The sequence below is a fragment of the Streptosporangium sp. NPDC002524 genome (genome assembly GCF_040295985.1).
GTDB lineage: Bacteria > Actinomycetota > Actinomycetes > Streptosporangiales > Streptosporangiaceae > Streptosporangium.
The window spans coordinates 547,943-605,613 of record NZ_JBEOWK010000001.1; the positions used below are offsets into that span (position 1 = coordinate 547,943).

The following is a 57,671-nucleotide window of genomic DNA, read 5'->3' on the forward strand; positions in this document are numbered from 1 at the left end:
CTCACGGGCTCACGGGCTCACGGGCTCACGGGCTCACGGGCTCACGGGCTCACGGGCTCACGCACCCCCGCACCCCCGACCGCCCCGGGTGCCATTGGCGAATGGGTGCGGTCTCACCGCCGCCCGTCCGCCCGCCGTCACGACGGTCCGCGCGAGGACCGGGGCGGAGACGACTCACCCGTCGCACGGGAACCGCCAGCGCACCGGCCAGCGGGATGAGAAGATCCCGAACCGCGACCACCCGCACGCGGCCGGCCAGGGGATGCCCCCGCCCTCACTGGCGAGATAACCCCGCCCCCACCCGGGGCCGGGAGATGAACCCCCGTGGGCGCGGGTCTTCCTCGAGGACGGGGATCGCATGGAGCGTCAGGCCGCTCAGGCCGCTTCGGCCGTTCGTGAGCAGATCAAGCGCGATTCGTCGCACTCCCCGGCCGTACCCAGGGGTCTCGTTGTTGACAGGTTTGGCTAATTAGATTAGCTTTTAGCTAACACCGTTAGCCAAACCTGGAGGATGTCATGACCGAGTACCTCGCCGTCGACGGCGGCACGATCGCTTACGAGGTGGCGGGAGCCGGCCCGCTGATCGTTCTCGCGCACGGCATGGGCGACAGCCGTGCCGCGTACCGTGCGGTGATCCCGCCGCTGGTGGCGGCGGGCTACCGGGTCGCCGCGGTCGACCTGCGCGGCTGCGGCGAGTCCAGTGTCGGCTGGCCGGCCTGGAGCCGCACCGCCATCGCCGGTGACCTGCTCGCCGTGATCCGCCACCTGGGCGGTCCCGCCGTGCTCGTCGGCCACTCGATCTCCGGCGGCGCCGCCACCATCGCGGCGGCTCAGGAGCCCTCGCTGGTCAGCGCGGTCGTCGAGCTGGCACCGTTCACCCGCAAGCAGACGGTCCGCCTCGGCGACCTGCGGGTGAGGCGCTTCCGGCAGGGCATGCTGCGGCTGCTCGGCGCCGGCGCGTTCGGCAGCGTGCCGCTCTGGCGCTCCTACCTCGACGTGGCCTACCCCGGTGTGAAGCCGGGCGACTGGGCCGAGCGGCTCGGCCGCGTCGACTCCCTGATGCGCGAGCCGGGCCGGATGAAGGCCTTGCAGGGCATGGGCCGCAGCGCCCCGACCGACGCGGGCGCGCACCTCGGCGGCGTCCGCTGCCCGGTCCTGGTCGTGATGGGCACGCTCGACCCCGACTGGGCCGACCCGCGCGCCGAGGGCTCGGCGATCGTCGACGCCCTGCCGTCCGGCCTCGGCCGTCTCGAGATGATCGAGGGCGCCGGGCACTACCCGCACGACCAGTATCCTGACCGGGTGGTCTCGCTCATGCTCGCCTTCCTCCGGCCGGACGCCGCCCGTGCCTAGAGCCGGCCTCGACCCGGCGGCCGTGGTCGCGGCCGGTGCCGCCCTTGCCGACGAGGTGGGGCTCGCCAACCTGACGATGGGCCTGCTGGCCGAGCGGGTGGGCGTGCGCACCCCGTCCCTGTACAAGCACGTGAGCGGCCAGGAGGATCTCAACCGGCGCATCGCGGTCCTGGCGATGAGCCAGGCCGCCGACGCCATGGGCAGCGCGATCCAGGGCTACGCCGGCCGTGACGCCCTGGCCGCCGCGGCGCGCGCCCTCCGCACCTTCGTCATGGAACACCCCGGCCGCTACGCCGCGACGATCGGCGTGGAGCCGTCCGGCCCGGACGATCCGCTCGCCACGGAGGGCCGACGGGCGATGGACGCGTTCGCGGCGGTCCTGCGCGGCTACGAGATCGAGGAGCCCGACGTGGACCACGCACTGCGCATGCTCCGCAGCCTCTGCCACGGCTTCGCCACGCTGCAGGCCGCCGGTGGCTTCCAGTGGAGCGCCGACATCGACGAGAGCTTCGAGTGGCTGATCGCCTTCACCGACCAGGGCCTGCGCGCCCTTGGACAGCGCCGCGCCTGACAGGGCCGCGTTCGAGAACGTCTGGCAACACTCTGGCGACGCCGCGTTCCGCGGACGCCTGACAAAGCCGCGTTTCGCGAACGCCGTCGGCGATCGTTCCCGCTCACCGGGCGCGGCCGGGCGTCAGGGGTTCACCATCGGCGGGCCGGGGCCGCGCCGCCGTGTGGCGGTCGTCTCACGGATTGCAAGCGGACGTTAACCGGTCCGGGGGACCGTGGTGCTCTCCATACGGAAAGCGACCACGAGGAGACCGGCACCGATGGACACTCACGAGGCGGCCGTACCCCCAGCGCGGGGAGCCCGGCCGCGGGTTCTGCCGCCCCGGCCGGGCAAGGGGCTGATCGCCGCTCTCGCGGTCTCCGGGATCTGCGTCCTGATCGCCATGGGCATCGTCCTGGCGAACGGGAGTACCACCGGTTTCGGCGTCTCGTTCGCCCTGGGGCTGGCACCGCTGCCGGTCCTGCTCGCCGCCGTGCTCGCGCTCGACCGGCTGGAGCCCGAGCCCCGGCTGAACCTGCTCTTCGCGTTCGCCTGGGGCGCGGGCATCGCGGTGGTCCTCGGCGTCGTCCTGGAGCTGGGCGGCACGATCGTGCTGGTGCGGGCCTTCGACGTGGGCGAGCGGGTGGCGGAGACCGCGACCCTGGTGGCGGTGGCCCCGGTGGTCGAGGAGGCGCTCAAGGGCTCCGCGCTCCTGTGGCTGATCTGGCGGTGCAGGCGCGAGATCGACGGCCCGACCGACGGCATCATCTACGCGTCCATGGTCGGCCTGGGGTTCGCGGCCGTGGAGAACATGATCTACTACTCCGCCGCGTTCACCGAGACGGGCGCGGAGGGGGCGGTGGGCCTCTTCGTGCTGCGGGGGCTGGTCTCGCCGCTCGGGCATCCCCTCTTCACCTCGATGATCGGGCTCGGTGTCGCCTACGCGGTCACCACGCGCCGCAGGGGTGGGTTCCTCGCCATCCCGCTGGGCTACCTCGGTGCCGTGCTCCTGCACGGCCTGTGGAACGGGACCTCGGCGCTGGAGTCGCTGCCCGCCCTCGGGGCCGCCTACCTCCTGGAACTGGTCGTCATCTGCGCGCTCGTCGTCGTCACCGTGCGGGAGCGGCGCCTGCTGGTGGCCCTGATCGGCGTGCACCTGCCCGCCTACCTGGGGACCGGCCTGGTCACGCCGTACGACATCGGCATGCTCGGCTCGCTGAGCACCCGCAGGCAGGCCCGCCGGTGGGCGAGGGGGATCGGGGCGGGCCGCGCGATGTCCGACTACCAGCAGGCCGCGACCGAGCTGGTCATGCTGCACCAGCGCGCCGAGCGCGACGGCACCGACCCCGGGGAGCTCGTCGCCGAGCGCGACGCCCTGCTGGCGACCATGGCGCGGGCGCGGGAGAGCTTCGTGCCGCGTTCCCCGTCACAGCCTCAGCCCGCGTAGGAGTGCATACGCGTAGGACCGCGTACGCGCTCTCTTCGGCACGCACCGGGCCCGTAGTTCTCTCCGGCACGCGCTTTCTCCGGTCCGCGTTCGCTCCCGTACGCTCCGGCACGCACCGGACCGTACGCACTCGGACCGGTCGCGCCGGGCCGTATGCGCGCTCGGACCGGCACGCACCGGGCCGTACGCGCTTGGGCCGGTCGCGGCGAAGACCATCGTGACGCTCTCTCCGGTCCGCGCCGGTACAGCGTGCGAGCAAGCCGGCGCGCACGCTGTGCCGGCGCGGGCCGGGGTCGTTCAGCTCTTGCCCTTCTTGCGGCCGGTCGTGTAGGCCACCCCCAGGCCCGCGCCGAGGGCGATCCCGATACCGATGCCCATGGCCAGGTTGCCGAGCGCGACTCCCAGTGCGGCGCCGATGGCGACCCCGACCGCGATGCCGAGGGAGAGACCGGTGGCGGCCTTCGACGCGTCGTCTGACTTCTCATCCATGTGCTGCCGCTTCCCCAGCTTCCGCGGAACATGCGCCCGGCCAGGCCGACGTCTCGGGGCCTCCGGCTCACCGCGAGCCCACCGGACCGTGAGCGTCCCTGGCGACGGGGCCGGTTGTGGGCTACCGTACTTGACGTGATCGTCAAGTCTGAGGCCCTCGGCAGCCGGGGGCGGCGCACCCGGACGGCGCTCGTCCAGGCCGGGCGGGAGGCGTTCGAGGAGCGGGGCTACGACGCCGTGCGCGTCGACGACGTCTGCGCGCGCGCCGGGGTCTCGCACGGCACCTTCTACACCTACTTCGGCTCGCGCGAGGAGCTGTTCCGCGAGGTGGCGGCGACCGTGGTGGGCGAGATGTTCACCGCCAGCGTGGTCGGGCCCGCCGCCCCCGGCGACCCGTACGCCCGCATCGAGGCCGCCAACCTGCTCTACCTGCGCGCGTGGGCCGCCAACTCCCGGCTGGTACGGATGCTGGAGCAGGTCGCGGCCACCGACGAGAGTTTTCGCGGCCTCCTGCTGGAGCTGCGCGAGGTGTTCGTGCGGCGGGGCGCGGAGGGGTTGCTGCGCCTGCAGGAGCAGGGGCTGGCCGACCCGTCGCTGGACCCCCGGCTGACCGCCGTGATGCTGGGCGGGATGGTCGAGCACTTCGCCCACGTCTGGCTGGACCTCGGCGAGCACGCCGACGAGCGGACCGCCGTCGCGGCGCTCTCCACGCTCTGGGCTCGGGCCATCGGCCTGACACCGACACCGACACCGTCCCGGGATCCGGCACCGGCATCAGCACCGACGCCTAGACGGCCGACGCCGACGCCGACGCCGACGCCGACGAGCGAGGTCATCGATATGACGTCCGTGTCAACCAAGGGAGCGGGTTCGTGAGCCGCCTGGACACCTCCGGTGACGACTACCTGGCGCGGCGCGAGGCGATGCTCGCCAAGCTGGCCGAGCTCGACGCCGAGCAGGCCAAGGCGGTGGCGGGCGGCGGCGGCAAGTACGTCGACCGGCACCGCGCGCGGGGCAAGCTCCTGGCCAGGGAGCGGATCGAGCTGCTCGTCGACCCCGACTCGGCGTTCCTGGAGCTCTCGCCGCTGGCGGCCTGGGGCAGCGACTTCCCCGTCGGGGCGAGCGTGGTCACCGGGATCGGGGTGGTCGAGGGCGTCGAGTGCGTGCTCGTCGCGAACGACCCGACCGTGCGGGGCGGCTCGTCCAACCCGTGGACGATGCGCAAGACGCTCAGGGCGGCCGACATCGCGTTCGAGAACCGGCTGCCGCTGATCAACCTGGTGGAGTCGGGCGGGGCGGACCTGCCGACCCAGAAGGAGATCTTCATCCCCGGCGGCCGGATCTTCCGCGACCTGACCCGCCTGTCGGCGGCCGGGATACCGACGATCGCGCTGGTCTTCGGCAACTCCACGGCCGGTGGGGCGTACGTGCCGGGGATGAGCGACCACGTGGTCATGGTCAAGGAGCGCGCGAAGGTCTTCCTCGGCGGGCCGCCGCTGGTCAAGATGGCCACCGGGGAGGAGGCCGACGACGAGTCGCTGGGCGGCGCCGAGATGCACGCCCGCGTCAGCGGCCTGGCCGACTACCTCGCCGCCGACGAGCACGACGCGCTGCGGATCGGGCGGCGGATCGTGAAGGGCCTGAACCTGCGCCGGCCCGGCGTCTCCCCCGGTGCCGTGCGCGGTCCGCTGTACGACGAGGACGAGCTGCTGGGCATCGTGCCGGAGGACCTGAAGGTCCCGTTCGACCCGCGCGAGGTGATCGCGCGGGTGGTGGACGGCAGCGAGTTCGACGAGTTCAAGCCGCTGTACGGCGGGAGCCTGGTGACCGGGTGGGCCCGCCTGCACGGCCGTCCGGTCGGGATCCTGGCCAACGCCAGGGGCGTGCTGTTCAGCGAGGAGGCGCAGAAGGCGGCGCAGTTCATCCAGCTCGCCAACCAGGTCCGCGTCCCGCTGGTCTTCCTGCAGAACACCACCGGCTACATGGTCGGCAAGGACTACGAGCAGGGCGGCATCATCAAGCACGGCGCCATGATGATCAACGCGGTGTCCAACTCGTCCGTCCCGCACATCACGATCGTGATGGGCGCCTCGTACGGGGCGGGCAACTACGGGATGTGCGGCAGGGCCTACGACCCCCGCTTCCTGTTCACCTGGCCCAGCGCCAAGTCGGCCGTGATGGGGCCCGCCCAGCTCGCCGGGGTGCTGTCCATCGTCGGCCGGGCCGCCGCCCAGGCGCGGGGCCAGGTCTACGACGAGGAGGGCGACGCGGCGATGCGTCAGCTGGTCGAGGCGCAGATCGAGTCCGAGTCGCTGCCGTTCTTCCTCTCCGGCCGCCTCTACGACGACGGTGTGATCGACCCTCGCGACACCCGGACGGTCCTGGGTTTGTGCCTGTCAGCCATCGACAACGCCACTGTCGACAATGCCCCGCGGCCCTCGGGCTTCGGCGTCTTCCGGATGTGACCATGCCCATGACCGTGACCGCCGCGCCGATCCGACGCCTGCTCGTCGCCAACCGGGGGGAGATCGCCCGCCGCGTCTTCCGTACCTGCCGCGACCTCGGCGTCGAGACCGTCGCCGTCTTCTCCGACGCCGACGCGGACGCGCCGCACGTGGCCGAGGCCGACCACGCCGTACGGCTGCGCGGGGTGCGGCCCGCCGACACCTACCTGTCGGTAGAGAAGATCATCGCGGCGGCCCGCGCGGCGGGGGCGGACGCGGTCCATCCCGGGTACGGCTTCCTGTCGGAGAACGCGGCCTTCGCGCGGGCCGTACCGGAGGCCGGGCTGACCTGGGTCGGCCCTCCGGCCGGGGCCGTCGCCGCGATGGGTTCCAAGATCGAGGCGAAGGCGCTGATGGCCGAGGCCGGGGTCCCGGTGCTGCCGGGCTTCGTCGCGGGGCCCGGTTACTCGATGGACGACCTGGAGGGCGACCTGGACGCCGTGTTCGCCCGGATGGGCGGGACGGCCTCCGGATGGGCCGTCCCGCTGCTGGTGAAGGCGTCGGCCGGGGGCGGCGGGCGCGGGATGCGCGTCGTGCGGCTCGTCGACGACCTGCCGGAGGCGGTCGAGTCGGCGCGCCGGGAGGCCGCGTCGGCGTTCGGGGACGGCACGGTGTTCGTCGAGCCCCTGCTGGAGGGCGCCCGGCACATCGAGGTGCAGCTCCTGGCCGACGGGCACGGGACGGTGTGGGCGCTGGGCGAGCGGGAGTGCTCGATCCAGCGGCGGCACCAGAAGGTGGTCGAGGAGACCCCGTCCCCGGCGATCTCCCCCGCGACGCGGGCGCGGCTCCTCGACGCGGCGGTGACCGCCGCGCGGGCCATCGGGTACGTCGGCGCCGGGACCGTCGAGTTCCTCGTCAGGGACGAGACGGTCGCCTTCCTGGAGATGAACACCCGCCTGCAGGTGGAGCACCCGGTGACCGAGTGCGTCCACGGCGTCGACCTCGTCGAGTGGCAGCTGCGGATCGCCGAGGGCGCCCGGCTCCCCGCGTCGCCGCCGGAGCCGTCCGGGCACGCCGTCGAGGTGCGTCTCTACGCCGAGGACCCGGCCCGCGACTGGCTCCCGCAGAGCGGCGTCCTGCACCGCTTCGAGGTTCCCGGGGTGGACTCCCGCTTCGCGCCCGTGCCCGGCGGGCGCCACGGCCTGCGGCTGGACTCCGGCGTGGAGGACGGCTCGGAGATCGGCGTCCACTACGACCCGATGCTCGCCAAGGTTGTCTCGTACGGCGCGAGCCGTTCCGACGCCGTGCGCAGGCTGGCTGCCGCGCTGGCGGGCGCGCGGATCCACGGCCTCGTCACCAACCGGGACCTGCTGGTCGAGGTCCTGCGCCACCCCGCGTTCCTCGCCGGGGACACCCATACCGGCTTCCTGGAGGAACACGGGCTCACCGGCACCGGTTCCTCTGCCGGCTCCTCGGACGGTTCCTCCACCGGTTCCTCGGACGAGCAAGGGTCCGCCGATCCCGTGGAGCCCGGCCGGGGGCGGCCCGAGGTCGTGCGCCTGTCCGCGCTCGCCGCCGCGCTCGCGGGGGCGGCGGCCAACCGGGCGGCGGCGACCGTGCAGGCGGGACTGCCGAGCGGGTGGCGCAACGTGGTGTCGCAGCCGCAGCGCACCGCCTTCGCGGAGGCCGGGATCTCGTACCGGATCACCAGGGACGGCCTGCGGGCGGAGGGGTTTCCCGATACGGTCCTGGTCGGCGCGACGTCCTCGCTCGTGGTGCTGGAGACCTCGGGCGTGCGGCACCGGTTCGCGGTCGCCCGCTACGACGGCGTGACGCACGTGGACTCCCCCCTCGGTTCCGTACGGCTCACCCCGCTGGCCCGCCTGCCGGAACCGGTGGAACACGTGCTGCCCGGCTCCCTGGTGGCGCCCATGCCCGGTACGGTGCTGCGGGTCGACGTCAAGACCGGCGAGGCCGTCGGGGCGGGGCAGGTGGTCGTGGTGCTCGAAGCCATGAAGATGGAGCACCGGATCGTCGCGTCCGCGCCCGGCACGGTGGCGGCGGTGAACGTGACGCCGGGCCGCCAGGTCGAGGCGGGGGCCGTACTGGCCGTGATCGAGGAGCAGGCGTGACCTTCTCCCCGGGTTCCCAGGGCTCCGTGGAGTCCCGGAGCCGGGTTGGGGTCTCGACGACGGAAGGACCGAGATGAAGAGCGACGGGGGCTGGCCGGTGGAACGCCTGGTGCGCAGGGAGGTGTCCGGCGGGGTGGCGACGATCACCCTCGACTCCCCCCGCAACCGCAACGCGCTCTCGGTGCGGCTGCTGGGCGACCTGGAGGACCGGCTCAACTGGGCGCTGGCCGAGGAGAGCGTACGGGTGATCGTGCTCACCGGAACCGGGCCGGTGTTCTGCGCGGGCGCCGACCTGAAGGAGCAGCGGGTCGCGCCGGGCGACGCGCACGAGGCGCCGGTGACGGCGTCGTTCCCGGAGATCATGAGCCTGATCTGGGAGAGCCCGAAGCCGGTCGTATGCAGGCTGAACGGCACCGCGCGGGCCGGGGGGCTCGGCCTGGTGGCGGCCTGCGACTTCGCGATCGCCCCCGACTCGGCGTCGTTCGCGTTCAGCGAGGTACGGCTCGGCGTGGTGCCCGCGATGATCTCGGTGACCGTGCTGCGGCGGCTCGACCCGCGCGCCGCCGCCGAGTACCTGCTCACCGGGGAGACGTTCGACGCCGCCCGTGCCAGGGAGATCGGGCTGCTCACCCGCGCCGTGCCCGAGGAGGAGCTGGACGCGACGGTCGCCCACTACACCGGCATGCTGCTGCGCGGCGGCCCCGAGGCGCTCGCCCTCACCAAGCAGCTGGTGCGGACCGTGCCCGAGCTGAGCGTCGAGGAGGGCATGCGCCAGATGGCCGAGCTGTCCGCGCGCCGCTTCACCTCCGCCGAGGGGCAGGAGGGGATCGCCGCCTTCATGGAGAAGCGGCCCGCGTCGTGGATCCCCGCCCCGGAGGCGAGCTGATGTTGTACCGCGAACCGGGGGCCCGCGACGGAGCCGTGCCGCACGGACCGGGGACACGCGACGGAGCCGTGCCGCTCGAACCGGGGGCACGCGACGGAACCGCGCCACGCGAACCGACGACGCGCGACGGAGTCACACCAAACGGACCGGGGACACACGACGGAACCGCGCCACACGGACCGGCGGAACACGGCGGAGCCGTGCCGCGCGGGCCGGTGCTCGTGGCGCTCGGTGGCGTGTCCGGGACGTCCTGGTCCGAGGAGAGCTGATGTTGCGCGTCGCGAACTGCTCCGGCTTCTACGGTGATCGGCTGTCGGCCGCCAGGGAGATGGTGGAGGGCGGCCCGATCGACGTGCTCACCGGCGACTGGCTCGCCGAGCTGACCATGCTGATCCTGGCCGGGAACCGGCTGAAGGGCCGCCCCGGCTACGCGCCGACCTTCCTGGGGCAGCTGGAGGAGGTCCTCGGGACGTGCCTGGAGCGGGGTGTCAGGATCGTCTCCAACGCGGGCGGGCTGGACCCGGCCGGGTGCGCCGAGGCCGTGCGCGAGCTCGCCGGGCGCCTCGGGCTGCCGGTGCGGGTCGCCCACGTCACCGGCGACGACCTGACCGGCCGCGACCTGGGCGGCGCCCTCAACGCGGACACCGGTGAGCCGCTGCCCGCCCCCGCGCTGACCGCCAACGCCTACCTGGGGGGCCGCCCGATCGCCGCCGCCCTGTCGGCCGGGGCGGACGTGGTGGTGACCGGCCGCGTCACGGACGCCGCCCTGGTCACGGGGCCGGGGATCTGGCGGTACGGGTGGGGGCCGGACGACCTCGACGCGCTGGCCGGTTCGGTGGTCGCCGGGCACGTCATCGAGTGCGGCTGCCAGGCGACCGGCGGCAACTACGCGTTCTTCGGCGAGGTTCCCGACCTGGCGCGCTGCGGGTTCCCGCTGGTGGAGCTGGAGGCCGACGGCTCCAGCGTGGTCACCAAGCATCCGGGCACCGGGGGGCTGGTCTCGGTGGGCACGGTGACCGCGCAGCTGCTGTACGAGATCGGGTCGCCCCGCTACCTCGGGCCCGACGTGGTCGCGCGCTTCGACACGATCCGGCTGGAGCAGGAGGGCCCGGACCGGGTCCGCGTCTCGGGGGTGCGCGGCGAGGCGCCTCCGGACACGCTCAAGGTCGCCGTCAACTACCTGGCGGGCTACCGCAACACGATGACGCTCGTCCTGACCGGCCTGGACATCGAGGCGAAGGCCCGGCTCGCCGAGGAGGCCATCTGGTCCCGGGTGCCGAAGGAGTCGTTCGACGAGGTCCACGTGGAACTGACCCCGCTCACCCCGCCCCCTTCGCTCCACCCGCTCCACCCGCTCCACCCGCTCCACCCGCGCGACCTACTCGACCCGCTCAACCCTCCCACCCCGCTCGACCCGCTCAACCCTCCCACCCCGCTCGACCCGATCGACCCGCTCACCCGGCACGCACCGCACGCACCGTCCGCCGGGACCGCTCTGCTGCGCGTCACCGTGATGGACGCCGACCGGCGGAGGGCGGGACGTGCCTTCTCCTCGGCCGTGGTCGAGACCGGGCTGGCGAGCTATCCCGGCTTCTACGGCCTCACCCCTCCCGGTGACGCCTCGCCGTACGGGGTCTACTGGCCGACGCTCGTCCCGGCGGAGACGGTGCGGGCCCGCGTCTGGCTCGACGGCCGCGAGCTTCCTGCTGCACCCGGCACGCACGACGTACTCGGTGTATCCGATGTGCCCGACGTGCCCGGTTTTCCGGAGGTGACGACCACGCGAGGCACGGACCGCGACGGGGGCGAGGGCGCGATCGCCGGTGATGAGGCCGAGCGCGCCCGGCACGATGACCGTGACGAGGGTGAGACCGCGCGGGTCGCGCTGGGCACGATCGTGGGCGCCCGCTCGGGCGACAAGGGCGGCAACGCCAACCTGGGCGTCTGGGTCCGTACCCCCGAGCAATTCCGGTGGCTGGAGGGTTACCTGACGGTCGAACGCCTGGCGGAACTCCTGCCGTTCACCGCCGGCCTGCGGGTCGAGCGCTTCGAGCTGCCCAACCTGCTCGCCCTCAACTTCGTCGTGCACGGCCTCCTCGGCCGGGGCGTGGCCGCGAGTCCCCGTCTCGACGCCCAGGCCAAGGCCCTCGGGGAGGAGCTCCGCGCCGGACTCGCCGACATCCCCCGACGCCTCCTCTGACCCGCCCGTACGACATCCCGCGACGCCTCTCGCGACTCGACGGTACGACGGTCCGCGACACCTCTTCCGACCCGCCGATACGAAGTCGCGCGACGCCTCCCCCAACCCACCGGTGCGACGGTCCGCTACACCTCTTCCGACCCGCCGATACGACAGCCCGCGACGCCTCTTCCGGCCCGACGGTACGACAGCCCGCCCGGCTTCCGCCCCGTCGGTACGACCGTCCGCCCAAGTGAGGAAAAGCGGGCTCACCCGCGCAGGCCCGCCAGGGTCACCGAGAGCAGGTGGTCGGCCCGGCCGAGGCCGCCGGGCAGTTCGCTCGCGGCCAGTGCGACGCCGGTGACGAGCTGGAAGAAGTCCTCGACGTCGAGGTCCTGACGCGTCCGGCCCTCCCGCTGGGCCCGCGTCAGCAGACCCGCCGCCGCCGAGCGCATCGCCGCGTGGCAGTCGAAGCCGAGTCCGGCCCCGCCGAGCGTCATCGAGGCGGACAACCCGCCGTCGGTGAGGGCGTGGGCGAGCACGTCCCGTGACCAGAGGGCGAGCGCCTCGTCCGCTGAGGGGTGGGCGAGCAGGTTCTCCGCCTTCGCGCACAGTGTCTCGACCCGGTCCTGGAACACGGCCGCTAGGAGCGCCTGCCGCGTGGGGAAGTGGCGGTAGAGCGTCCCCGGCCCCATCCCGGCCCGGCGCGCGATCTCGTTGAGGGACGCCTCGGGCCCCTGCTCGGCGATCACGGCCTTGGCGGTCGCCAGCAGGTGTTCACGGTTGCGACGCGCGTCGACCCGCATCGGTACCCCCAGGGTTCCACACCGGTTTGCAAACGGAGAAGTTCTCCGTATTATACGGTCATATTATCCGGAGACCCTCTCCGGATAATTCCCGGAGAGGGGCCCCCGAATGAACGACGACACCGCCGACCTCGGACGCGTCGGGCTCTGGACCTTCGCCTTCGACGACCAGCCCGCGCAGCGGGTCCGCGAGGCCGCGGCGGAGATCGAGGAGCTCGGCTACGGCGCCCTGTGGTTCGGCGAGGCGTTCGGCCGCGACAGCGTGAGCCAGGCCTGGCTGCTGCTCTCCGCCACCCGGCGGCTGGTGGTGAGCGCGGGCATCGCCAACATCGCCCTGCGCGACCCCATCGCCATGGCGGCGGCCGAGCGCGCGCTCAACGAGGCGTACCCCGGCCGCTACCTCCTCGGCCTCGGCGGGCACCGGGTGTCCGACACGCCCATCCAGATGAACGGCTTCAGCGTCCCCAGCCGCGGCCGGGCCGTGCGCACGATGGGCGCCTACCTCGACGCGATGGACGCCATCCCGCTGGGCTCCCCCGCACCGGCGGCGCCCCCGCGGCGCGTCCTCGCCGCGCTCGGGCCGCGGATGCTGGCCCTGGCCGCCGAGCGGACCCTCGGCGCGCACCCCTACTTCGTGCCCGTGGAGCACACCCACCGGGCGAGGGAGACCATGGGTCCCGGCGCCTTCCTCGCGGTCGAGCAGGCCGTCGTGCTGGACACCGATCTCACGAGGGCCCGCGAGGTCGCCAGGGGACACCTGGGCCCCTACATCGGCATGGCCGCCCACCAGATCGCGAGCCTGCGCAGGCTGGGCTTCGGCGACGACGACCTGGCGGACGGCGGGAGCGACCGGCTGGTCGACGCGATCGTCGCCTACGGGGACGCCGGAGTCATCGCCGAGCGGGTCCGGGCCCACCTGGACGCGGGCGCGGACCACGTGTGCCTGCAGGTCCTGACCGCCACCCCCGGGGAGCTCCCCATGCGCGAGTGGCGCGAACTGTCCGCCCTGGCCACGGCCGGGTGACGGCCGAGTGACGGAGACCCTCCGGGCGCGGGCGACGCCTCCGCCGGGGCGGGGCACTATTGACCGTCGCGGCCGGGAATCGTAGATTCACCCCACCCAGAACATCATTCGGTCAAGGAGGGCGCATGACGTCCACGCACATCGACGTCACCGCGATCGACTTCGACGTGCTCGGTGCGTGGATGGACGCGCGGGGGCTGCCGGAAGGGCCGTTCGAGCGGGTCGCGCCGGTGACGGGCGGGACGCAGAACGTCATGGTGCGCTTCGAGCGCGGCGGGGCGTCGTACGTGCTGCGCAGGCCGCCGCTGCACCCGCGCGCCAGGAGCAACGAGGTGCTCCGCCGGGAGGCGAGGGTGCTCACGGTCCTGCGCGACACGCCGGTGGCGGCGCCGCGCCTGGTCGCGGCCTGCACCGACGAGAGCGTCATGGGCGCGGTCTTCTACCTGATGGAGCCGGTCCGGGGGTTCAACGCCACCGTCGAGCTGCCCCAGCCGCACGCGGGCGATCCCGCGATCCGGCACCGGATGGGACTGGAGGCGGCCTCGGCGCTGGCCGACCTCGGGCGGGTGGACCACGGCGCGCTCGACGGGTTCGGCCGCCCCGAGGGATTCCTGGAGCGGCAGGTGCCCCGCTGGATGGGCGAGCTGGACGGCTACGGGGCCCTGGAGGGGTATCCGGGGCCCGACATCCCGGAGCTGGCGGAGACCGCGGCCTGGCTGGAGCGCAACCGGCCGAAGGAGTTCGTCCCGGGGATCATGCACGGCGACTACCACCTGGCCAACCTCATGTTCGCCTGCGACGGGCCCAGGGTGGCGGCGATCGTCGACTGGGAGATGTGCACGGTGGGCGACCCGCTGCTGGACCTGGGGTGGCTGCTCGCGACCTGGCCGACCCCCGACGGCGTGGGGGTGATCTCCGGCGGGATCACCGGGCTCGCCACGGCCGACGAGCTCGTCAGCTGCTACGCGGCCCTGTCGGACCGGGACCTGTCGGCCGTCGACTGGTACGCGGTGATGGCCTGCTTCAAGCTCGGCATCGTCCTGGAGGGCACGCACGCCCGCGCCTGCGCGGGCAAGGCTCCCAGGGAGATCGGGGACCTGCTCCACGCCACCACGCTGAACCTGTTCGCCCGCGCCCAGACGTTCATGTGACATGCGATGAAATAGGCGAAATGTGCGTTAGCCGGTGATTGAAACCTTCATGCAACCTTCCGCATTCCAGGATTGCTCGCAATTGCTCTGCGATGTGGTTCGGGGAAGGATTCAGTCATGCGTCTCCGGTTTCTTGGCTCCACCTCCGAGGCGGGGGCCTGTCCCTCCCTCTACGAGACCGACCGCGGGACCATCGTGGTGCAGGGTCTCCGGGTGACCGACGCGGCGGCGCTGGCCGATCTGCGCCACGTCCTGGACGGCGAGACCGCCGTCGAGGTACCACGTGAGCTTCTCGCGGAGATCGCGCGCCGCGTACTTTCCGTAAATATTGGTCACGATTAGGAGTGCTCTCTGGCTTGATCCACACGTGCAGGTCTAGCGTCGTGCGCACCATGCGGGAGGTGACGTGAGCGGGCGGGGAGCACAGGCGTACGGCGGTCACGGCACCCGGCCCGCGCGAACGGCCGAGGAGATCGTGTGACCGGGTTCCAGCAGGCGAGGACCGACCTCGGTGTGCGGTTGCGGCACCTGCGGGAGGCCGCGCACCTGTCGGGCAAGGAGCTCGCCGAGCGGCTGAGGTGGCAGGCGTCCAAGGTCTCCCGGATCGAGAACGCCCGCCAGACCGCGACCGAGGACGACGTCACCCAGTGGGCCCGGGCCGTGGACGCCTCCCCCGCGATCACCGTGGAGCTGGTGGAGCAGGCGGCGGGTCTCCTGGACCGCCAGGACTCCCTGCGGCAGCGGCACCGCAGCGGGCTGGCGGCGCTCCAGGAGGACATCCGCGACGTGGAGGCGCGGACCACCCAGCTGCGGGTGTTCGAGCCCGGAGTGATCATCGGGCTGCTGCAGACCACCGAGTACGCCCGGAGCATCTTCACCCGCATCAAGCGCCTCTACCGGGCGCCCGACGAGATCGACGCGGCCATCCGGGTGCGCATGCAGCGCCAGGACATCCTCTACGACCAGAGCAAGCGGTTCAGGTTCGTCATGCCGGAGGCGGCGCTGCGCCACCGGCTCGCCCCGCTGGACGTGATGCGCGGGCAGCTCGACCGGCTACTGGCGGTGACGGCGCTGCCGAACGTGGAGTTCGGCGTGATCCCCTTCGAGGCGTCCCTGCCCTCGGCCCTGCTCAACGGCTTCTGGATGTACGACGAGGACCACGTGGCGGTGCCGACCAGGACGAGGGACCTGCTGCTGCGCGACCCGGAGGACGTCGCCTTCTACGCGCGGACCTTCGAGGAGCTCTGCGAGGTCGCGGCCTTCAGGGAGGATGCCAGATCGGTGATCGTCCGAGTACTCAGCGATTTCTCCGGACAATCAAAGGACTAAACACCGCAATTGCTTGATTAGCATCCCAAGATCGTGCAATTCTCTGTCGAGACGGAGGTGACGCACGATGCTGGACACGCTGTCTTGTCTCGAGAGGCTCGTTGCCGCGATACGGCTGCACGCCGACCTTTCCGTGCAGCGGATCTCGTTCGGCGATCCCGCGTACATCTACGTCCGCAACCGCTTCAGCAACACCCTGGCCGAGACCGTGACCTGCTCCCCGGACGGCGGCTTCATCACGTCGTGGGGCTACCGGCTCGGCTGCAGCGAGAACATCGATGCCGCCGCGGCCCGGCTGGCCTTCCTCCTCGCCGCCCTGCCCACCCCCCGGGTCTGAGTCTCTTCTCCCTTTCTCTCCCTTTCAGACCTGTACGCGGGAGTCTTCCTTTCAGACCTGTACGCGGGAGACCTCCGCGACCGCCCGCCTCCGCGGTGACGAGGCGTCCGGCCCGACCGGCCCTCAGGAACTCTCGGCGGGCGCGTCGGGGAAGTCGGAGAGGTCGAGGCCGACCTCGCGGGCGGCGGCGACCCGGGCGTGGTGGAGCATCCGGCTCCGCGACATGTTGCCGGTGTGCAGGGTGTATCGGACCACGAGACCGTCGAGCATGCCGTCGATCCGCTCGGCCGAGCCCAGGGGGTCGTCGCAGGTGAACTCCCCCGAGGCCACACCGTCGGAGATCACCTGACTGAGGATCTCGATCCAGGCGCCCTCGAGCTCCAGCAGGATGGTGCGGACGTGCTCCTCGCGCACCCCGACAGCCCAGGCGTCGACCCAGAGGATCCAGCTCTGGTCGGAGCGGGAGGCCGGGATGTAGAAGCGCAGGACGCGGTCGAGAAGCTGGACGGCGGTGCCGGGGCCCGAGACGATCTCCTTCAGCCGCTGGATCTCGGAGTCGCTGGTGCTGCGGAGCATCTCGGTGATGAGATCGTCCTTGGTGGCGAAATGATAGTGAATCAGCCCGCCGCTCACGTTCGTCGCTTTCGCGATGTCGGCGACGCGGGTGCTGGCCAGCCCGCGCTCCAGCACGACTCGCCTGGCGGCTTCAAGGAGCTCCGCTCGGCGCTGGTCGGCCTGGTCGGCGCGGCTGCTGCGCGCTCCTCCTCCGCTGTGCACGGCGCAAGACTACAGCAGCGCGGGCCACCGCCTCACTACTCCTGATTGGCGAACCAGTCAATAGCTTTGCCCTGGTCTCGACGACCGCATCCGGTCACCGTACGAGCGGACGCGGTGACCAGATACGGCGACGACCACCGGGACGCACCGGGGGCCCGGGACATTGCCGGGCCCCCGGTGCGTCCGGGGTTGTCGGGACCTCCGGGGCCGTCGCGGTCTCCGAGCCGTCATCCCCGGGACCGTCGCGGCGTCCAGGGCAGTCGCAACTTTCGGGGGCGAGCGGGCATGCTCAGCTGCAGTCGCGGCGTCCAGGCCATCGCGGCCTCCAAGACCATCGCGATGGTCCGGAACCGTCGCGGTGTCCAGGGTTGTCGCGGCTTTCGGGGTCGAGCGGGTGTGCTCAGCCGCAGCGGTAGAGGGACTGGTCGGTGGAGCCGCCGTACTCCGACGCCTTGACGGCGGCGCAGTTGGCCCGCACCCACTCGGTCACCTGGGCACCGCCTCCGTCGGGCCCGCCCCTGCCGCCGCCCCCGGCCATCACGTACCTGAGCCGCCCCGAGGAGACGAGTTCCTTGAGCCGGTCCACGGTCATGGCAGGGTCGCCGCCCGTGAAGCCGCCCATCGCGATGACGGGCAGCCCGGTCGACAGGATGGCCGAGGAGGCGCCCTGCGCGCTGCTCACCGCCACCAGCCAGGTCGCGCCGCCCCGGTTCCTCTTCAGGTAGTCGGCCATCCGCTGGTCCAGCGCCCCGCCGAAACCGCCCCGCGTCCCGCCGGGGAAGCCGTAACGCGCGGGCGCGGAGCCCTGCCGCGAACCACCGGCCGTACCCTGTCCCGGGTCCTGGCCGGGAGTCTGCTCCGGTGTGCCGCCGGAGAGGCCACCTTGAGTGCTGCTCTGGGGGCCGTTCCGGGAACCGTCGTCGCGGGGGAAGCCGCCCCGCATGCCGCCGAAGCCGCCGCTCCCCGCGGGGCCCGCGGTGGGATTGGTCCCGTTGACGGGCGAGCCGAGAGGGGTGAGCGCGTAGGCGGCCGGTCCGGCGAGGACCGCGACCAGCCCGGCCGTCAGCGCGACCGCGGCGATCCGCGACCTGAGCCGCCGCCCGAAGCGGGCCAGGAGCAACCCGGCGACCGCCACGACGGTCGCGGCGGCCACCGCCCAGGGCAGCCAGGGTACGAAGTCCCCGGCGTCCCCGGCGTCCCCGGCGCGCCGGAGCAGCGTGAACGCCCACGCCCCGGTGACCGCGACGCCCAGGGGCAACACCCAGGACCAGGCCCCGGACTCCCGCTGGGCCCGCCACACGAGCACCCCGCCGAGGCCGGTCAGGGCGGCGACCGCCGGGGCCATCGCGGTGGTGTAGTACGGGTGGAAGGTGCCGCTGGAGAAGCTGAACACCACGTAGTGGACCGCGAGCCAGCCGCCCCACAACGTCAGGGCGATCCTGGGGTCGCGGAGCGGGCCGCGTGCGACCAGGACGAGGCCCGCGACGAGGACGATCGCGGAGAGGGGCAGCAGCCAGGAGATCTGCCCGGCCATGACGTCGTTGAACAGGCGCCCGGCCCCCGCCTCGCCACCGAACCCGCCACCACCTCCAGGTCCACCGGGCCCACCGGCTCCACCGGGTCCGCCGCTCCCGCCGAAGACCCGGCCGAGGCCGTTGTAGCCGATGACGAGGTCCCGGACGGAGTTGTCGGTGCTGCCGCCGACGTAGGGCCTGCTCGACGCGGGCCACAGGTCCACGACCACCATCCACCACGCGCTGGAGACCACCAGCGCGGCACCCGCCGCGAGCAGGTGCCCGAGGCGGCGGAGCAGGGGCTCGGGAGCCATGGCCAGGTAGAGCGGGGCGAAGACCGGGAGCACCAGATACGCCTGGAGCATCTTGGTGTTGAACGCCAGCCCGACGAGCACCGCCGAGACGACGAGCGCGCGCATCCGGCCAGCGCGTACCGCCTCCTGGCAGAACCACGCGGCGAGCACGAGCAGCAGGACGAGGAGGGTGTCGGGGTTGTTGTCCCGGTTGATGGCCACGGTGATCGGGGTCAGCGTCATCACCAGGGCCGCGACCAGCGCGGCGGCGTGGCCGTACGCGCCGGGCAGTGCCCTTCGCACGGCCGAGTGGAGCACGGCGACGGCGGCGACCCCGGCGGCTGCCTGGGGCAGGAGCATGCTCCAGGTGCCGAACCCGAAGACCCTCGCGGACAGTCCCATCACCCACAGCGCGAGCGGCGGCTTGTCCACGGTGATGAACGACCCGGCGTCCAGGGCCCCGAAGAAGAACGCCTTCCAGCTCTGGGTGCCCGACAGGATCGCGGCGGAGTAGTAGTCGTTGGCGTGCCCGTTGCGCCCGAGCGCCCACACGTACAGGACCGTGGCCAGCGCGAGCACCCCCCACAGGCCGGGCCGGGCCCACCGGGGGTCGCCGGGGCCACCGAGGAACACCCGCCGCACGGCACCGCCGACCCCGCCGCCCCGCTCCGCGCGGCTCCTCCAGAAGACCTGCCGCCCGCCGGAAGGAGACGTCGCCGTACCTGACGCGGGTGGCACGGGTGGCGCGGTCGGCCTCGGGTCACCGAGAGCGGAGAGCGCCGGTCGGAGAGCGGTGCGCGTCCCCTGCGCCGGGGAGGCGGGCGTGCCGGGCGCGGGCGTGACGGGCGCGGGCGTGCCGGGCGCGGGCGTGCCGGGCGCGGGCGTGGACGACGAGGATTCCGTGTCCCGCGAGGAGTCGGTGGTCATGAGGTGGTCTCCTTGGCGCGGCGGGGGTTGAAGACCCAGGCGCGGAGCATCAGGAAGCGTACGAGGGTGGCGAGGGCGTTGGCCGCCACGAGCGCGGCGACCTCCGCGGCGGTGGACGCGGCGGGCGCGACGAGGTCGAGCAGGGCCAGGCCGCCGGTGCTCAGCAGCAGGCCGACGAGGAAGGCCAGGCCGCCTTCGAGCTGGTGGCGGAGGGCTCCGGCACGGCCGGTGACACCGAAGGTGAAGCGCCGGTTGGCCGCGGTGTTGGCGACGGCGGTGACGAGCAGGGCCACCCCGTTGGCCACGACGGCCGGCATCACCAGGCGCAGGGTCACGAACAGGAGCAGGTGCGCCAGGGTGCAGACCGCGCCGATGACGGCGAAGCTGGGCAGCTGGCGGCCCATGCCCCCGGGCAGCCGCGCTCCCCGCACGCGCGGCGGTACCGGGATCCTCGCCGCGCCCGACAACGTCCTCCGTGCCACCCTGGCCATCCCCCTGAGGTCGTCCACGGCGGTCCTGACGATGTCGACGCGGCTGTCGGGGTCGTCCACCCAGTCGACGGGCACCTCGTGGATGCGCAGCCCGTGCCGCTCGGCGAGGAGCAGCAGTTCGGTGTCGAAGAACCACTCCTCGTCCTCGACCGCGGGGAGCAGCGCCTGCGCTATCTCGGTGCGGACCGCCTTGAAACCGCACTGCGCGTCGGAGAACCGCGCCCCCATCGCCGACCGGAGCAGCAGGTTGTACGTCCGCGAGACGAACTCCCGTTTCGGTCCACGGACGACGTTGGAGCCCCGGGACAGCCGGGTGCCGATGGCCAGGTCGCTGTGGCCGGACAGCAGCGGGGCCACCAGCGGCAGGAAGGCGTCCAGGTCGGTGGAGAGGTCCACGTCCATGTAGCCGACCACGTCGGCGTCGCTCTCCGACCACGCCCGGCGCAGCGCGCGGCCCCGGCCCTTGTCCTCCAGGCGCAGGGCGCGCACGTGGGACAGCTCGTGGCCGAGGGCGGTGGCGATCCGCCAGGTGGCGTCGGTGCTGGCGTTGTCGGCGATCGTGATGCGGAAGCCGTAGGGGAAGGTTCTCGTGAGGTAGGCGTGCAGGCGGCGGACGCTCTCGCCGAGCACCCGCTGCTCGTTGTGTACGGGGACCACGATCTCGACCAGCCGGGTGCGCGCCGGTGCCGTGGCCTGCTTCACGCCGCCCTCCGGGGGCGGGGGCTCGGTTGTCTCATGCCCTCACAGTGGTCGCGTGATCTTGAGTGACCCTGAGGCGATCGTTAACACGGGGTGAGAAAGGAACGCGACCGGTTCGGTCGGTTCTTTCCACGAGGGGCTCCGGCGAGCGGCTCACATGCCCGAAGCGACCCGAAGCGACAGAGAAGAGGCACGACAGGGACGGCCACTCCCGTGCCCGGCGCGGCCGAAGGAAGGCTCACGGGCAATGGGAAGAACGCAGGGAGAACGAACGGGGACGACCGCTCACGTACCCGGAGCGGGAGGAAGAAGGAGAAACAACGGGTAACGGGGACCGGCCGCTCACGTGCCGGGAGTGACCGGGGCCCGCGTGGGAGAGCCGGGCAGGTGGACGCGGGCGAGGGTGCCGCCTCCGGCGGCGTTCTCCAGGATCACCTCTCCCCCGGCGTCGCGCACGGCCTTGGCCACGATGGCGAGCCCCAGTCCCGAGCCGGGCATGCTGCGCGCCGAGGACGACCGCCAGAACCGGTCGAACACGTACGGCAGCTCCTCCCCCGGGATGCCGGGGCCGTGGTCCCTGACGGTCAGCTCACCGTCGCGGAGCCGCACGACCACCGGCTCCCGCCGGTCCGCCGAGAACTTCACCGCGTTGTCCAGCAGGTTCACCACGGCCCGTTCCAGGGCGGCCTGGTCGCCCCGCAGGTACCAGGGGCTCAGCTCCACCTCGATCGAGGTGTCGGGGGCGCGCAGCCGCGCCCTGCGCACGGCCGCCTCGACGGCGTCGTGGAAGGCGACCTCGACGTGCGGCTCGTGCTCGTCCTCCGAACGCGAGAGCTGGAGCAGGTCCCCGACGAGCGTGGACATCTCCTCGAACTGGGCCTTGAGGTTGGCGAGCAGCCTGCGCTTGGGGGCGGCGTCGAGGGGGCGCCCGGCGTTCTCGCTGCGCAGCAGCAGGTCGATGTTGGTGCGCAGGCTGGTGAGCGGGGTGCGCAGCTCGTGCCCCGCGTCGGCGATCAGCCTCCGCTGGCGTTCGCGGGACCCGGCCAGCGCGGTGGTCATCGCGTTGAAGGAGACGCCGAGCCTGGCGATCTCGTCGGTACCCTCTACCGGGATCCTGGTGTCGAGGTCCTCGGTCCTGGCGACGTACTCGACGGCCTCGGTCAGGCGGCCGACGGGACGCAGCGCCGTACGGGAGACGAGCAGCCCGGCGGAGGCGGCGCCGAGCACGCCGAGCGCGGTGACCCCCGCGAGGATCCAGGCGAGCGTGGCGAGCGTGGCGCGGACCTCCTCCAGGGAGCGGGACTCCATGATCGCGACGCCGGGGCGGACGTTCCTCGTCATCACCCGGACCTCCTCGCCCGCGTCGGTCACGCCGTTCCTGAACGCCTGCCGGCCCGGGGGGCCGTGTGTCAGGGCCAGGTCCCCCGGGGTGACCCTGACGGGCGTGGAACCCGCCACGCACCTCGCACCGTCGGCGTAGAGCAGCTGGATGGGCGGGAGGCGGGGCTGCGGCCTGCGTCCCGGGCCCTCCCCCGGGCCCTCCGGACCTCGCGGGATTCCCGCCCCTCGCGGTCCTCCCGGGCAGTACGGCCCGATCCACTCGATGCCCTGCGGCCGTCCCTCCAGCGAGCGCTCCACCTGCCGCAGCAGCTCGGCCCGTACGACGAACCAGCACAGCACCGCGCACACCGCGATCGCGAGCGCCACGGCCGCCGCCACCAGCAGGGTCAGCCGGGAGCGCAGGGAGCGGCGACCGTTCACGCGGAGGTCCGCAGCACGTAGCCGACGCCCCGGACGGTGTGGATCAGCCGGGGGCGCCCGCCGATCTCGGTCTTGCGGCGCAGGTACATGACGTAGACGTCGAGGGAGTTGGACGACGGCTCGAAGTCGAAGCCCCACACCTCGCTGAGGATCTGCTCGCGGGTGAGCACCTGGCGGGGATGGACCATGAACAGCTCCAGCAGCAGGTACTCGGTGCGGGTCAGCTCCAGCGGCTCTCCGGCCCGGGTGACCTCCCGCCCGGCGACGTCCATCCGCAGGTCGCCGAAGGCGAGGACCGCGTCGTCCTCGGCCGCGGGCGCGCTCAGGGCGCCGCGCCGCAGCAGCGCCCTGACGCGCGCCAGCAGCTCGTCCAGCTCGAACGGCTTGACCAGGTAGTCGTCGGCCCCCGCGTCCAGGCCGGAGACCCGGTCGCCCACGGCGTCGCGGGCGGTGAGCATGAGCACCGGCAGGTGGTTGCCCGCCGCCCTGAGCCTGCGGCAGGCGGTCAGCCCGTCCAGCCGGGGCATCATGACGTCGAGCAGGACCAGCTCGTACGGCTCCCGATCGATCGCCTCCAGCGCCGCCTGGCCGTCCGAGGCCAGGCCGACCCGGTATCCCTCGAACTCCAGGCTGCTCTGCAGCGCCTCCCTGAGCGCGGGCTCGTCGTCCACGACCAGCACCCGCGCCGCCTCACCCTCAGCCATGGCCTCCACGGTAGACGCCCATCATGAGAGCCGGATGAACGCCTCCGGCCGTGGCCCCTATCGCGCCTGGCGTAGCCTCGGGCCCACACCAGCCGCCACGCCCACTTTGGTCGTCGCACCCACCTTGGCCGTCGCGCCCGTCCCGGCCGTCGCGCCTGGCGTAGCCTCGTGCCCGACCTGGCCGTCGCGCCCGCCGTAGTCCCGGGCCTGCCCCGGCCGTCGTGCCCGCCGTGGTTTCCGCGCCCGACATGGCCGACCGGCGGCTTCCCCCGGTCTCGCCCCGGCCCGGTCGGGCCGACCGGGCCGGACCAGGGGTCAGGAGTCGGAGGCGGGGGTCAGGAGTCGGAGGCGGGGGTCGGGTGAGCTCAGGTGAGCAGCGCCATGGCGGCGTTGTGGCCGGGGATGCCGCTGACGCCGCCGCCGCGCCGGGCGCCCGCGCCGCAGAGCAGGACGCGCTCGAAGGCGGTCTCCACCCCCCAGAGCCCCGGTTCCCCGTACGGCCAGGACAGGTCGCGGTGGAAGATGTGCCCGCCGGGCAGGCCCGCCTCCGTCTCCAGGTCGACCGGGGTCTTGGCCTCCAGGCAGGGGCTGCCGTCGGGAGCGCGCAGCAGGCAGTCCTCGACGGGTTCGGCGAGGACCGCGTTCATCGAGGCGAGCGTGGCGCGCAGCGCGGCCTCGCGCGCCCCCGCCGGGTCCTCCCTGAACAGCCTGGCGGGCATGTGCAGTCCGAACAGCGTCATCGTGTGGGCCCCGGCCTCGCGCAGTTCCGGGCCGAGGATGGAGGGGTCGGTCAGCGAGTGGCAGTAGACCTCGGCCGGGGGCAACGAGGGGATCTTCCCGGCCGACGCCTCCGCGTACGCGCGGGCGAGCTGGTCGCGGCCCTCGTTGATGTGGAACGTGCCGCTGAACGCCGCCGCGGGGTCCACGCCGGGGTCCCGCAGGCGCGGCAGCCGCGAGAGCACCATGTTGACCTTGAGCTGGGCTCCCTCGGGGACGGGTTCGGTTTCCCCGAGCAGGCGGGCGAGCACGGCGGGCGGCACGTTGGCCAGGATCCGCTCGCCCGTCACCGCGTGCTCGCCGTCCGCGTCGCGGAAGGCGACCTCGCCCGAGGGGTCGATCGCGAGGACCTCTGCGCCGGTCAGGATCTCCGCCCCGGCGGCACGGGCCGCGTCGGCGAGCGCGCCGGACACCGCGCCCATGCCGCCGACGGGGACGTTCCAGTCGCCGGTCCCGTCGCCGATCACGTGGTAGAGGAGGCAGCGGTTGGCCAGCAGGCCCGGGTCGCAGGGGTCGGCGAACGTGCCGATGAGAGCGTCGGTGAGAACCACCCCGCGCACGGTGTCGTCGGCGAACCGCTCGTCCACCACCTCGCCGACCGGCCGCTCGAACAGGTCGCGCCAGGCCTCCTCGCCGACGAGGTCCCGCATCGCCGTACGGTCGGCGAGGGGTTCCAGCAGCGTCGGCGCGACCCGCTCGGCCACGTCGGCGGTCATCCCGTAGAAGCGCCGCCACGCCTCCAGCTCACCGTCGCCGCCGGTGACCCGGGAAAAGGATGCCGCGGTCCGTACGGCGTCGCCGTTGTCGACCAGCAGCCCGGTGTCGCCCACCGGCGTGTACGAGGCGTACCTGCGGCGGCGCAGCGCGATCCTGAGCCCCAGGTCGGTGACGACCTTCGAGGGGAGCAGGCTGACCAGGTACGAGTAGCGCGAGAGCCGGGCGTCGACCCCGGGGAACGCCCGCGCCGACACGGCGAGGCCGCCGACGTGACCGAGGCGTTCCAGGACGAGGACGCGCCGGCCGGCTCGGGCGAGGTAGGCGGCGGCGACCAGGCCGTTGTGGCCGCCTCCGACGATCACGGCTTCGTAGCGAGAGCGGAGCACGGGACTTCCCGACGGGGTGAGGTGCGGGTGAGGGGACGCGGGGCTGGGGCTCGGGGCTGGAACTGTGGCCGCTCAGAGGCCCGTCTGCCAGTGCGGCTCGGGACAGAGCACGCTCGGCGTCTCGACCATCACCATGCACTTCACCATATCCCGAAATATCCCTAAATCGGCAGCCCACACGCCGTATCGTCCATCCCCGGCCTTCACCGGCCTTCACCGGCCCGAGCGTCACTCAGCCCCGCGATCCGACCACCGGCTCGGTCGGCACCCCGCCCCCGCCCCTGTCAGCACCGCTCGCGCTCACCCCGATCCGCGACCACCGGATCCACGGGCTCCACAGGCCGCACGGACCGTATGGACCGTATGGACCGTATGGACCGCTCGGCGCGCGACCGGCCGTCCGTTCCCCGGCTGCTTCCCGGTTGCTTCCCGTCCGCCCGCCTCGTGACCGCCCGGCTCCCGGAACACCGTCACCCGCTGCCACTCACCGCTGCTCCCGGGCGGCGGAGAGAGTGATCGTGAGGAGGGTGGCGGCGGGGCCGGTGGGGGCTCGGCCGTGGCGCCAGACCGCCCGCAGGCGGCGCGTGAGGTCGATGTCCCGGGTGGGCACCTCGACCAGGCGGCCGGTGGCCAGCTCGGCCTCCACCGCGTACCCGCTGAGCACGGCGGGGGCGGCCCCCTCGCGGGCGGCGCCCTTGACCGCGGCGTTGGAACCGAGCTCCAGCTTCGGGGCGGCCGCGGCGTGGCCGGTGAGCGCGAGGTCCAGCGTCTCGCGGGTGCCCGACCCCCGCTCGCGGACGACCAGCGGGGTGGCGGCCAGCTCGGCGGCGAGCAGCGGGGTGCGGCGGCGCGCCCACGGGTGTCCCGGCGCGACCACCACCACGAGCCTGTCGGTGGCCACCACCCGCGACACCAGCCCGGCCGGGACCGAGGGCCCCTCCACGAACCCGAGCTCGATCTTCCCGCCGACCAGCCTCGCCACCTCGGCCGAGTTCTGCACGTCCAGGCCGACCTGGACCTGGGGCTCGCGGTCCTGGAGCTCCCCCAGCCAGCGCGGCAGCAGGTACTCGGCCACCGTCATGCTGGCGGCGATGTGCAGGTGCGCGGCCCGGCCGTGCCGTACCGCCTCCGCCCCGCGCATGAGCTCCTCCGCCGCCGCCAGCACCTGCGTGGCCCAGGCCGAGACCATCACGCCCTGCGGGGTGAGGGTGGACCCGCGCGGGGTGCGTTCCAGCAGCGGCAGCCCGAGGCGGCGTTCCAGCAGCGAGATGCGCTTGCTCACCGACGGCTGCGCGATGCCCGCGGCCCTGGCCGCCTGGCCGAGGCTGCCCAGGCGTTCCACGTCGACGAGCAGGCGCAGGGATTCGAGGTCGGGCAGCTCGCTCATAGCTCCAGGCTATGACCTTCCAGGTAGGTGACGGCTACCGGCCTCCCTGCGCCGCGCCGACACTCGGAGGATGCCCGTCTCCCCGCTCACCCGTCCTCCCGGCTCGACCACGCGAACCCCTCAGACACCCGTACGACCTGTGCGGACACAGGCACCGGCACCGGCGGCGAGGCGTAGAACGTCGCGGGCACTCGCGCCGGGGCTCGGGGCCGCGGCCGGCGCGGTGGTCCTGGCGACGGCGGTGGCCCGGATCGTTCCCGGGGTGAGCGCCGCCGTGGTCGCGGTGGTACTTGGGGTCGCGCTCACCAACCTCGGCGGCCTGCACCGGTCCCTCGCCCCCGGGCTGGGATTCGCCTCCCGCAGGGTGCTGCGCCTGGCGATCGTGCTGCTCGGCCTGCAGATCGCGCTGCCGGAGCTGCTGGCGCTCGGCTGGCGGGCGCTGGCGGTGGTCGCCGCGGGGACCGGCGTCACGTTCGCCGCGACGCGGTGGATCGGGGGCCGCGTCGGGGTGAGCCCGCGCAGGTCCCTGCTGATCGCGACCGGCGTGTCCGTCTGCGGGGCGGCGGCCGTGGCCGCCATGCACGACGTCGCCGACAGCGACGACGACGACGTGGCGGCCGCGGTGAGCGTGGTCGTCCTGTACGGCAGCGTCTCGATCGTCACGCTGCCCCTGCTCGCGGGAGCGCTGGGGCTGACCCCGCACCAGCTGGGCCTGTGGGCCGGAGCCTCGGTCCACGAGGTCGCGCAGGTGGCGGCCATCGGCGCGGCGGCCGGAGCGGGGGTGCTGGCGACCGCGGTGGCCGTGAAGCTGGCCCGGGTCGTCCTGCTCGCCCCGATCGTCGGGCTCACCTCCCTCTCCCTGCGCCGTACCGCGCCCTCGGCGCGCCACACCAAGACGGACCCGGCCTCCCCGCGCCACACCAAAACAGACCCGGCCTCCCCGCGCCACACAAAGACGGACCGTTCCGAGACGGGCCGTGCCGAGATGGGCCATCCCGGAGCGGACCGTTCCGATGCAAGCCGTCCCGACACGGGCCGTACCGACGCAGGCCGTCCCGACATGGGCCGTACCACCGACGCGGGCCGTACCAAGGCAGGCCACCCCAAGACGGACCGTTTCGAGGCCGGGCGGGTGGCGCGGCGGCCGCCGGTGGTGCCGCTGTTCGTCGCCGGGTTCGTCGCGGCCGTGGCGGCCCGGAGCCTGGGCGTGGTCCCGTCCGGAATCACCCGGGTGGTCCCCGACCTGACGGCGGTGCTGCTCGCGGCGGCGCTCTTCGCCCTGGGCACCGGTGTCGACCTGCGAAGGCTCGCGCGGGGCGGGCGATCGCTGCTCCTGGGCGGGATCGCCACGGCCATCATCGGCGGGATCTCACTGCTCGGAGTGCTGGTCGTTGGCTGATCTTTGAGTGGACGTCTCCTCGCAACCGCCGTAACGTGCTCTTTTTGGGGAAGACGGTGTCGTTTACACCGTTCCAAAAGCAAGCAATGATTACGACCTCGGACAAGGAGACAGAACCAGCTCATGCGTACCACCCGACAGTCCCTCTCCGGCGTGCTCCGCCCCTCCAGCGAGGTGGCCGAGGCGCTGGAGCAGGGCGCCCCGATCGTGGCGCTGGAGTCCACGATCATCTCCCACGGCCTGCCCCAGCCCCGCAACCTCGAGGTCGCGGTGGAGCTGGAGCGGATCGTCCGGGAGGCCGGGGCGGTGCCCGCGACGATCGCGGTGCTGGACGGCGTGGCGCGCATCGGTCTCGACAAGAGCGAGCTGGAGCGCGTCGCCGGTGAGCGGGGGCTTCGCAAGCTGGGGTTCCGCGACCTGCCCGCCGCCGCCGCGCTCGGCGCGAGCGGGGCGACCACGGTCTCCGCGACCTCGTTCCTCGCCGCCAGGGCGGGCATCCGGGTCTTCGCCACCGGCGGTCTCGGCGGCGTGCACCGCGGGTGGACCGAGAGCCAGGACGAGTCGGCCGACCTCGACATGCTGAGCCGGACCCGCATCACCGTGGTCTGCGCGGGCGTGAAGTCGATCCTGGACGTCCCGGCCACCCTGCAGCGGCTGGAGACGCGCGGCGTCACGATCGCGGGGTTCCGCACCGACGAGTTCCCCGGCTTCTACCTGCACACCTCGGGCGAGCCGGTCGACTGGCGGATCGAGACCCCGGACGAGGCCGCGGGCATCATGCGGGCCCAGGACGCGCTCGGCGGCCCGGAGACCGCGCTGATCGTCGCCAACCCGGTGCCGCTGCCCGAGCAGCTCGACCCCGGGCTGCACGACCGGGTCCTCGCCGAGGCGCTCGCCGAGGCGGAGCGGCGGCAGATCACCGGCCAGGCCATCACCCCGTTCCTGCTGGGCTACCTGGTGCGCGGCACCGACGGCGCCTCGCTCGAGGCGAACCTGGCCGCGGTGCGGGGCAACGCCCGCGTCGCCGGGCGGATCGCGGCCTCCTGGAGCCGGGGAGACTGAGGACACCGTGACCGGAACGGGTCTGCTGGTCATCGGCGACGTGGTGACCGACGTCGTCGCACTTCACGGCGGGTCCGCCAGGAGCGGTCTGGCCGTCGGGACGGACACCGCCGCCGACATCGTGCTGCGCCCCGGCGGCTCGGGGGCCAACACCGCCTCCTGGGCCGCCCGGCTGGGCGCCGACGCGCGGATCCTGACCCGGGCGGGCTTCGACACCGCCGACTGGCACGCCGCCGAGCTGCGGCGGTTCGGGGTACGGCCGCACCTGCGGGTCGACCCCGACCGGCCCACCGCGGTGGTGATCGCGATGGTCGACGTGACCGGGGAGCGTTCCATGCTCACCAACCGGGGCGCGGGCGGGCACATCGGCACGGGCGACTGGGACGAGAGCCTGCTCGACGGGGTGGGTCATCTCCATCTGTCCGGTTACACCCTCTTCGCCGAGCCGGGGCTCCAGCTTTCCCGGCTGGCCATGGCGGAGGCGTCCCGGCGCGGCGTCTCGATCAGCGTCGACCCCGCCTCGACCGGTTTCCTGCGCTCGTTCGGCGTCGAGCGGTTCGTCCAGGAGACCCTGACCGCCCAGCTCATCATCCCCAACCTGGACGAGGCGCTGCTGCTCACCGGCGAGGCCACCGCCGAGGGGGCGGCCGAGAGCCTGAGCCTCCGCTACGGCGCGGCGGCGGTGAAGCTCGGATCCCGCGGCGCGCTGATGGCCAGGGGCGGAAAGTTGGCCGCCCGGGTTCCCGCGCTCACCACCGAGGTGGTTGACTCCATTGGAGCGGGGGACGCGTTCGCCGCCGGGCTGCTCACGGCCCTGCTGGGCGGGGCCGCCGACGAGGTCGCGCTGGACGCCGGACGCCGCGCCGGGGCGGAGGCCGTGACGGTCCTGGGCGGCCGTCCGCGTGTCCTTCCGTCTGATTTGGGTACTAAGGAGCTTTACCCTCTTAACACCAATTGATAGCTTGCGGCGTAAGCTGCACCATTAGCCACACGCGTCACTTTGGGGAGGTTACGGTCCGCCGATGGATGCCGAGTCATCGATCTGCCTGAGTGATCTGGTCCCGGCCCTGCGCTGGAGTCGTCCCCAGCAGGTCGCCGAAGCCCTCGCCGACCCCCGGCTGCCCGCCGGCTGGTGGTCGTCGGTCACCCTGCCCAAGGCCCTCGGCGCCGCGGGGCTCGACTGGGTCTGCGACAGGCTGGCCCGGCTCTCGCTGTCACGCTGGGACCACCTGCCGTTGAGCGACGTGCTGCCCGCGCTGCACGTCCACACGGTCGACCCCACCCTGCCCGGCTGGCCGGAGCCCGCGCGCTCGGCCATCGCCGGACTGGGCGGCTGGAACCGTCTGCGCCGCCTGACCGCGGGAGACCTGGGCGGGGCCGCGACCGGTCCCCCGGCGTCCTCCCCCGAGGCCGTGGTCACCGCCGTGTTCCGCGAGGTGCTCGGCCGCATCCCGGGGATCGCCGAGCACGCCGCGCCGGCCGCCGCCCACGCGCAGGTCCCGTTCCAGGAGCGGGTCCAGGACCCGGAGCAGGCGCCCGCGCCGCAGGTCCCCGCCCAGCCGTCGCCGCCGCAGCAGGAGCAGCGGCAGGCGCCGGCCCCCGAACCGGCCGTTCCCGAGCCGGCCGCGCCCAGCCCCCAGGCGCTCCTCAGCGACTACCCGTTGGTCCGCCTGGTCGACAACATGTTCCGCGACTGGAGCCCGCTGGAGCGCGCGGTCGCCGTCGAGCGGCTCTTCGCGGTCGACCCGATCAGCCTGCGCGCGCTCGCGCACAAGCTGAACGCCGACCGCGACTCGCTCTCGGCCGCCCAGCGCGCCGCCGAGGAGCGCATCCTGCTCTGGCTGCGCTCCTCGGAGTCCGCGCCGCTCACCGGGCACATGTTCGGGCTGACCGAGTGGCTGGGCTCCGCCGCCACCAAGGACCAGCTCATCGGCGCCGACCCCGCGCACCCGATCGAGGTCCCCACCCTGCGGACCCCGCTCTGGAGGGTGCTGGTCACGCTCATGCCCGACCGGCGGCTCCAGGACGACTGGCTCGTCGTGGGCGACCTGGGTGGCCTGCGCGAGCGGACCCGCCAGCTCCTGGCGGGCAAACCGATCGACAGCGACGTGCTCAGGCTCATGGAGCACCAGCTCGGCATCCGGTCCCACTCGGTCCAGGCCTGGCTGGACGCCCTCGCCGCGAGCGCGACGCAGGAGGCGGTCCCCCAGGAGACCACCGCCGAGGTCAGGCAGCTGCCGCGCCGTACCCCGGGGGCGAACGGCCACCACCACCGCGGCGGCCAGCCGATCCCGCAGGTGAACGCCGGGGCCATCGACCCCCGCGCCGCCCTGGCCACGCTGTCGGCCCTGGCGAGCGGCAACTCCAGGCCGCACCTGATCACCAGCCAGCGGGTCCCGATGCACCCGCCCGCGAGCCCGTCGTCCGACCCGACCCGCTGGCAGCGCATCGAGGTGACCAGCGACCACCTGCGGGGCGGCCCGGTGGCCGTGCCCGAGGGGTACGCCACCCAGCTGGGCATGCGTCCCGGCACGCTGCTGTCGGTCACCGGCCCCGGCGACAACGCGGTGGTCCTGGTCTGGCGGGACCACCCCGTCTTCGACTCCCTGCAGCCCGTCCTGATGCGCCTGAACGCCCGTCCGGGCGACCAGGTCTACGTCACCGTGGACGGCTACCGCCTCGACGCCCAGCTGCCCGCCTGACCTTCCGGCCGTCCCTCCCCCGAGTCCGTTCCCCGGGGGAGGGACGGGTGTGAGCACAGGAATCCGGTGAAGGCAGGCGGAGCCGGGCGAGCTTGATTCATTTATCTGAATCGGCGCTATGCTTGGGCCTCCCGAGGCCGGAATTGACAATGGGACCCGAGCTACAGGGGTCCCATTGTTCGTTTTCGTGTCAACAAAATCCCATTTCTCCTCTTCCGTCGGCGATTTTGACGACCAACCTCACAAATCAGTTGTCAGCTGTTGTCCGACGGCTGACACGAGAACAGGAATACGCAAGCTGTGGGGGACGGACCGGCGCAAGCGACCCGGACACGCAACAACACGAAGGACCTCAGGTTGGCGTGGGCCGGATCCGCGCTTTCCATGACCGCGTTCCGGACGCTCGGCGTCTCCTACCCGCTCATCGCCCTCGCGCTCACCGGCTCCCCCATGGCCGCCGGATGGGTGGGGTTCGCCTCGACCGTCCCCGGCCTCCTGCTGTACATCCCGGCCGGAGCCCTCATCGACCGCTTCAACCCGCGCCAGGTCATGCTGTGGACGGAGGCCGCCAGGGGGATCGCCGCGGCCGGCGTGTTCGTGGCCCTGCTCTGCGGGTCGGCCTCGCTGACCCAGCTGATGGTGGCCGCCGTCGCCGAGGGGGCGCTGTGGGTCCTGCACTCGCTGGCGGAGAACGCGCTGATCCCCTCGCTGGTCGGCCGCGACGGGCTCCGCCGCGCGCTCGCGCGAAGTGAGATGAGCTTCCACACCGCCGTGCTGGCGGGAAGGCCGCTGGGCGGATTCCTGCTGGGAATCGGGCAGGCGATACCGTCCGCCGTCAATACCGTGCTCTTCTTCCTCTCGTTCGGTTTCCTGCTGCGAATGGACGCGAGCGATGTCCGGCGGGACGCGCGCCCGCTGGTCAAAGTCGGCGACGGGCTGCGCGAGGTGGGCCGGCGGCCTTTCCTGCGCACCGCGATGGCGCTGACCGCCCTCACCAATCTGATGGTCAACGCGCTGACGATGGTCTTTCTCGCGAGCTCGGCGGAGCTGTCGCCGCTGGTCGTCGGGCTGGTGCTCGCGGGGGGCGGGCTGGGCGGGGTCCTGGGGTCCCTCGTCGTCCTGCGCGTCACGCCGCCGCCCTTCATGCTGTTCGCGCAGGTGTGGATCTGGGCGTTCGCGCTCTTCGTCGCCGCCTTCGGCGGGCATCCCGTCTTCTTCGCCCTGGCGACGCTGCTGACCGGGTGCAGCGGGGCCCTCAGCAACATCAGCATCAGGACGTTCGAGGCCCACGAGATCGGCCCGGACAAGATCGCGAGGGTGCTGAGCGTGTCCCGGCTCACCAGCCGCGTGGCGATATCGGTGGCGGCGCCACTCGGTGCCCTGCTCGTCACCTGCTTCGGCGGCGACGGGGCGACCGTGGTCCTCTTCGTCACCATGGTCGTGATCGCGATAGTCGTGACGGCCGTCCCCGCCCTGCGCGGCGGCCTGATGCCGGGCGGGGAGAGACGGGCCCACCCCTGAGACGCCCGGCCGGACGAGTCCCATCGGACGAGCCCGTTCAGACGACCCAGGTCAGGCGAGCCCGGTCAGGCGTTCCGCCTCCGCCGCCAGGTGGGCGGGGAGCGCGGGCGTCCTCGCCGCGACGGCCCGCCCGGCCAGCGCGGCCGCCGCCGCAGCGTCACCGGACAGCTCCTCGATCCTGGCGGCGTACAGCAGGACCGGGCCGTGGTCCGCCGCCTCGGCCAACACCGCCCCGATCTCGCGCTCCGCCTCGGGGAAGCGGCCCAGCGTGGCCAGCGCGAGCGCGTGGGCGGCCCGGGTGGACGGCCACTGCAGCGGCCGTACCCGGTCGAAATCCCTCAGCGCGGCCTCGGCCCGGCCGAGCCCGGCGAGGATCTCGCCCCGGGCGCGCAGCGCCTCGGTGAGGTTCCCCTCCCGGCCCAGGACGTCGTTGAGGACGTCGCGCGCCGCGTCGGGGTGGCCGTCGTACCAGAGCGCCCAGGCGAGCTCGGTCTGGATGTGCATGTCGTTGGGCACGCGGCGGATCGCCGAGTACAGCTCCCGCACCGCGGCCGAGGGGCGTGCCTGGGCCAGCCGCAGCCTGCCGATCCCGGCGAGCAGCCCGCCGACCGCCGAGGTCGCCCCCAGCGTCTCGAAGAGGACCGCGGCGGTGCGGTAGTGGGAGACGGCCTTCTCGAAGTCCTCCCGCCGGTGCGCGACGTTGCCGAGGAAGGACTCGATCTCCGCCCGCATCCTGGTGTTGTCGCCGCAGCGCTCCAGGGCCTCCTCGGCCTGCTTCGCGGCGAGCGCGAACTCCCCGTCGCGGAACGAGAGCTCGGCGGCCCGCAGGTAGTCGTCGGGGAAGGAGCGGCTCTCGGCAGGCACGACGAGGTGGTCGTTCTGGAGGATCGGCTGAATGAGGCGCTCGTGCGACAGCTCGCACCACCGCGTGCCCGCCTTGATGTCCTCGCGCAGGATGTGGCGGTCGACCAGTGCCCTGACCACCGCGTTCGGCATGCCCGCGGTGACGGTCTCCCCCTGGTAGACGACCTCGCGGGTGCCGAGCTCGGTGATGAAGCAGCGGCGCAGCCAGCTCCTGAGCTCGGCGACGTCCTCGCCGAGGTGGTCGCGGGCCACCTCGGCGATCATCCGTTCGGAGAAGGTGGTGAGCGAGCGGTCGGCGTTGGCGAACCTGCGGACGTGGTCGGAGGAGATGACCCGCACGTCCTCGGGCAGGGAACGCCACATGGCTGAGCACACCACCTGCAGCTGGACGGGCTCGACCACCTTGGCGTCGGCGACGACCTCCTCGCCGAGCGCCCGGCCGACCCGGATCATGCGCAGGTCGTCGACCAGGCCCCGCGCCGCGCCGGGGGCGAACGAGCGGCCGGTCCCCTCCAGCGGGCCCTCGGTCGCCCGGACCGCGGCGGCCGTGTCGAGGGCGGTCAGCGGGAAGCGGCTCCTGGCCATGCCCGCCAGCTTCGGCTCGTGGGGAAGGATCGCGGCGAGGTAGTCCTCCCGGATCGAGACGAGGAGGCGCAGGTTCGGGTCCTCGTCCAGCGCCTCGACGAGCTGGCCGATGAACCACTCGCGGTACGGCTGGCGGTGGGCGAAGTCCCCGAAGAGCTCCTCCGCCTGGTCGATCGCCGCCAGGGTGAGCACCGGGTCGCCGTACGGGTCCTGGCGCGGCGGGCGGCGGCTCAGGAACTCGCGGATCGTCAGCCCCGCCAGCCGGGTGGGCGTCTCCAGGGGGGCCCACGACGACAGCAGCGCGAACACGTGCGGGTTGTGCCGCGAGAGCGCGGCGGACGGGAAGGGCGAGCCGTGCGACACCCGGCCGATCGGCAGGACGTCGGTCCTGCCCGCGTCCAGCAGCGGGAGCACCCCGGCCTGGATCAGCGAGGTCTTGCCCACGCCGGACGGCCCGTACAGCACGGTGAGGCGCCCGGCCTGCCACAGGTCGGAGACCTCGCAGGCCTCCCTGTCGCGGCCGAAGAACCTGGAGCCGTCCTCGCGGCGGAAGGCCCGCAGGCCGACGTACGGCTGGCCGGCCGCGTCGGGCCGGTCGTGGCCGGGGGGCACCTCGGGGGTCACGTCGGGGGTCACGGCACCGGTCCCATCCGCCGGCGCAGCTCACGGCAGAACTCCTCCGCCGTCCCCCAGAAGATGGAGATCCGCCAGTCTTCGTAGTATCTGGCCAGCTGGCGCTGGACTTCCAGCACGTCCGCCTTCGTGCTGGCGAGCGAGGGGGCGAGCTGGACGCTCACGTGCCTGCGGCGGTTGATCCCGGGAACGGCCTTCAGCAACCCGTGGAAGAGCACGCGGAACGTCCAGTCCTGCAGGCTGTAGCCGATGAACAGCAGGGGTCTCCTGGTCAGCGCCGCGAGGATGGAGGTGGGCAGCATTCGCTGGCCGCCCGCGACGCCGTCGACCGCGAGGTTGGTGAGGAACTCCAGGTAGTCGTCCTCGGCCAGCACGATCGACGCCGGATCCTGCAGGCTGCCGTGCAGGTGGTAGATGAGCGGGGCCTCCGGCCCGGGGTTCCAGCCCGCCTCGCTGCTGAACAGGTCCTCGGCGTAGGCGAGCCCCTTGTTCCACGGGCAGATGGCCACGTTCGGCCTTTTCCCCACCGCTTCGAGCGAGCGCAGGATGAAGTCGTCGTAGTTCGTCGTCAGGTAAACCGGGAGCGGGAAGCTCGCGAGCAGGCCGTGCGGTTCGAGGGGGTCGAGGAAGTCGGGCGCGCCCCCGGCGTCGAGCTCGTCGCAGATCCGCCTCTTCACATACACCGAGTCGCCGTATCTCATCACCGCGAACTGCGTCACCCGGGGAAGGTCGTGGTCGTCGTCGAAGGGATAGTCCCAGCGGCGCGCCATGTCACGGCTCAGCGCCGTCCCCGTCGGCAGGGTGCTCGCGCACGCCCCCGACCCCAGGAAGGGCGTGCAGTCCCCGCTGTTCAACTGGTCGAGCAGGCGCTCCCACTCGGCCTCCCCCATATCGTGCACGCGGGGCACCACCTCACAGGCCGAAGGCCCGTCCGGAAAGCGGACCCGATGCCGAACGACTCTATTGCCGCGGTCAACCCCCGGTGGGCCGGATCCGAGCGCCTGACTCACCGATCGCCGGGAAACGGGCGAATGCTTCACGGTTATCTTTCTGTCGCAGTCTGCCCGGAACCACAAGGCGATCGCTCATATCGAGCTGTCGAAACCCGCGCTCGGCTCAAGGTCGGCGCCGTGCTCGAAAAGCTCTTTCAGCACCCTTCTGAGGGAGGCGCTGCCAACCTTCTCCAGGTCCCTGAACGACAGATCGGCGATGTCGACGGAGACCGCCGACGCCGCACCGTCATAATGCATTTGCGCTCCCTACTCGGCGAACCCGCCATCGGCCTGTTTTCGGTCATCCCAAACACGGTTCGGCGACGTTCCGCCGTACCAGTGGAATTCAAGATGCGCCCGCCATTTATTTGATTCTGTTATGCCCGGCTTCTCGAATCAAGCTCTAGGATGGCGGCAGAATCCTTCGGATTGGACAGGGTGGAGGCCATAGGTGGTGGAGCTTTCACACGCCGCGCACACCGTTCCCGAACGGCAGCCCGAGATCTGGGAGAAGGTCCCGCCCCGCAACAGAAACTTCACCGGGCGCGACGACCTCCTCCTCAAGCTCCGCCAGGGCATCAGCACCGTCACCGCCGTGGTCCCCCAGCCCCAGGCCCTGCAGGGGTGGGGCGGCGTCGGCAAGACCCACCTCGCCATCGAGTACGCCCACCGCTACCGCTCGCACTACGACCTCGTCTGGTGGATCCCCGCCGACCAGCGCGTGCTGGTGCCCTCCGCCCTGGCCGCGATGGCCCCCCACCTGGGCCTGCCGCCGGTGTCGGCCACCGGCGTCGAGGAGGCCGCCGACGCCGTGCGCAGGACCCTGCAGAGCGGCGACCCCTACCGCCGCTGGCTGCTGATCTTCGACAACGCCGAGGAGCCGGGGCAGGTCGAGGAGTTCATCCCGCGCGGGCCCGGCCACGTCCTGATCACCTCGCGCAACCCCAAGTGGGAGGACCACTTCGAGACCCTCCAGGTCGACGTCTTCACCCGCGAGGAGAGCGTGGCGTTCCTGAAGAAGCGCCTGCGCAGGGAGGTCCCCGACGAGGACGCCTCGCGGCTGGCCGAGCAGCTCGGCGACCTGCCGCTCGCCCTGGAGCAGGCCGGCGCGCTGCAGTACGAGACCGGCATGTCGGTCGACGAATACCTGGAGCAGCTGGAGGAGCAGGCGAGCCGACTGCTGGGCGCGAACCGGGCGCCGGGATACCCGCTGTCGATGACCGCGGCGTGGAAGGTGTCGGTGTCGCTCCTGGAGGACCGCCTCCCGGAGGCGATCACGGTCCTGCGGTGCTGCGCCTTCTTCGGGCCGGAGCCGATCCCGCGCGACGTGTTCCGCAAGGGCAACAAGGCCGTCGTCCCCCGGCTGAGCGCGATCCTGTCCGACCCCATCCTGCTCGCCACGGCGCTGAGCGAGCTCAGGCGGTTCGCCCTGGCCAGGATCGAGCCGGCGACCCGCACCATCCAGGTCCACCGCCTGGTCCAGGCGCTCCTGCGCGACGACCTGCCGGAGAAGGACCAGCGGGAGATCCGCCACGAGGTCCACGTGCTGCTCGCCGGCAGCGCCCCGCACGACCCCGACGACACCGACAGGTGGCGCGGCTTCGAGGAGCTGGTCGCCCACGTCGCCCCCTCCGGCCTGGAGGAGTGCACCGACCCGCGGGCCAGGTCGTTCGCGATGCGCATGGTCCGATACCTCTACCGGTCGGGCAACTACCAGTCGGCCCACTCGTTCATCACGAGCTTCATCGGGAGATGGACCGAGATCAGCGGCCCCGACCACCCGGACGTGCTCGTCGCGCACCGCCACCTCGGCAACATCCTGCGAGGTCTCGGGCAGTACGCCACGGCGTACGAGGTCGACCACGACACCCTCGACAAGATGAAGGAGATCCTCGGCCCCGAGCACGCCGAGACCCTCTCGACGATCAACGGCTACGCGGCCTCGCTGCGCGCCCGGGGCGACTTCCTCGCCGCGCGCACCCTGGACCAGGAGTCGCGGGCCACCTACCTGACCGGCCCGGACCCGACCTCGGCCCCCGCCCTGCGGGTGGCGTACAACCTGGCCCTCGACTACGCGCTGACCAGCGACTACGCGGAGGCGCGCAGGCTGCACCAGGAGACCTACCTCGCGCAGAGCGACGCGGTCGACGGGATCAGCAAGGGCACCCTGCTGCTGTCGTGGAACAGCCTGGCCAGGGCCGTGCGGCTCTGCGGCGACTACACCGAGGCCTGTGACCTGGGCGAGGAGGCCTACGCCTACGGCGTCCAGGAGCTGACCCTAGACCACCACTACACCCTGCTCGCCGCCAAGGACCTCTCCATCGCGAAGCGGCGGGCCGGGGAGCTCGCCGAGGCCCTGGAGCTCGCGCACGACACGCACACCCGCTTCCAGCGGCTGTTCGGGGACGGGCACCCCGACACCATGGCGGCCGCGATCAACCTCTCCAACGCCCTGCGCACGACCGGGAACCTCGACGAGGCGTTCGCGATCGCGGAGCGGACCGTCGCCCGCTACCCGGCGGTGTACGGCCTCGACCACCCCTACACCAACGCCTGCGTCGGCAACCTCGCGATCCTGCACCGCCTGCGCGGAGACGCCGCGACGGCCCGTGCCCTGAACGAGAAGGTCAGGGCGGGCCTGGTCACGAAGGTCAGCCGCGACCACCACTACTCGCTGAGCTGCGCCGTCAGCCTGCAGAGCGACCTCGCGGCCCTGGGAGAGAGCGACGAGGCCCGCCGGATCGGCGAGGACACCCTCGGGAGGATGCGTAGCCTCCTCGGCGAGAACCACTTCCTCAGCCTGGCCTGCGCCGCCAACCTCGCCCTCGACCTGCGGGCGGCGGGCGCGGAGAAGGAGGCCGAGATCCTGTACGCCGACACGATGCGGCGCTACGAACGGCCGCTGGAGATCGGCCATCCCGACGCCCGCTGCGCCGTCGAGGGCCGTCGCATCGACTGCGACTTCGACCCCCCGCCGATCTGACCGCCCCCCGGGGGTTCCCGCACCTCTCATGGCGCCGGTCGGCCTCACGACGTGCCCGCCCGGGAGTCCCCGCGCCTCATGAGGCACCGGCCGGCCTCGCGGCGTGCCGGCGGGAGTCCCACGCCTTCAGCCGGCGAGGCGCCGCGTGCCCGCGCCTCCCCCCCGCTCAGGAGTTCCTGCGCCGCCAGCTCGTGAGGTGCTGGCCGGCCTCGCGGCGTGCCTGCGCCGCCACCGCGAGGTCCACCGGCTCGTCCAGCCAGCGTTCCAGCGTGCCCCTCATCGCCTTCACGAACTCCTCGCCGCGCTCGTTCAGCCCCCCGCTGGACATGAGCGTGCCGGTGACGAGGTACGCCGCCTCCCGCCAGCGCGCGAACTCGACCTGACCGCGAAAGGCGCGGGCCCCCTGCTCCAGGCCGTGCTGGCGCCTCCAGAACCCCGCCACCCCGAGGTACGCGTACGCCCCCTGCAGCAGCCCGTTGACGGGGCGGGGGTCGCTCCGCCACGGCGCATAGTGCCGCCGCCCGTCCTCGGGCCGGGTCAGGTCGACCATGTCGGTGAGCGCCGTCAGCTTCGCGTGCTGGATCTCGTGGGCGAACGTCGCGGCCATCCCCAGGCCGTGCTGCGGCTCCGACAGGGCGACGGTCCCGAACGTCTCGCGGGAGGTGGCGCTGTTCTGCCCGAAGGCCGGCGCGTGGATGGGGGTGAGCACCGAGATGCCGGAGGTCAGCTCCGCGGCGACGGTCCAGTGCCGGGCGGTCAGGACGCGCCACGCGTCATGCAGGCACGACGCCCAGTGGCCCACCTGGGAGTCGCTCAGCCTCGGCTCGGTGACATGCCCGGCGGGCCACCGGTAGGGGTCCGCGTCGTCGACGACGAGGCTGAGGCCGGGCCCCACCGGCAGCCGGCGCAGGACCCGCCAGCCGGTCCCGTCGCGAAGCGGGTCGACGCGGACCGTCGAGCGGCCGAGGTCGAGCTCGGCCCCGTCCCCGTCCGCGTCCGGCCGCACGGTGACGTCGAGCACCCCGCGGACCCCGGCCGGCACGGTGAGGCTGCCGAGGGCCGGCAGGACGACGGTGTCCTCCTCGACGGCGAGACGGACCCGGCAGGCGATCCGGGCCCTGACCGCGATCGCGACGACGAGGGCGGCCAGCCTGCCGGGATCGTCCTTCGCCCCCGTGCCGGCCCTGAGCGAGAGGTACGTCCGCAGCGCCCACGCGCCCACGGCCGGGTGGCACAGCTCCGATTCGACCCGCTCCCTCTCGTGGGCCTCCATCTCGGCCAGGAGGTCGTAGGCGCGCGCCGAGAGGGCGGCGTGGGGGTGGCCGGCCTCCTCCGCCTCCAGGACGAGCGCGCGGACGAGGAGCCTGTTCTTGAGACCCTGCATCGCGCGCAGCTCGGCCATCGCCCCGGCCCCGCCCCCGCCCTTCGCGAGCGCGGAGAACGTCTCGTCGGACACCGGACGCGAGGTGAGCCTCATCCGCTTCCCTTCAGCCGGGCGACGTCGCGTACGAGCCGCGCGCGAATGTGGTCGATGAGCCGGTAGAGGTCGGGGCAGTAGACGGAGGGACCGAGGAATCCGCGCGCCTCGCTGTAGCGGTGCGGGTAGAGGCCGCCGCCGCAGACGGAACGGATGTCGCAGGCCTGGCACCCCGGCGCCAGCGCGAGCTCGCCGATCTGCCGGGCCACGATGGACGGGTGCCCGAGCACGGTGTCGAAGGAGTCGCGCAGGACGTGCAGCAGGGTCGCGGGGGCGCCGTGGTAGCTGGACTTGAGGATGTCCGACTGCTCGATGCTGCCGTCCGTCTCGACGACGACCATCCGCGCCGGGGAGAGCCCGATGGCCTCGGTACGGGAGGCGCGGCCGGTGAGCAGGCGGACGATCTCGTTGAAGAACCTGATCTCGGTCTCCTCGACCGCGGCCCCGTACCAGCGCTCGAAGATCGGCAGCATCCAGTCGGCGTACGGCGTGGCGTCCGAGCCGGGGTCGCGGAAGGGCGGCGGGGTGAGCCAGTTGCCGTGCGGCAGCAGGAAGTCGACCGCCGGCGGGTCGAACTCCAGGAGCGCCTCGTAGGTGGCCAGCGGGTCGTTGCGGACGTCGATCGTGCACAGGAGGCCGCTGAAGAGGTGGTGGAAGGGCCCGGCCGTCAGCCTCCGCAGCGAGGCGGCGACCCTGGCGTGGCTCCCCTGCCCTCCGGCGAAGAGCCTGTGCCGGTCGTGGGCCGCCTCGTAGCCGTCCAGGCTCACCCCGACCCGGATCTCCAGGCTGTCGAAGAGGCGCAGGTAGGCCTCGTCCAGGCGCAGCCCGTTGGTCTGCACGCCGACGTGGACGCGGGTCCCAACGTCGGCGGCCGCCCCCCTGATCGTGCGCACGGCGTGGGAGATGAGTTCCGGCCCGGCCAGGAGCGGTTCCCCGCCGTGGAGGATGACCTCCACCTCCGCCAGCTCGTGGGCGAGGGCGTGCTCCGCGATGCGCCGTGCCGTCCGCTGGACGATCGCCTCGGACATGCGCCGCGGCTGGGCCTTCCAGGACTGGTCCGCCATCTCGTAGATGTAGCAGTGGCGGCAGGCGAGGTCACATCTGCTGTGGATCTTCAGGATGAACTGCCGGAAGGCGAAAGGTCTCCATCCTGAAGCCAGCAGTGCGGCCACATCGAGTGTGGCCGGAAACACGTTTTCGGCCGGCAGAATTTTTAGTTCCGACTTCTCTGACAAATGCGGCACGCCTCTCTTGCGCCATTCCCATCTCGCACCACTTTGTGCCGTTAGTCAAGATTAAAACTCGTAAAGCTTGCTTCAGTCGCGCGTCACAGTCGTACAGTGCGACGCGTTCTTCCACTGCGAAGGGGATCACCCTCCATCTACCCTGTAGCAGGCTTTCGGGTATCCCACATAACACCGCGCCAAGGTGGAGGCTGATCAACGGTGCGCGATTGGCCGCCGACCCCGGACTCCGGCGGGCTCGCCGTCACCGGCCGCCGACCCGCCCCTTTTCTCCGGTTCGTCGCGGAGGCCTCCGGCGGGCACGATCTCGCATGCGAATATCGCTATATCACCGAAATGGCGGACTCCGCCCGGCGGGGCCGTCCGGAGCGCGTGCCATGGAAGACCCGCCACGGCCGCGAGAGCCGCCGGACGCGTCCACGGCCCCGGCGGCGTCGAGATCCCGCCGCACGGCGGAGGACCACCCGACCGAAGGGGGCGCGATGAAAGCGATCGATCTGCGCGAGCACCGGATTCCGGTGAAGGTGTTCTCGGAACTGGCCCGCGGCGGCGGGGGCGCCCCCGCGGTCGGCCGCCTCTCCGCCGCCCAGTACAGCAAGCACGTGCTTCTCGTACGCGGGGTGATGGAGACGGCCCGCGCGTCCGGCCACGCGGAGGCGGCCGCCGCGCGCCGCGCCTACGACCTGCTCGCCACCGTCCAGCGCCGCCACCCCGGCGCCGTCGACACCGTGCTGCGGCACTCGTCGGTGGGCGCCTGGGCGCGCCGGACGATCAGGATGCTCCACGCGGGCGACACCCGCGCGGCGCCGGGACAGCTCTCGGCGCTCGCCGCCGCGGCGGCGATCCACTCCCGTACGGCCTGCGACGTCGACGTGCCCGCGGTGGAGGGGGTGGTCACGCTGCCGTCGCTGGGGCAGGCGGTCCTGTCACCGGCCGTCTCCTGGGCCACGGTCGAGTGCGCCGCCGAGGGCGCCGAGGTCACCGCGGACCGGACGGTCGTCCGGGTCCCCGGCGACCCGCGCCTGGACGCGCCGGGGTGGCGGGGCCTGCGCTCGCTGTCCGCCGAGGCGGGCGGCATCCCGCTCCGCCTGGTCGTCGACGACCTCGACCCCTACCGGATGCCGGAGACGGCCAACATCGGCGGCCGGCTCGGCGGGGCCGAGATCGAGCGCTGGCAATCGACGCTGCGCGCGGCCTGGGACCTGCTGGTGCGCCACCACCGGACCGTGGCCGAGGAGGTGTCCACGGCGATCACGGTCCTCACCCCGCTGGTCGCGCCGCCCAGGGGCCTGGCGAGCTCGTCGTCACGGGAGACCTTCGGCTGCGTGGCCCTGTCGGCCCCGCCGGACGCGTCCTCGCTCGCGGTCACGCTGACGCACGAGACACAGCACGCGAAGCTCTCGGCCCTGCTCGACCTCGTCCCCCTCACCCTCCCCGACGACGGGGCCCGCCACTACGCGCCCTGGCGCGACGACCCCCGCCCCGTGCCGGGGCTGCTCCAGGGGGCGTACGCCTTCCTGGGCGTGACGGGCTTCTGGCGGCGCCAGCGCGCCCTGGAGTCGGGGGAGACCGCCCTGCGCGCGAGCGCGGAGTTCTTCCGGTGGCGCGAGGCCTCGCGCCTCGTCACCGGCACCCTCCTCGGCAGCGGGCGGCTCACCCCCGCCGGTGAGAGTTTCGCGGCCGGGATGGCGCGGCGCCTCGACGACTGGGCGCTGGAGAGCGTGCCCGCCCGCGCGCGGGCCCTGGGCCGCGAGCGCGCGGACGAGCACCGCGCGCGCTGGCTGGAACGCAACGGCTAGCGCCCGGAGCGCGGCCTCCGATCCAGCGGGTGCCACGAGCCGTCCGATCCAGGAGACGGTCCGGCGGGGCGCGGAGCACGACGGCCGACGCCCGGGGCACGGGCGGCGCGGGCGTCTCAGACGGTCCGGCGGGACACGACGCGCGACGGGCGGCGCCCGGGGCGCGGCGTTCGCGCGGTCACAGGGCGGGCGGGTCGAAGTCGAAGTCGAGCCGCTCGCTCCTCAGCGCGACCTTCGTGTCGGGATGGTCGTCGCCGAGCACCCGCCGGTAGCGCTCGAAGGTGTCGGCCTCCAGCAGCCCCGCCTCCTCCCCGGCGCCCTCCGCGCGCAGGTCGATGACCAGGTTGTTCGCGCCGGCCAGGGTGAGGGGGTGGTCCACCCCCAGGAGTTCCCGCAGCTGGCCGAGGGTCTCCTGACCCAGCTCCCTGGCCCGCAGGACGTCTCCCCTGGCGGCGAGGTCGCTGGCGAGGTTGATCGCGCAGGTGAGCGAGTAGTGGTGCTCGCGGCCGAGCGTGCGGTCGAAACCCTCCAGGGATTTCCGGTCGTACCGGTTGGCGTCCTCGATCTCCCCGTTGACCCGCAGGAGCAGCGCCAGGTTCATGTCGCAGCCGAACGTGAAGGGGTGCTCGTCGCCGTACCTGCGCGGGTAGCGGGCCGCGGTGTCGCGGAGCAGCTCCAGCGCCTCGGCGATCTCCCCCCTGGTGCGCTGGGCGTTGGCCAGGCACAGGGCCGCGGCGAGCGTGTCGTGGTGGTCGCGGCCGAAGATGCGGTCCTGGCGCTCGTACGTCCGCTGGGCGATCTCGAACGCCTCGTCGACGAGCCCCGCCCTGCGCTTGGCGATGGACAGGTCCTTGGCCACCCGCAGCGTCCACGGATGGTCGGGCCCCAGCTCCTGCACCCCGAACTCGTAGGCGTCCTCGCCGAGGTCGCAGGCCTCGGAGTAGTCGCCCCTGAGCCTGACGATGCGGGCCAGGCCGTTTCGTGAGGCCAGCATGACCAGCGAACTCGACCTGGAGACCGAGGAGTGCTGCTTCGTGTAGAGCACCTTCTGCAGCTCGAACGCCTGCCGGTAGTCGCCGAGCAGCATGTAGTCGACGGAGAGGTTGTTCATCGCGCGCAGCGTCCGGCGGTGGTCGGGGCCGAACGCCTCCTCGTGCCGGCGCAGCGACTCCCTGTCGTGCTCCAGCGCGGCCGCGAAGTCTCCGCGCATCCTCATGTCAGCGCCGTGGCTGTTGACGAGCAGGAGGGTCTCCTCGTGGTCGTGCCCGAGGACCGCCCGCATCCGGGCCAGGGTGTCGCGGTTGAGCTCGAAGGAGGCCCGGTAGTCGCCGAACTCCCGCAGGACGATGCCGAGGTGCCGCTGCGCGGAGAGCACGTCCCGGTCGTCGGGGCCGCTGTCCTCCCGCCACCTCCGGATGAAGCTCCCCACGAGGTCGACGGCCGACTGGTAGTTGCCCGACGAGTAGAGGTAGCGGACGACGTCGAGGGCGAACCGGCGGATGCGGGGATCCCGGCTCTCCTCCACCAGGGAGGGCCGCACGTGACTGAGCAGCTCGCCGTACCGTGGCCAGGAGCCGTTGTCGTCGGGCAGACCGGGCGTCGCCGCCGCCAGCAGGAGATGGACCTCCCTGCGGAAGGACAGGTGGTCCTCCTCGCTCAGCTCGTCACGCAGGAGCGCCTGGACCAGCCGGTGCACCTGGATGGTCCGGTTCTCGGAGTCGATCCGCACGAGGGCGTAGCGCCCCAGCTCCCTGATGGCCTTGCTCAGCAGGATCGGGTCGGCGAGGAGCGGGCCGAGACGCGACTCCGGCACGAACTCCGCGGGAAGGATCCCGAAGACGTCGCGGGGGATCGGGTCGGGGCCGAAGAAGGCGCAGCAGCGCAGGAGCTTCACGGCCTCGGGCAGCTTCGACTTGAGCTGGGACACCGACAGCGACCACGCCGCGGTCATGGACAGCGGGTAGTCGGACGCCTTGTTGGCGTCGAGCAGCTGGACGGTCTGCTCCTCCAGCAGGTGGAGGTACTGGCCGACGGACATCCCCGTCTCGGTCTGCAGGGCTCCCGCCTGCTCCAGGGCGAGCGGCAGGTCGCCGAGCTGCTCGGCCAGCCGGTTCCTGTCGTCGGGGGTGGTCGACCTCGGCACGCGCTTGCTGAGGAACGCGATGCTCTCCGCCCGGGTGAAGACGTCGACGGGCAGGGTGTCGACCACGCTCTGCCAGGCGTGGTTGCGCGAGGTGATCAGGACGTGTCCCGGGCCTCGCGGGACGATCTCGTTGATGTCCTCGGGCTGCTCGGCGTTGTCGAAGACGAGCAGCCACCGGGAGTACGGCTCGCCGCGGCGCAGGGCGTCGAGCACGGCCCTGGAGGCCTCCTCCACCCCCATCGTGGCCGAGGAGGCCACGCCCAGGTGCGGGGCGAGCGCGGCCAGCGACGAGCGCACCAGGATGGGCTGGTCGGCGGGGATCCACCAGACCAGGTCGTACTCGTGCCGGAAGCGGTGGGCGTACTCGATCGCGACGTGGGTCTTGCCGACGCCGCCGAAACCGTGGAGGGCGTGCGGCACCACTGCGGTGACCTCGGAGGTGACCCCGGTGTGCAGCTTGTCGAGGAGATCTTCGCGCCCGGTGAAATTCTTGTTCTGCTGCGGGACCTTGCCCCAGATCCGGGGCTGGCGTCCCGGTGGCCGGGGAATTCCCGAAGGCCCTGAAATGGACACGCGACCGCCTCCACTCGCCCGATTGTCGTCCAGCCTAGACTCCCGGCCGGAGCGGATGCATGGACGGGAAAGTCAGACTCTCATGGCGGCATACCAAACGAAGGATAAGACGTGAATCATTTTCTATCTTTGTGATGCCAAGATAACCGGATACGCTGGGTTAGAAGTGCTCGGTGAAGGTGGAAAGATGATGGTGTAAGTGGTGCGCGCGGCGCGAGTGGCTCGCGTGAACCGGGCCACGGGCAGGGGAGTCCGCATGGGCGAGGAAGTCGTCGCAGACGAGGTCGATTCCATCGGGAGCAATCTCATCGACGTTACCGGGCTGAGTTTGAGCGACCTTGATCACATAGATAGTCCCCACCTTAAACGCGCATTAAGGCGGATACTCGAGGACGATAGTGCCGGACCGGCCGCCGGATTCACATCGGCCATATGAAAGATCTTGACTTTCGCGCAGTCATGACGGGAAATAGAGTCCTATAAGGGACTGTTTCCTGATGACCAGGGTGGCCCATGGACGATGTCGACTGGGAACGTCTGATCGACCAGCTCGGCAGGGGCGACTGCGCCCCTTTCCTCGGAGCGGGAGCCTGTGCCGGCACCCTTCCCACCGGCACCGTCCTCAGCAACCGGTACGCCCTCCGCTACGGCTACCCGTTCGCCGACGCCGGCGACCTGGCCCGCGTGATGCAGTACGGCGAGGCCGTGGTGCGCGACCCGGTCGACCTCAAGGAGACGGTCTGCGGCCACCTGCGCTCGCACGGGCGGCCTCCGGCGGGCGATCCCGGGGAGCCGCACCGGCTGCTCGCCGGTTTCCCGGTGACGACCTTCCTCACGACGAACTACGACGACTTCCTGGCCGGGGCGTTGCGGGCGGAGGGCAAGGAGCCCCACGTGGCCGTCTCCCCCTGGTGGGACACCGACCCGGCCGCGGCCCCCGTCCTGCCGGAGCCGACGGTGCGGCGGCCCGTCGTCTACCACCTGCACGGCAGCTGGGCGGAGCCCGCGTCGCTGGTGCTCACCGAGGCCGACTACCTGACGTACCTCGTCAACATGGTGGACGCCGTCGCGACCGACGGGCGGCATCCGCTGCCGACCCCGATCCTGCGGGCGATGACCACCCGGCCGCTGCTGTTCGTGGGCTACAGCCTGCAGGACTGGACGTTCCGGGTGCTGTTCCACGGCCTGGTGCGCAACACGCCCCGCAGCAACAAGCGGCGGCACGTGAGCGTGCAGCTCATGCCCGAGGTCAACGGGGCGGCGGGCGACGCCCGGGGCGCCGAGGAGAAGGCCAGGCGCTACATCACCCACTATCTCGACCGCTGGAACATCTCGATCTTCCTGGGGACCGCCTCGGAGTTCTGCGCGGAGCTCCGGCGGAGAATGGGACGGACGTCATGACGACCGCGACCCGCGACGGCGACGGGACCATCCGGCCGTACGTGGGACTGCGCCCCTACGACCGGAGCGAGCACGCGCTGTTCTTCGGGCGGGAGCGCGAGGCCCGCGACATCGCCACCATCTGGCAGGCCACGGGCCTCACCGTGCTGTTCGGGGCGTCGGGGGTGGGCAAGACGTCCCTGCTGCACGCGGGCGTCCTGCCGCGCGTCGAGCCCGAGCGCGCCGACGTCCTGCCCATCGCCCGCGTGTCGCCCCGGGGCATCACCTCGCTGCGCCCGAGGGTGACCGGCAACCCCTACGTGCTGGCGCTGCTGTCGGCCTGGGCGCCCGAGCGGCCGCTGCCCGCGCTCGCCGGGATGACGGTCTCGGACTTCCTCGCCGAACGCCCGGAACGCCTCGACCGGTACGGCGACCCCGTGCCTGTCCTGGTCGCCGTCGACCAGGCGGAGGAGCTGTTCGGCGGCCCGCTCGACCGGGAGGAGGAACGCCACGGGCTCCTGCGCCAGCTGGCGAGGGCGGTGGAGGACCACGACGGCCTCCACCTGCTGCTGTCGCTGCGCGAGGAGTACCTGGCCTCCGTGCTGCCGCACGAGCGCCCGCTGGGCCGGGGCTCGCGGGCCCGGTTCCAGCTGCCGCCGCTCAGCCGCGCCGCGGCGCTCGACGCCACCACGAGGCCGCTCGGGGGCACCGGCCGGTCCTTCGCCCCCGGTGCCGCCGAACGGCTCGTCGACGACCTGCGCACCGTCCCGATCTCCAACGACGAGGGACAGACCACCACGCTGACCCTGAACACGGTGGAGCCGGTCCAGCTGCAGGTCGTCTGCTCCGCGCTGTGGGAGTCGCTGCCCCCCGGCCTCCGGGAGATCAGCGTGGAGCACGTGAACCTGCACGTGAACGTCGACCGCTTCCTCACCGGCTTCTGCGACCGGATGCTCGCGCGCGTCTCGGCCGAGTCCGGTGTCACGTCGAGCGAGATCCGCTCCTGGCTGCGCAGGACCTTCGTCACCGAGCACGGGACGCGCAACACCGTCTACGAGGGCCTGCACGAGACGGCCGGCATGCCGAACGCCGTCGCCAAGGCGCTGGAGGACTCCCACATCCTGCGGGGCGAGCACCGGCTCGGGATCCGCTGGTACGAGCTGCAGCACGACCGCCTCATCGGCTCGGTGCGCCAGGCGCGGCACCCGGCGGCCTACCTCGGCGACGCGCGGCTCGCCCTGGCCGGGCACAACTGGGAGACGGCCCGCGGGCTCGCGGAGGAGGCCGTCCGCGCCTCGGGGAGCGGCGAGACCTGGGTGAGCGCCGAGGCCCTGCTGATCCTGGGAGAGGTGGCGGCGGCGGGGGGCGAGGCGGAGACCGCGCTGGGCCGCTTCGAGGAGGCGGCGGGCATGTTCGCGACGCTCCAGCGGTTCAACGGGGTGGCCTCCGCGCTGACCGGCGAGGGACGGCTCTGGCTGTCGCAGGGACACTACGACAGGGCGGTCGACCGGCTGCGCGCCGCGCTCTCCTGGGTTCCCAACGACCTGCCCGCGCACCTGGCGCTCGGGCAGGCCCTGTGGCACCTGGGGCAGCCGCGCGCCGCCCTCGCCCTGCTCAACGGGGCCGTGGCGCTCGCGGACGAGCCTCCCGCCGAGGCGCTCGCGCTGCGCGGCGAGATCCTGGCCGACCTCGGGAAGGCCGCGGAGGCCCTGCGCGACCTGGATCTCGTACGCAGGCACCAGCGGCCGGGCACGATCGCCGCCAGGGCGCTGGCCCTCGCCCTGGAGCGGCGGTTCGACGCCGCCCGCCAGGAGATCCTCGACGCGCTCGCCGAGGAGTCCGACAGCGGTCCCGTCCTGGTGCGGGCCGCGCGCGTCCACGCCCTGCTGGGAGGGGCCGCGGCGTCGGAGGGGCTCGCCTCGCGGGCGCTCGGCGCGGTCACTCCTGGGCTTCCGCCGCATCTGCGGAAGCAGGCGGAGGAGCTCCTGCGGAGGACGGCGTGACCTCGTCGCGCCTCGCCGCCTCCCACATGTGGTCGAACTGGTTCAGCCAGTAGGCGAACCAGCGCTCGTCGCGCCCCCGGGTCAGCTCCAGGTGCATGCGCGAGGAGGTCGACGCGTTGTGGAAACCGTGGATCTCCACGATGACCCGGCCCCTGGGGGTCTCCGGGTCGACGAGCACGAGACTGAATCCCGGGTTGTAGGAAAGCAGGCGGTATTCGAACTCGCCCGCCGTTCTCCATTCGCTCATCAGCCGGAGGCGTTCCATCGTGCTGTCCAGCGCGGCGGGGAGCCGCTGGACGGGAAACTCGATCGAATCGTCCAGCTGCCTCGCGGTCAGCCGCACCGCCGCCTTCTCCAGGGGGTCGAGAACGACGATCCTGACGTTTCCCCTCTCCCGGGCGAGCACGGTGTTGCGCATGAGCTCGCAGGTCTGCGCCGACAGCAGGTTGACCGCGGACGGCGCGAACACGCGCACGTCGCGCGCCTGCGCGAGCAGCGACGACAGCGGCACCACGTCGTACACGGAACGGTCGTGCAGCAGGCCCGCGTGCGGCTCGGCGAGCTCCTCGGGCAGGGTGAGCCGGTAGAGGAGCAGCCCGAGCCCGGAGAACAGGACGGCCCATCTGAGGTTCTCGTCCAGCGTGTCGCTGAAAATCGAGAGAAACGCGAAGGCGAATACGACGACCGTGAGGGCGTACGCGTCGATATGCTGCCGGGCCTTGAGATCCGTGCCGATTCTCCGTAGCCAACGCACACCGACCCCCAGCTCTTCGGGCGCTGTCGAGAACAGCTATGCCCATTGTCCGGGGTGGAATCTCGTAATGCTCGATCTCGTGAATTCCGGTCGGCCGGGCCCTCCCTTTCGGAAAGGCCCGGCATCCGTGCTCCCGGCCTCCGGCCTGCCCGCTCGGCCCGGCTTGACCTGTGCCCGCCCTGCCCGCCCTGCCCGTTCGGACCGCTCGGACCGCTCGGACCGCTCGGACCGCTCGGACCGGTGGTCTGCTAGACGGCGGCCGGCTGGCGGCGGCGCTGCCAGAGGGTGTCGACGGCGAGGGCCCCGCCGCCGCTGAAGGCGACGGCCAGGGTGCCCGCGGCGAGCGCGAGGACGAACTCGTAACCGCCCTCCCCCGCCGAGAAGCCGTTGGCGAGGTGGACGAAGAAGATGGCGCCGAGCATGTCGAGCACGAGCAGGAGGCCGAACACGGGCAGGGCCGCGCCCAGGATGAGGGCGATGCCGCCGACGACCTCCAGGACGGCGACCGCCGGTGCGGCGACGGCCGCGAGCGGGATACCCGAGGACTCGAAGAACGCGGTGGTCTGGGCCAGTCCCATCGTCAGGAACTTCTGCGCGCCGTGGACCAGGAAGATCACGCCGAGGGCGATCCTCGCCAGCAACAGGGCGTAGGGCCGTACCTGGTCAAGCATGATGACTCCTCTTGTCATTCGAATTTGTACCAAAACCATAGCGGTTAGTTCAAATTTGAACAAGCCGTACAATGTTCCGGTGAGCGACACGAAATGGCTCAATGAGAGCGAGATGGCCGCGTGGGTGGCCTATGTGGCCGCGACGCACCTTCTGGAGCGCCGTGTCGAAGACCAGCTGAAAACCGACTCGGGCCTGACCCACGCCCAGTACGAGATCCTGGCGAAGCTCTCCCAGGAGCCCGGCGGGCAGATGCGGATGACCGAGCTGGCCAACCGGCTGATCGTGTCGAAGAGCGGCCTCACCTACCAGATCGGGCAGCTGGAGCGGAGGGGGCTCGTCACGCGGGCGGCGTGCCCGTCGGACGAACGGGGCGTGCTGGCCGTGCTCACCGAGGAGGGCGTGCGCTGCCTGGAGCGGACCGCGCCGGGACACGTGGCCGTCGTGCGCGCCTTCCTGATCGACCGGCTCACCCCCGAGGAGGTCGAGACGATGCGGCAGATCATGACGAAGGCCACCGCGGCCATGGAGGCGGCGCCGGCGGGCCCGCTGCGGGCCCGCCCGCCGGGCAAAAGCCCAGGGTAACGCGCGGGAAGTGCCCGCAGGACCGGTTCTCCCCTTCCGCCACGCGGTCGCGGGGAAGACGGAAGAATCCGGTACGGCTCGCGCGGGGGGCATACCGCGCGAGCCGTACCGGATCACGGCCGCACCGCCGGGTCAGGCGGCGGTGCAGCTGACCGAGGAGGGCGCGCCGTTGCTCCCGGACCAGTTACCGGTGAACCCGAAGGTTGCCGAGGCGCCCGGGGAGAGGTTGCCGTTGTGGGAGACGTTCCGCACCGAGACGCTCGCGCCGCTCTGGGTGTGCTGGCCGTTCCAGAGCTGGGTGACGGTCTGGTTGCCGGGGAAGGACCAGCGCACCGTCCAGCCCGTGACGGCCGCGGTGCCGCTGCTCCGCACGCTCACCTCGGCCTGGAAGCCGCCCTGCCAGGAGCCGACCAGCTTGTAGGCGGCCGTGCAGGCCCTGCCCACGCCCGGGGTCGGGGTGGGCGTCGGGTTCGGGGTCGGGGTCACGGTGGGCGTCGGGGTGGGTGTGGGGTTCGGGCCGGGCGGGGCCGCCATGGCCAGGTCGTAGGCGCGCTGCGGGACGAACTGCCCGGCCCCGGCGATGCAGCCGTCGGCCTCGCCCGGCAGTTTGATCCACAGGAAGGCGTCGATCGCCGCGTCGCCGGTGACGTTGGTGCTCGGCGTGCCGATCGCCCGGCCGCCCGGGTCGCACCACTCGCTGCCCTGCGGGCCGTTGCCGTTGCGGCTGGTGTCGATCACCGCGCGCAGCCGGGAGACGCCGGTGGCGGAGATGATGTTCTTGGCGTACGCGATCTCGGTGGAGCTCCACCGGTAGTTGGAGACGTTCAGGGCGATGCCGTCCGCGCTGTTCGCCACGTCCGCGGCGTTCAGGCGGGAGGCGGCCTCCGAGGGCGACAGCCATCCCGAGTGCCCGATGTCGAAATAGACCCTGGCCGAGGACGAGGCGGCCCTCAGCTTCTTGCCCGCGTACGCCATGGAGGCGTTGGTCTCCTGCTGCTGGGAGGAGTTCATGCAGTTGGTCATGATCGGGAGCACGTCGGGCTCCAGGACGATCGTCGCCGGACGTCCCTGGAGACCGGCCGCCAGCTCGTCGATCCACTGCCGGTAGACGGTGTGGTTGGGCGCGCCGCCCGTGCTGGCGCCGCTGCAGTCGCGGTTGGGGATGTTGTAGACGACGAGGATCGGGATCTTGCCCGCTGCCGCCGCCGCCCCGACGAACGACGACACCTGGCCGCGTACGGCGGAGGTGTTGGTGGTGGTGAACCACCGGGCCTGCGGCACGGCGGCGATCCGGTCGCGGATGACCGGGGTCCTGGAGTCTCCGGGATTGGCCGCGACCCACCTGGCGGCGCTGGTCTCCGGGTCGACGTAGAAGGGTGAGTCGGCGGCGGACGCGCCGGAGGCGACGGCGACCGCGGCACCTGACACGATCACCAGAGCCGCGCAGAGCGTGGCCAGGATCGATCTTCTTGGCATGGATCGGCTCCTTAAAGGAGGTGTGGGAGCGCTCCCACCATAGGTGTCACACCCCTCCCGGACGTAGTCGGCACCGGCGCCGCCTCACACCGGGACACGCTGACCTGTGCGAACGCCCTCGGCGTCCGCTGAAAGTTTCACCACGTCGGGTCCCTCCGGCACGGGCGGGGTGGTCCTGCCACCCTGCGGGGAGGAGCCCGCGGGACGGCGCGGCGATCCTGTCGTTCGGTGGGAAAGCCTGCGGGGACGGCGACACCCCGGCCGAAACCGTCCCGGAGCCGCGTGACTCCTGGCCCCGCCGTCCCGGAGCCGCGTGACTCCTGGCCCCGCCGTCCCGGAGCCGCGTGACCCCCGGCCCCGCCGTTCCGGAGTCGTCCGGTTCCAGGCCCGCCGCCGTTCTCGGGCCTCGCGGTCCCCGATCCCACCACCGTTCCCGGGCCTCGCGGTCCCCGGCCCCGCCGTCTCGAAGCCTTGCGGCCCCGGCGCTTTCCGTTCCCGGAGGGCATGGTCTGGAGGCCCGGGGTCTGGAACCCTGATCTTCTATGATCCGGGCATCTGAGACCTCCCCCCACCCTCGCGGCGCCCCCGACCGGTCGCGCGCCGGACTCCCGCTCCCTCCCGTGGGCCACCCGGCCCGGCTCCGGGTGCGGCGGTGCCACGGACGATCGCGACGGTGAGGGTTTCCAGAGCGGCGCGGACCGTGCTCGGCGGGGCGCAGGCGACGCTCGGCGGGGCGCGGGCGACGGTGGAGGCGTGGTTCGCGGGCAGGCTCTCCGTACTCAGGGAGAGATGGCCGGCGGCGAGCCGCTCGCGCGTCGCCGACGCGCTCCTCGCGCTGGGCGTGTGGGTGGTGTACGTCACCCTGGGCATCCTGCAGGACAGGTTAGGCACGCGGCAGTTCCCCCTCCTGACGTTCGCGTTCTTCACCGTCTCGTCGGCGGCGCTGCTGTGGCGGCGGACCAGGCCGGTCGCCGCGGTGGCCGTCACCGTGATCTGCGACTGCGTGATCGTCGTGGTGACGGGCTGGCAGGGGTACGGCCTGCAGGCGATGCTGGCCCTGTACGCGGCGGGCAGGCACGGCGTGGCCCGGCGCGCCTGGATCGCGGCCGTGGCGGTGGGATTGTTTTACCCGTCGGTGTCGACGGCCGTCCAGCTCACCACCGGAACCGCACGCCAGGACTCCGGCTCCCTCGGGGTGTTCGTGCCGCTGCTGCTCGTCGGGCTGGGCAGGCTGGTGCGGCTGCGCCGGGAGACCGCCCGCAGGAGGCAGGCCGAGCTCGCCGAGGAGGTCGTACGGGCAGAGCGCCGCCACATCTCCCGCGAGCTGCACGACGTGGTCGCCCACAACATCAGCACGATGCAGGTCCTGATGGGGGCGGCGCGCACGACCATGGCCCGCGATCCCGCCGGGGCCGAGGCCGCCCTGCTCAGCGCCGAGCGCGCCGGGCGGGAGGCGATGGCGGAGATGCGGCAGTTGCTGCACGTGCTGCGCGCCGACCGGGTGAGCGACCCGGACGGCACGGGGGCCGCCTCCACGGACGACTCCCCCACCGGCCCGGGACCCGGCTCCTCCGGGCGCGCGGGTCCTTCCGGCGAGATGGGTTCCTCCGGTGGGACGGGTTCTTCCGGTGGGACGGGCGCCTCCGTCCGCAGGGCCTCCGCGCTGCCCTCGCTGGTGAGCCGGGCCCGCGAGGCGGACCAGCCCGCCGTCCTGGAGGTGACCGGCACCCCCGGCCGGTTGCCCGCCGCGGTCGACCACGCGATCTACCGGATCGTCCAGGAGTCGCTGACCAACGCGCGCAAGCACGCGGGGAACGCCCCGGTGAGGGTGCGGATCGGGTACGGGCCCACCGCGGCCGAGGTGGAGGTGGTCGACGACGGGCCCGGTACAGTTCCCGCCGGGAAGAGGCACGAAAGCCACTCCGGCGGAGGTTTCGGACTGGGCGGCATGGCCGAACGTGTGGCACTCTGCGGTGGGCGGCTGGAGACGGGTCCCCTGCCCGGCGGGGGCTTCCGGGTCCACGCGTGGCTGCCTCTCCCGGTTCTGGGAACGGGCGCACGGCGAGACACCGGCGAAGGACCGCCCGGACGGGAACCGGACGACCGCCTGCCGGTCACGGGCAGGCCGGCCGGGCGAAAGGCGATCGGGCGGGAGCCAGCCGAGCGGGAAACGGCGGAACAGGAAGCGACCGGCCAGGAGAACCCCGGGCGGGAACCCGCCGGTGGGGAACCCGCGGCGCGGGAGGGAGAGACATGATCAAGGTGCTCGTCGTCGACGACCACGCGGTGGTGCGATCCGGCTTCCGGATGATCCTGAACGCCCAGGACGACCTCTCCGTGGTGGGAGAGGCGGGCGACGGCGATGAGGCCCTCGCCCTCGCCCGCGACCTGCTCCCCGACGTGGTGCTGATGGACCTGCACATGCCGGAGACCGACGGCGTCACCGCCACCGGGCGGATCACCGCCGAGCTGCCCGGCGTGCGCGTGCTCGCGCTGAGCACCTTCGACCTGGACGAGTACGTCGTCGAGGCCCTGCGCGCGGGGGCCTCGGGATTCCTGCCCAAGGACGTCTCTCCCGAGGAACTGCTGGAGGGGGTGCGGGTGGTGCATCGCGGCGACTCGGTGGTCGCGCCCCGGCTGCTGACCCGGCTGATCGGCACCTTCGTCCGTGCCGTACGGCCCCGGCCCGCGACGATGCCGCCCGAGCTCGCCGGTCTGACCGACCGCGAGCGGGAGGTGCTGGTCCTCATCGCGCGCGGGCGGTCGAACCCGGAGATCGCCGAAACGCTCGACGTGGCGGCCTCCACCGTGAAGAACCACGTGACCAGCCTGTTCGCCAAGCTCGGCGTCCGCGACCGCGCCCAGGCCGTGGTCGTCGCCTACGAGGCGGGCTTCGTCACCCCGGGCACCACCGGCTGACCTTTTCGCGTACCCGTCCCGGGCGGGCATCGCTCGACTCCCGGGCGGGCATCGCCCGGCTCCCCGGCCGTCCCGTCCCGTTCCGTCTGGGACGGTGCTCCCAGACGGGAGCGCGACCGGTGCCCGGTTCCCAGGCGGGAAACCGTTCCTCGTGGTGAGGGGCGGGGCCCGATCGTGGACGAGCCTGGAGACATGAACGGAAACCAGCGATCCATCACACGCCGGGCCGCGACGGCGCTCGTCACGGCGGGGACCTGCGGGACGCTTCTCCTCTCGCTCCTCACCGCCCCGAACGCCACCGCGCGGACCACGACCACGACCGCAGCCACGACCACGACCGGTGAAGCGACCGGAGGACAGGACGCGAGCGGGTTCCGACATCCGTGCGCCGCCGCGAGGACCCGCTGCGACGGGGAGATCCAGGTTCCGCTCGACTGGGGCGATCCGGCCTCGGAGCGGATAACGGTGGCGTTCGCCTGGCTGCCCAGGAAGGACGCCTCCCGCCCGGCCTCCGGGACCGTACTGGCCAATCCGGGCGGGCCGCTGGCGGCGCTCCCCGCCGTGCCGTCCCTGACCGAGGCGCTGGGACCGGTGCTCGACCGGCAGAACCTCCTGGTGGTGGAGCCGCGCGGGCTGGGGAAATCCAGCCCGCTGCTCTGCCCGGGGCTCGACCTGGCGGTCCGGGAGACCGTCGAGGCCTGCGTCGCGCACCTGGGCCCTCGTAACCGGTTCTTCACCGCCGACCAGGCCGTCACCGACATGAACGCCGTCCGCGACGCCCTGGGCGTGCCGAAGGTGACGTTCTACGGCATCTCGTACGGCACCCTGTTCGCCCAGGCGTACGCCACCCGCCACCCGGGCACCCTCTCCGGGGTGCTGCTCGACAGCATCGTGCCCACGGGCGAGGACGGTTACGTCACCAAGCCGATCCGGTTCCGCACAGACCTGCTCGACGTGGCCTGCGACCCCTCACGCGCCTGCCGCCGCCTGCCGGGCGATCCCTCCGGCCTCGTCTCCAAGCTGGTACGGCACCTGCGCGCCCACCCCGATCCGGCGGTACGGCTCCCGTCCCTCTCACACTTGACGAACGACGTCTCTCTGCCGGTGATCAGCCGCGAGGGAAGCGCGGCCGTCGCCGCCTACCTGGACGGCGACCCGCTCCCGCTGCGCCGCCTCACGCGGGTGATCGACGGAGCGCCGCGCCAGCCGCTGCGCGCCGCGGAGCTGGCGGGCCTGCTCTCCTACGTGTGCGCCGACACCGCCTTCCCGTTCGAGCGCACCGCCCCGGCGGACGTGCGGCGGCGCCAGCTGGACCGCTACTACGACAGGAAACGCCCGTTCAGGCCGT

General features: G+C 72.6%; 46 protein-coding genes (1 of these 46 cut by a window edge). 27 read left to right on the forward strand and 19 right to left on the reverse strand.

Annotation, left to right across the window (positions count from 1 at the left end):
* The first annotated feature begins 516 nt into the window (after positions 1 to 516).
* The 3 genes from ABT053_RS02300 (at position 517) to ABT053_RS02310 (ending at position 3,350) form a co-directional block, all read left to right on the forward strand.
* The gene (locus ABT053_RS02300; RefSeq protein ID WP_350966991.1) at positions 517 to 1,353 is read left to right on the forward strand and encodes an alpha/beta fold hydrolase; all 837 of its coding nucleotides are present in this window, start codon (positions 517 to 519) and stop codon (positions 1,351 to 1,353) included.
* The gene (locus ABT053_RS02305; RefSeq protein ID WP_350966992.1) at positions 1,346 to 1,924 is read left to right on the forward strand and encodes a TetR/AcrR family transcriptional regulator; all 579 of its coding nucleotides are present in this window, start codon (positions 1,346 to 1,348) and stop codon (positions 1,922 to 1,924) included. The genes ABT053_RS02300 and ABT053_RS02305 overlap by 8 nt, the downstream gene beginning before the upstream one ends.
* Before the next feature lie 259 nt (positions 1,925 to 2,183).
* Complete coding sequence (locus ABT053_RS02310) at positions 2,184 to 3,350, forward strand: PrsW family intramembrane metalloprotease (RefSeq protein ID WP_350966993.1); 1,167 nt, start codon at positions 2,184 to 2,186, stop codon at positions 3,348 to 3,350.
* A gap of 297 nt (positions 3,351 to 3,647) precedes the next feature.
* Here the strand turns inward: ABT053_RS02310 and ABT053_RS02315 are convergent, their stop codons facing one another.
* Positions 3,648 to 3,839 carry a glycine zipper domain-containing protein gene (locus ABT053_RS02315; RefSeq protein WP_350966994.1) on the reverse strand — a complete coding sequence of 64 codons (192 nt, stop codon included), beginning with the start codon at positions 3,837 to 3,839 and terminating at the stop codon, positions 3,648 to 3,650.
* A 135-nt stretch (positions 3,840 to 3,974) separates the two neighbouring features.
* Here ABT053_RS02315 and ABT053_RS02320 point away from each other — a divergent pair, with 135 nt between their 5' ends.
* From ABT053_RS02320 to ABT053_RS02340, 5 genes are all read left to right on the forward strand, one after another.
* Entirely contained in the window at positions 3,975 to 4,715 is a 741-nt protein-coding gene (locus ABT053_RS02320; protein WP_350966995.1) for a TetR/AcrR family transcriptional regulator, read from the forward strand.
* A gap of 47 nt (positions 4,716 to 4,762) precedes the next feature.
* Positions 4,763 to 6,304 (forward strand): acyl-CoA carboxylase subunit beta, encoded by a 1,542-nt coding sequence (locus ABT053_RS02325; protein ID WP_350967105.1) that lies wholly within the window; start codon positions 4,763 to 4,765, stop codon positions 6,302 to 6,304.
* Between the two features lie 2 nt (positions 6,305 to 6,306).
* Positions 6,307 to 8,415 (forward strand): acetyl/propionyl/methylcrotonyl-CoA carboxylase subunit alpha, encoded by a 2,109-nt coding sequence (locus ABT053_RS02330; protein ID WP_350966996.1) that lies wholly within the window; start codon positions 6,307 to 6,309, stop codon positions 8,413 to 8,415.
* A 73-nt stretch (positions 8,416 to 8,488) separates the two neighbouring features.
* Complete coding sequence (locus ABT053_RS02335; protein ID WP_350966997.1) at positions 8,489 to 9,301, forward strand: enoyl-CoA hydratase-related protein; 813 nt, start codon at positions 8,489 to 8,491, stop codon at positions 9,299 to 9,301.
* A gap of 268 nt (positions 9,302 to 9,569) precedes the next feature.
* Positions 9,570 to 11,501 (forward strand): acyclic terpene utilization AtuA family protein, encoded by a 1,932-nt coding sequence (locus ABT053_RS02340; protein ID WP_350966998.1) that lies wholly within the window; start codon positions 9,570 to 9,572, stop codon positions 11,499 to 11,501.
* 248 nt (positions 11,502 to 11,749) lie between these two features.
* Here ABT053_RS02340 and ABT053_RS02345 read toward each other — a convergent pair whose 3' ends face one another.
* Positions 11,750 to 12,286 carry a TetR/AcrR family transcriptional regulator gene (locus ABT053_RS02345; protein WP_350966999.1) on the reverse strand — a complete coding sequence of 179 codons (537 nt, stop codon included), beginning with the start codon at positions 12,284 to 12,286 and terminating at the stop codon, positions 11,750 to 11,752.
* A 109-nt stretch (positions 12,287 to 12,395) separates the two neighbouring features.
* Here ABT053_RS02345 and ABT053_RS02350 point away from each other — a divergent pair, with 109 nt between their 5' ends.
* From ABT053_RS02350 to ABT053_RS02370, 5 genes are all read left to right on the forward strand, one after another.
* A complete protein-coding gene (locus tag ABT053_RS02350) occupies positions 12,396 to 13,310 on the forward strand; it encodes a TIGR03620 family F420-dependent LLM class oxidoreductase (RefSeq protein WP_350967000.1) in 915 nt (304 codons plus the stop codon).
* 125 nt (positions 13,311 to 13,435) lie between these two features.
* Positions 13,436 to 14,461, forward strand: coding sequence for a phosphotransferase family protein (locus ABT053_RS02355; RefSeq protein ID WP_350967001.1), 1,026 nt, complete (start codon positions 13,436 to 13,438; stop codon positions 14,459 to 14,461).
* Positions 14,462 to 14,578: 117 nt separating this feature from the next.
* Positions 14,579 to 14,803, forward strand: coding sequence for a hypothetical protein (locus ABT053_RS02360; RefSeq protein ID WP_350967002.1), 225 nt, complete (start codon positions 14,579 to 14,581; stop codon positions 14,801 to 14,803).
* Positions 14,804 to 14,938: 135 nt separating this feature from the next.
* Positions 14,939 to 15,790, forward strand: a complete 852-nt coding sequence (locus ABT053_RS02365) for a helix-turn-helix domain-containing protein (RefSeq protein ID WP_350967003.1) — start codon at positions 14,939 to 14,941, stop codon at positions 15,788 to 15,790.
* Between the two features lie 67 nt (positions 15,791 to 15,857).
* The gene (locus ABT053_RS02370; protein ID WP_350967004.1) at positions 15,858 to 16,127 is read left to right on the forward strand and encodes a hypothetical protein; all 270 of its coding nucleotides are present in this window, start codon (positions 15,858 to 15,860) and stop codon (positions 16,125 to 16,127) included.
* Positions 16,128 to 16,250: 123 nt separating this feature from the next.
* Here ABT053_RS02370 and ABT053_RS02375 read toward each other — a convergent pair whose 3' ends face one another.
* The 7 genes from ABT053_RS02375 to ABT053_RS02405 form a co-directional block, all read right to left on the reverse strand.
* Complete coding sequence (locus tag ABT053_RS02375; protein WP_350967005.1) at positions 16,251 to 16,904, reverse strand: TetR/AcrR family transcriptional regulator; 654 nt, start codon at positions 16,902 to 16,904, stop codon at positions 16,251 to 16,253.
* Positions 16,905 to 17,304: 400 nt separating this feature from the next.
* Positions 17,305 to 19,638 carry a mannosyltransferase YkcB-related protein gene (locus tag ABT053_RS02380; RefSeq protein WP_350967006.1) on the reverse strand — a complete coding sequence of 778 codons (2,334 nt, stop codon included), beginning with the start codon at positions 19,636 to 19,638 and terminating at the stop codon, positions 17,305 to 17,307.
* A complete protein-coding gene (locus ABT053_RS02385; RefSeq protein ID WP_350967007.1) occupies positions 19,635 to 20,831 on the reverse strand; it encodes a bifunctional glycosyltransferase family 2/GtrA family protein in 1,197 nt (398 codons plus the stop codon). Before ABT053_RS02385 ends, ABT053_RS02380 begins: the two co-directional genes overlap by 4 nt.
* Before the next feature lie 339 nt (positions 20,832 to 21,170).
* A complete protein-coding gene (locus tag ABT053_RS02390; protein WP_350967008.1) occupies positions 21,171 to 22,589 on the reverse strand; it encodes a sensor histidine kinase in 1,419 nt (472 codons plus the stop codon).
* Positions 22,586 to 23,293: a response regulator transcription factor gene (locus ABT053_RS02395; protein WP_350967009.1), complete on the reverse strand. Its 708-nt coding sequence runs from the start codon at positions 23,291 to 23,293 to the stop codon at positions 22,586 to 22,588. The genes ABT053_RS02390 and ABT053_RS02395 overlap by 4 nt, the downstream gene beginning before the upstream one ends.
* A 365-nt stretch (positions 23,294 to 23,658) precedes the next feature.
* Positions 23,659 to 25,173 carry a phytoene desaturase family protein gene (locus ABT053_RS02400; RefSeq protein ID WP_350967010.1) on the reverse strand — a complete coding sequence of 505 codons (1,515 nt, stop codon included), beginning with the start codon at positions 25,171 to 25,173 and terminating at the stop codon, positions 23,659 to 23,661.
* Between the two features lie 484 nt (positions 25,174 to 25,657).
* Complete coding sequence (locus ABT053_RS02405) at positions 25,658 to 26,560, reverse strand: LysR family transcriptional regulator (RefSeq protein WP_350967011.1); 903 nt, start codon at positions 26,558 to 26,560, stop codon at positions 25,658 to 25,660.
* Positions 26,561 to 26,699: 139 nt separating this feature from the next.
* Between ABT053_RS02405 and ABT053_RS02410 the strand changes: the two genes are divergently transcribed.
* The 5 genes from ABT053_RS02410 to ABT053_RS02430 all read left to right on the forward strand — a co-directional run bounded on the left by ABT053_RS02410 (position 26,700) and on the right by ABT053_RS02430 (position 33,244).
* A complete protein-coding gene (locus ABT053_RS02410; RefSeq protein WP_350967012.1) occupies positions 26,700 to 27,959 on the forward strand; it encodes a putative sulfate exporter family transporter in 1,260 nt (419 codons plus the stop codon).
* Between the two features lie 123 nt (positions 27,960 to 28,082).
* A complete protein-coding gene (locus ABT053_RS02415; RefSeq protein ID WP_350967013.1) occupies positions 28,083 to 29,021 on the forward strand; it encodes a pseudouridine-5'-phosphate glycosidase in 939 nt (312 codons plus the stop codon).
* 7 nt (positions 29,022 to 29,028) lie between these two features.
* A complete protein-coding gene (locus tag ABT053_RS02420) occupies positions 29,029 to 29,979 on the forward strand; it encodes a carbohydrate kinase family protein (protein WP_350967014.1) in 951 nt (316 codons plus the stop codon).
* A gap of 64 nt (positions 29,980 to 30,043) precedes the next feature.
* Entirely contained in the window at positions 30,044 to 31,723 is a 1,680-nt protein-coding gene (locus ABT053_RS02425; RefSeq protein WP_350967015.1) for a hypothetical protein, read from the forward strand.
* Between the two features lie 300 nt (positions 31,724 to 32,023).
* The gene (locus ABT053_RS02430; RefSeq protein WP_350967016.1) at positions 32,024 to 33,244 is read left to right on the forward strand and encodes an MFS transporter; all 1,221 of its coding nucleotides are present in this window, start codon (positions 32,024 to 32,026) and stop codon (positions 33,242 to 33,244) included.
* A 51-nt stretch (positions 33,245 to 33,295) separates the two neighbouring features.
* Here the strand turns inward: ABT053_RS02430 and ABT053_RS02435 are convergent, their stop codons facing one another.
* From ABT053_RS02435 to ABT053_RS02445, 3 genes are all read right to left on the reverse strand, one after another.
* Complete coding sequence (locus ABT053_RS02435) at positions 33,296 to 35,329, reverse strand: tetratricopeptide repeat protein (protein ID WP_350967017.1); 2,034 nt, start codon at positions 35,327 to 35,329, stop codon at positions 33,296 to 33,298.
* Positions 35,326 to 36,216 (reverse strand): SIR2 family NAD-dependent protein deacylase, encoded by an 891-nt coding sequence (locus tag ABT053_RS02440; protein ID WP_350967106.1) that lies wholly within the window; start codon positions 36,214 to 36,216, stop codon positions 35,326 to 35,328. Before ABT053_RS02440 ends, ABT053_RS02435 begins: the two co-directional genes overlap by 4 nt.
* A 195-nt stretch (positions 36,217 to 36,411) precedes the next feature.
* On the reverse strand, positions 36,412 to 36,576 hold the full coding sequence (locus ABT053_RS02445; RefSeq protein ID WP_350967018.1) for an FxSxx-COOH-like cyclophane-containing RiPP peptide: 165 nt from the start codon (positions 36,574 to 36,576) through the stop codon (positions 36,412 to 36,414).
* 193 nt (positions 36,577 to 36,769) lie between these two features.
* On the opposite strand from ABT053_RS02445, the gene fxsT (ABT053_RS02450) reads away from it, so the two are divergent.
* Positions 36,770 to 39,301 (forward strand): FxSxx-COOH system tetratricopeptide repeat protein, encoded by a 2,532-nt coding sequence (gene fxsT, locus ABT053_RS02450; protein WP_350967019.1) that lies wholly within the window; start codon positions 36,770 to 36,772, stop codon positions 39,299 to 39,301.
* Positions 39,302 to 39,467: 166 nt separating this feature from the next.
* Here fxsT (ABT053_RS02450) and ABT053_RS02455 read toward each other — a convergent pair whose 3' ends face one another.
* Complete coding sequence (locus tag ABT053_RS02455; RefSeq protein WP_350967020.1) at positions 39,468 to 40,778, reverse strand: HEXXH motif domain-containing protein; 1,311 nt, start codon at positions 40,776 to 40,778, stop codon at positions 39,468 to 39,470.
* Complete coding sequence (locus tag ABT053_RS02460; RefSeq protein ID WP_350967021.1) at positions 40,775 to 41,950, reverse strand: FxsB family cyclophane-forming radical SAM/SPASM peptide maturase; 1,176 nt, start codon at positions 41,948 to 41,950, stop codon at positions 40,775 to 40,777. Before ABT053_RS02460 ends, ABT053_RS02455 begins: the two co-directional genes overlap by 4 nt.
* A gap of 554 nt (positions 41,951 to 42,504) precedes the next feature.
* Between ABT053_RS02460 and ABT053_RS02465 the strand changes: the two genes are divergently transcribed.
* The gene (locus ABT053_RS02465; protein ID WP_350967022.1) at positions 42,505 to 43,821 is read left to right on the forward strand and encodes an HEXXH motif domain-containing protein; all 1,317 of its coding nucleotides are present in this window, start codon (positions 42,505 to 42,507) and stop codon (positions 43,819 to 43,821) included.
* Positions 43,822 to 43,999: 178 nt separating this feature from the next.
* On the opposite strand, the gene fxsT (ABT053_RS02470) is transcribed toward ABT053_RS02465, so the two are convergent.
* On the reverse strand, positions 44,000 to 46,537 hold the full coding sequence (gene fxsT, locus ABT053_RS02470) for an FxSxx-COOH system tetratricopeptide repeat protein (protein ID WP_350967023.1): 2,538 nt from the start codon (positions 46,535 to 46,537) through the stop codon (positions 44,000 to 44,002).
* 160 nt (positions 46,538 to 46,697) lie between these two features.
* Complete coding sequence (locus tag ABT053_RS02475) at positions 46,698 to 46,883, reverse strand: hypothetical protein (RefSeq protein ID WP_350967110.1); 186 nt, start codon at positions 46,881 to 46,883, stop codon at positions 46,698 to 46,700.
* Between ABT053_RS02475 and fxsA the strand changes: the two genes are divergently transcribed.
* The 3 genes from fxsA to ABT053_RS02490 all read left to right on the forward strand — a co-directional run bounded on the left by fxsA (position 46,794) and on the right by ABT053_RS02490 (position 49,920).
* On the forward strand, positions 46,794 to 46,973 hold the full coding sequence (fxsA, locus tag ABT053_RS02480) for an FxSxx-COOH cyclophane-containing RiPP peptide (RefSeq protein ID WP_350967024.1): 180 nt from the start codon (positions 46,794 to 46,796) through the stop codon (positions 46,971 to 46,973). The genes ABT053_RS02475 and fxsA overlap by 90 nt on opposite strands.
* 77 nt (positions 46,974 to 47,050) lie before the next feature.
* Positions 47,051 to 47,938, forward strand: coding sequence for an SIR2 family NAD-dependent protein deacylase (locus ABT053_RS02485; protein ID WP_350967025.1), 888 nt, complete (start codon positions 47,051 to 47,053; stop codon positions 47,936 to 47,938).
* The gene (locus ABT053_RS02490; protein WP_350967026.1) at positions 47,935 to 49,920 is read left to right on the forward strand and encodes an nSTAND1 domain-containing NTPase; all 1,986 of its coding nucleotides are present in this window, start codon (positions 47,935 to 47,937) and stop codon (positions 49,918 to 49,920) included. The genes ABT053_RS02485 and ABT053_RS02490 overlap by 4 nt, the downstream gene beginning before the upstream one ends.
* Here the strand turns inward: ABT053_RS02490 and ABT053_RS02495 are convergent.
* Complete coding sequence (locus ABT053_RS02495; protein ID WP_350967027.1) at positions 49,856 to 50,674, reverse strand: hypothetical protein; 819 nt, start codon at positions 50,672 to 50,674, stop codon at positions 49,856 to 49,858. The two genes, ABT053_RS02490 and ABT053_RS02495, sit on opposite strands and share 65 nt — an antisense overlap.
* 248 nt (positions 50,675 to 50,922) lie before the next feature.
* Positions 50,923 to 51,345, reverse strand: a complete 423-nt coding sequence (locus tag ABT053_RS02500) for a DoxX family protein (RefSeq protein WP_350967028.1) — start codon at positions 51,343 to 51,345, stop codon at positions 50,923 to 50,925.
* Between the two features lie 79 nt (positions 51,346 to 51,424).
* On the opposite strand from ABT053_RS02500, the gene ABT053_RS02505 reads away from it, so the two are divergent.
* Positions 51,425 to 51,928: a MarR family winged helix-turn-helix transcriptional regulator gene (locus tag ABT053_RS02505; protein WP_350967029.1), complete on the forward strand. Its 504-nt coding sequence runs from the start codon at positions 51,425 to 51,427 to the stop codon at positions 51,926 to 51,928.
* A gap of 132 nt (positions 51,929 to 52,060) precedes the next feature.
* On the opposite strand, the gene ABT053_RS02510 is transcribed toward ABT053_RS02505, so the two are convergent.
* Entirely contained in the window at positions 52,061 to 53,404 is a 1,344-nt protein-coding gene (locus ABT053_RS02510; protein WP_350967030.1) for a glycoside hydrolase family 6 protein, read from the reverse strand.
* A gap of 673 nt (positions 53,405 to 54,077) precedes the next feature.
* Between ABT053_RS02510 and ABT053_RS02515 the strand changes: the two genes are divergently transcribed.
* The 3 genes from ABT053_RS02515 to ABT053_RS02525 all read left to right on the forward strand — a co-directional run.
* Complete coding sequence (locus ABT053_RS02515) at positions 54,078 to 55,661, forward strand: sensor histidine kinase (protein WP_350967031.1); 1,584 nt, start codon at positions 54,078 to 54,080, stop codon at positions 55,659 to 55,661.
* Positions 55,658 to 56,323 carry a response regulator gene (locus ABT053_RS02520; RefSeq protein WP_350967032.1) on the forward strand — a complete coding sequence of 222 codons (666 nt, stop codon included), beginning with the start codon at positions 55,658 to 55,660 and terminating at the stop codon, positions 56,321 to 56,323. The genes ABT053_RS02515 and ABT053_RS02520 overlap by 4 nt, the downstream gene beginning before the upstream one ends.
* A 192-nt stretch (positions 56,324 to 56,515) precedes the next feature.
* Positions 56,516 to 57,671 carry the 5' portion of an alpha/beta fold hydrolase gene (locus ABT053_RS02525; RefSeq protein ID WP_350967033.1) on the forward strand. It continues 779 nt past the right edge of the window, so 1,156 of the gene's 1,935 nt are visible here — the first part of the coding sequence; the start codon lies at positions 56,516 to 56,518; its stop codon lies off the right edge, out of view.

What these genes read in the sequence shown, in the direction of transcription:
- ABT053_RS02300 (WP_350966991.1), top strand. Translation starts at nt 517, where the DNA reads ATGACCGAGTACCTCGCCGTCGACGGCGGCACGATCGCTTACGAGGTG.
- ABT053_RS02310 (WP_350966993.1), top strand. Translation starts at nt 2,184, where the DNA reads ATGGACACTCACGAGGCGGCCGTACCCCCAGCGCGGGGAGCCCGGCCG.
- ABT053_RS02315 (WP_350966994.1), bottom strand. Translation starts at nt 3,839, where the DNA reads ATGGATGAGAAGTCAGACGACGCGTCGAAGGCCGCCACCGGTCTCTCC.
- ABT053_RS02325 (WP_350967105.1), top strand. Translation starts at nt 4,763, where the DNA reads ATGCTCGCCAAGCTGGCCGAGCTCGACGCCGAGCAGGCCAAGGCGGTG.
- ABT053_RS02330 (WP_350966996.1), top strand. Translation starts at nt 6,307, where the DNA reads ATGCCCATGACCGTGACCGCCGCGCCGATCCGACGCCTGCTCGTCGCC.
- ABT053_RS02335 (WP_350966997.1), top strand. Translation starts at nt 8,489, where the DNA reads ATGAAGAGCGACGGGGGCTGGCCGGTGGAACGCCTGGTGCGCAGGGAG.
- ABT053_RS02340 (WP_350966998.1), top strand. Translation starts at nt 9,570, where the DNA reads ATGTTGCGCGTCGCGAACTGCTCCGGCTTCTACGGTGATCGGCTGTCG.
- ABT053_RS02345 (WP_350966999.1), bottom strand. Translation starts at nt 12,286, where the DNA reads ATGCGGGTCGACGCGCGTCGCAACCGTGAACACCTGCTGGCGACCGCC.
- ABT053_RS02350 (WP_350967000.1), top strand. Translation starts at nt 12,396, where the DNA reads ATGAACGACGACACCGCCGACCTCGGACGCGTCGGGCTCTGGACCTTC.
- ABT053_RS02355 (WP_350967001.1), top strand. Translation starts at nt 13,436, where the DNA reads ATGACGTCCACGCACATCGACGTCACCGCGATCGACTTCGACGTGCTC.
- ABT053_RS02360 (WP_350967002.1), top strand. Translation starts at nt 14,579, where the DNA reads ATGCGTCTCCGGTTTCTTGGCTCCACCTCCGAGGCGGGGGCCTGTCCC.
- ABT053_RS02370 (WP_350967004.1), top strand. Translation starts at nt 15,858, where the DNA reads ATGCTGGACACGCTGTCTTGTCTCGAGAGGCTCGTTGCCGCGATACGG.
- ABT053_RS02380 (WP_350967006.1), bottom strand. Translation starts at nt 19,638, where the DNA reads ATGACCACCGACTCCTCGCGGGACACGGAATCCTCGTCGTCCACGCCC.
- ABT053_RS02395 (WP_350967009.1), bottom strand. Translation starts at nt 23,293, where the DNA reads ATGGCTGAGGGTGAGGCGGCGCGGGTGCTGGTCGTGGACGACGAGCCC.
- ABT053_RS02405 (WP_350967011.1), bottom strand. Translation starts at nt 26,560, where the DNA reads ATGAGCGAGCTGCCCGACCTCGAATCCCTGCGCCTGCTCGTCGACGTG.
- ABT053_RS02415 (WP_350967013.1), top strand. Translation starts at nt 28,083, where the DNA reads ATGCGTACCACCCGACAGTCCCTCTCCGGCGTGCTCCGCCCCTCCAGC.
- ABT053_RS02425 (WP_350967015.1), top strand. Translation starts at nt 30,044, where the DNA reads ATGGATGCCGAGTCATCGATCTGCCTGAGTGATCTGGTCCCGGCCCTG.
- ABT053_RS02440 (WP_350967106.1), bottom strand. Translation starts at nt 36,216, where the DNA reads ATGGGGGAGGCCGAGTGGGAGCGCCTGCTCGACCAGTTGAACAGCGGG.
- ABT053_RS02445 (WP_350967018.1), bottom strand. Translation starts at nt 36,576, where the DNA reads ATGCATTATGACGGTGCGGCGTCGGCGGTCTCCGTCGACATCGCCGAT.
- ABT053_RS02455 (WP_350967020.1), bottom strand. Translation starts at nt 40,778, where the DNA reads ATGAGGCTCACCTCGCGTCCGGTGTCCGACGAGACGTTCTCCGCGCTC.
- ABT053_RS02465 (WP_350967022.1), top strand. Translation starts at nt 42,505, where the DNA reads ATGAAAGCGATCGATCTGCGCGAGCACCGGATTCCGGTGAAGGTGTTC.
- fxsA (WP_350967024.1), top strand. Translation starts at nt 46,794, where the DNA reads ATGGGCGAGGAAGTCGTCGCAGACGAGGTCGATTCCATCGGGAGCAAT.
- ABT053_RS02485 (WP_350967025.1), top strand. Translation starts at nt 47,051, where the DNA reads ATGGACGATGTCGACTGGGAACGTCTGATCGACCAGCTCGGCAGGGGC.
- ABT053_RS02490 (WP_350967026.1), top strand. Translation starts at nt 47,935, where the DNA reads ATGACGACCGCGACCCGCGACGGCGACGGGACCATCCGGCCGTACGTG.
- ABT053_RS02500 (WP_350967028.1), bottom strand. Translation starts at nt 51,345, where the DNA reads ATGCTTGACCAGGTACGGCCCTACGCCCTGTTGCTGGCGAGGATCGCC.
- ABT053_RS02510 (WP_350967030.1), bottom strand. Translation starts at nt 53,404, where the DNA reads ATGCCAAGAAGATCGATCCTGGCCACGCTCTGCGCGGCTCTGGTGATC.
- ABT053_RS02520 (WP_350967032.1), top strand. Translation starts at nt 55,658, where the DNA reads ATGATCAAGGTGCTCGTCGTCGACGACCACGCGGTGGTGCGATCCGGC.